Genomic DNA, 57,671 nt, shown 5'->3' on the forward strand with positions numbered 1-57,671 from the left:
CCGCAAACGGGTTTTGTTGTATACTTGTCATGAGTAGGGTTCCTCCTTCGTGGCTTTCGCAATCCCAAGGATACCCTACTTTTTTGTCGTCTGCTAGACTCCCCCGCTTACACATACTATTTTACGCCGTCAGTTAGACCCGTGCGGACTCGAAATAAGGTGATTTCGTAACGCTAGTTCTGCTCAACTCGGCGGTTCGGCGGAAATAGAGTGATTTCGTAGCGTTATTCTTTCGATGAAGGATGGCTCGCGACTCATGACGCTGCTTGCTTCACTCTGCTGCCCTGGAGTCGGGTCAATCCGCCAACCGCTCCCGAATCGAGAGCTTTAATTACGGTCTCCTGATTCGTTTTCAGATCGATCACGCGGATGCTGCGATAATACTGGTTCTCCACCGCGTCGTAATCGTCGTGCAGCTCATATTTGTACCCCCCATTGACAAAGGACAAGCTGTTCAAGTCCAGCCCCGCATTCATCGCTCCCCCGCCGCGCAAATACCGATAATATTCGAAGCTCCCCCAAGAGTCCGCCGTCTTCCCTCCGGGATACTCCAGCTCTACATTTTCGTGTTTGCCATACCGGTAGACGATGTAGCTGGGATTGCTGGAGACGCACACCGAGAGCAGCTTTTGATTTTCCGCGCGGAAGCCGAAGTAAGGCGTTTCTTCTTTGTAACAAAGATGACCGGCGCTTATGAACTTGGAGTTGCGTCCCTCGAACGTCTGTGAGTAAGTTCCTTCCACGATTACGCCAGCACCAAAATAGGGCACTTCATCCCGATTGGTCGTCACCTTCAACTTCCCATTCTCGAACAGCAGCTCCAGCTTGAACTTGTCATCGGTAACTACAGCCTTGTTTCCGGTAAGCGGAGCTTGGCTGGCAGGAATTTCACCGAAATGAGCGTCCCGTTTTCCGGATTCATGACTCTCATAGCTTCCAGTGAAAAAACAACCGCCTGTCCTTCCACTTTGAGAATATAGATCTTGGACGCAATGTGATCGTTATTCAGCTCCGAGCTCCATTCCCCCACCCAATCCTCCGGCGTCCAGGCTGAAGTTTGCGGGACCGGATTAGCCGTTGCAGCAGGAGTTGGAGTTGGAATTGGAGTTGGAGTTGGAGTTGGAATTGGAGTTTGCGTAGCAGCAGTTGGTGTAGCAGCTATGGGAGCACTGGTTACACTTGGAGCGGGCGTTACTGAAGGTGCAACAGCAGCACCGCTAGTGCTCGGACTACCTATAGCAGCCTTCGGCGACTCACTCGGCACGTTTGGTACCGCCGTCTCTTCGCAGCCGCTTACTACCACAATCCCCGCAAGAAACAAAACCAGCCAACCTTTTCTCATCCGACCGACGATCTCCTTTACCCTTTACAAAATCTTGCTCAGCTGCTTCTGGCTGGCCGGCTCGAGCCGCTCGACGCTTGGAATCTCGCAGCGGTTGCCGTCCAAGTCCGAGAGCAGAATCCGATCCGCCCCGATCATCTGCACATGCTCGTGGAGGTTGCGCATCGACAGCTTGATCGGACCGAGCGATGTCTCCAGCTCCCACACCCACATGCCCGGGTACTGCTTGATCTTGACGATGCGAGTCACGGTCGGGATCAAATACCGGAGGCGAAGCTCCGTCCGCACCTCCGCCTGGCTCGCCGGATCCAGATCGGACAGCCGCTCGAGAATGCCGATCTCCTCGCCCTTAGGCTGCCGCACGGACAAATATTGCTCGCTCTTCGACAGCGGGTATGTCCGATACAACAACACCTCTGGATAAGACACTCCCTTGTACTCCATGCCCAGCATGCCGCCGGGCCGGCGGACGAAGCGGACTTCGTCCGGGGTCAACAACTCGATCTCGTAGCTTATTTCCTGCGCCTCGGCAGCCTGCTCGCCAGCACCTTCCCCGACCGCTTGCTCTACCTCAGCCGATCCGCCGGTACTCGTCTGATTCGTCTCCATCTAAGCTTGCACCCCTCTGATCTTCGACATTTCCTTCTGCGCCTCCACCAGCTTGTAGTAGACGCCTTTCTTGTCCAGCAGCTCCTCGTGCGTTCCCGACTCGGCGATGCCGCCCTTGTCGAGCACGACAAGCCGATCCGCCTCGCGCAGGGTAGACAGCCGGTGCGCGATCGCGAACGTAGTGCGGCCCTTCACGAGCCGGGCGATCGCCTGCTGGATCTGCCGCTCGGTCTCGGTATCGACCGACGCGGTCGCTTCGTCGAGGATGAGGATGCGCGGGTCGTGCACGATGGCGCGAGCGATCGCGATGCGCTGCTTCTCCCCGCCCGAGAGGCGGTGGCCGCGCTCCCCGACGCGCGTATCGTAGCCGTCCGGCATCCGGACGATGAAGTCATGCGCATTGGCGATCTTCGCCGCCCGCATAATGTCCAGCGGCGTCGCATCCGGCTTGGAGTAGGCGATGTTCTCGGCGACCGTGCCGTCGAATAGGAACGTCTCCTGCAGCACGACGCCGATCTGCTTGCGCAGGCTCACCTGATCGATCCCGCGAAGGTCGACGCCGTCAACAGTGATCGAGCCTTGATCCGGGTCATAGAACCGGCAGATCATATTGATCATCGTCGACTTGCCCGCCCCGGAATGGCCGACCAATCCGATCATCTCGCCTGGCTCAACTTGCAAACTCACATTCTTCAATACCGGGTGATGCTTTTCATAACCGTAAGTTACCCCGGCAAGCTCCACACGTCCTTCGACGCGCGGGATCGATACGGCGTTCTTGGCCGTCGGCACCTCGGAAGGCGTATCCATAATCTCAAACACCCGGTCGGCGGCGGACAGCGCGCGGCTCATCCAGTTGATCGCCTGGCTGAACCACTGCAGCGGGCCGAAGAACATGCCCAGATAGGCGACGAACGCCATCAAGGTTCCAAGCGTCAATTCGTCCCGAATGACGTTCCAACCGCCGAAATACCAGACAAGCAGCGCACCTGAAGTGGTGATCAAAGCGAACACCGGGAAAACGCCCTGCCAGATGCCTTCCATCTTAATCGTCTGTTCCACCAGCGTGCCGTTCGCGTCCCGGTACCGATCCTTCTCGGTATACTCCTGGCCGAACGCCTTGACGACCCGAATGCCTTGCAGGGCGTCGCCGACCAGCATATTGATTTTGTTCACCGCGCGCCACTGGCGATACCAGCGGTTGCGGATCGAGGGCCAGATCGTCATCGAGGCGATGATGATGAGCGGTGTCGGCAGCAGCGCGAGCAGCGTCAGCTTCCAGCTCAGGCTCGCCATGACGCTGATGATCGCGACGAGCATAAGCACCTGCCCGGTGATCCAGATGACGCCGTCCGTCAGAAACTGGCGCATCGCTTCGGTATCGCTGTTGATGCGTCCGATAAACTGCGACGTCTGCCTTCGGTCAAAAAAACTTAACGACAAGTTCATCAGCGCCTGATACGTATCTTTGCGGATATCGCCCATAATTTTGCTGCCGACCCAGACGCCGATATAGCCTCTAGCCGTCTGCATCGCGGAGAGCATCACCCGTGTCCCCGCCAAGCCGATTACAAGCCAGAAGAGTGCGTGGCCGATCGATTTCACTTGGAGCACATCATCGACGATAATTTTGGTCAAATAAGGCGGAACCAGCTCCATCAGCGTCGCCAGGATCATGAGAATAGCGGCGGAAACCATACTTCTTTTGTAAGGATTGGCATACCCGAGCAGCCGGGTGATCACTTTGCCCTGATCGGTACAAGTAGAGCACAAATTCGTGCCCTCCGTTAGTCGGCTGTTGCATGTCGGGCAAAACCGCGGAATGTCCTTGGCCGAAGGAACCGGCAGCTCCTCTTCTTTCAGCACCGCCTGAATCAGCTTGACCACGAAGCCCATCCGCCCGTTATGAACCGATGTGTATCGCGCCAAGGCAACAGGACCTTCCTCCGTATCCGCCACCAACACGCCGCCGCCAATCGAAGAAACCGTCCGCACTTCCTTCACCTGCGCCATATCCAGCCGACTCGACAATTGGTTCGCAAGCCGAACTTCGATCCGATCCGCAAACACTTGGACTTCCCCATCCACCGGCTGCCCCTCGGATCCGATGTCGTATGGCACGACCAGCAGCGGTTCTCCAACACTTCCAGCTCCAGGTGTACCTGCAGCATGAACATTCGCTTTCCGTTCCGCATCCTTCACAGCTTCTTTTTCCAATACCGGCATTCCGCACCTCATCCCATCTGTTTCTATTCGTTAGAACAGTTGTTCGACACATGTGTTCTATTCTACATGAACTTGGAAAATCGAGGTAGATGGTTTCCTTGGAAAATTTATATAAAATCAAAGCTTCCTGTAAATGAAAAAAAGCCTGTCCAAAAGGACAAGCTCTCGCCGATGTCGATCCGTTACTCCACCTCGGGGGTGAAGGAGCGTTTGGACAGCTCGGCGTCCAGCATATAGAAGGCGTTGCTGTCGTTGTCGATGCGCCGCAGCTTCTGGATGATGCTGTCGAACGTCGACTCTTCCTCCACCTGCTCATTGATGAACCATTGCAGGAAGTTCATCGTGGCATGCTCGCGTTCCGTCCAAGCGACATCCGACAGTTCATAGATGCGCTTCGTCACGCTCTGCTCATGCGAGAAGGCGTGCTCGAACGTCTCGAGCAGCGAGGAATAATCGTTCTGCGGGTTGTCCATCCCGCTTACAACCGCGCGCCGCCCCAATCGGTTGATGAAGTGGAAAATCTTCATCGCGTGGAACTTCTCTTCCTCCGACTGGACGATGAAGAAGTTCGCGAAGCCGTCGTAGCTTTCCGAGGAGCAGTAAGCCGCCATTGCCAAGTACACCTGAGAAGAATAAAATTCGTAATTCATCTGCTCGTTCAGCTTGTCGAGCAATCGTTGGCTAACCATAGTGATGCACCTCCTTTTTACTCATTTTAAAGAAGCCCCCTCAACATGTAAAATGGTTGGGTCGTGAATGACGACAGGAACGCCGTCCTTGTTAACTCCCCTCCCCTGTGGTATAAAGGCCGGGAAGAAGAAGGAAAAACCCTCTACCATGTATGCGCACTTCTCCATGGGAGAAGATGCGAATACGGGTAAGGGTTTTCTCTTTGGGCTCCACCTAACCGATTCGTTATGAATGTATTTCGAAGTATACGCCATGGAGGAATGGCATTATTCAACTGGACGAATCTGACTTTCCGTTTTTCCTGACTTCGTGGAGGAAGATCACATTGTATTCGGGATAAGCGGTCTTGAAATGGGTGCTTGCTTTCTCCAGGTCGCCCGGAACGGGCAATTCAATCTTGTGCTGTTTTCCCTCTTGATCTTCGAGTATAGCCTTGTAGATACGGTCGTTAGACCTGTTCTGCTCCTGCGTATACGTCCGCAATGACATTCTGAACAAGTAATCCACTTGCTTCCCCTTGCGGATCAGCTTGGCCGTACGCTCCAGAAACGCAGCCAATTCATCGCTTGAATACTTTCCTGAAATAGACTTTTCAGAACTGATTTCGCCGAAGGGATCGAGCACGGTGGTTCCGGCTTGAGCGCTCAGCTTCTTATCCTTCACTGCCGGCAACGATTTCTCGACGTATGGCTCAGAACCTTTCCGAGTAACATCTCCGGACATTTTATCTACTAGGGCTACAACTGCTTCTTCCCTCGAGTAGTGAATGACACGGAACACCTCATGGGGCTGCACGTTGAAGGCCTTGGCCAATTCATTGCTGAGGGCAACCTGCCCCGATACGGTTAGTTGTTTGCCAGACTCGGCTTTACGAATCTTTAGAACATCGCCTTCGATTTGAATAGTCACATACTCTCTATCCAATAAATTCATTGCCACACGAACTTCTTTGCGAAGAGTAATTAAGTGTGCCAACTACTCAACTCCTTTCTGTTATAGAGCCCCACACCTTAATAATAGCATTTATTTAAAAGAGCATCACTAAGCCGGACACAAACTCACTCGGTTTATTCCGCTTGGGGATTTGGGGAAAATGGGGTGAAGGAGTGCTGGCTACTCGATCCCGCTTATCGGACGGTCGACCAGCTCCTGCTGATGGATGCATAGCTACTGCTTTACCACCCGATATAGACCGTCCGGTCCTCTGACCGGCTCCGCGCGATCCTCACCGCCTGCCGGCTGCCACAACACCCATCGATTGCCGTCCGCCTCATACTCATAATAGGCTTCATCCCTCTGAGCGATCAGACGCTCCCCGGAAACAAATACTATGCTTTGCTCCGGAGGGGCGTTGATCGGTTGAACCGGCTGCCCAGGCTGCCAATAATGCCAGCTAACCGGCAAAGGAGTCTTATACTCCTTGGACAGCTCATACCTTTGCAAATATGCTCCTTCAGCCGTCGCCAGCCGGACAATACCATCAACCGTTTGCCTATCCCCCTTGTTGTCCACATAATCCGTAACGGGAATCCCCTGCTCCGTCCTTGTCCAGTAGACGCCGTCGGCAGTCGGGTGGATCGCCAGATCCAGCAAAGAATACTTCCGCGCCTCCACCGTTTCCGAGAAATCTTCTTGTTCGGTCAGAACCTCCCCGCTCCAGCCAAAAGTAACCGCACGAGTCAGCCACGACTCTCGGGCATTACGATAAATCACCGCATTCGTTTGCTTGCGATGCGGATCCCACAAGGCAAAGTTCAAACCGTGCAACCCCTTATCTGGATCCTCGTAAAGCGCCTGTCTGCTGCCATTCTCCGTATCATAGACATAAGCCCCATAGTAAGAAGCATAGAAGAGGCGCTTGTCGTCCAGCCATTGAACAGGAGCCTCGTAGGGCTCGATCGTGGAGTAAAACACTTTTTCCACGAGAACCGGAGGCTTCCCGGGCTGCTCCAGCACAAACGCATAGCTCATGCCGTCTCCGTCCCCGCTCATAGAACCTCCTAAAGCGAGGATGCCGATATATCGCTTCTTATCCGGTGCAAACAAGAGCTGGTCATAATAGCGATCTCTAGGCCCCTTGCTGACTTCTTGACCGGACTGCCCGTCTCTCCATGAAATTGCAGGCATTCTGCTGATCGCAAGAAATCCTTCCGGCTCATTGCCGCTTACTGCGCTCAACTGGTTCGTACGAAGTCGTATTTCCACTCCTTTGCCTGTGAGAGCCCCGTGGTTTTGCAGCTCGACTCTAAGATGCTTGTCATCCAGCCATTGAGCCGGCGCTGCAGTTGCCCCCGAGTCTGCATATAACAGAGACGATCTAACCATGGCCTCGCTAAATTCAAGTGTTACAGCTTCCTGCTCAAGCGGGATATACAACTGATTACCATACTCAGCCGCAGGAAACAGCAGCGAGTCGGAAGCACTTGGAACGGAATCATTGACAAGCTTATATGTCACCGGAGACATATGGGCTATGGTCAGAGGAGGCAAATCGCCGATCCGCACCACGAAGGACGTATCCGGCTGGCGGTTCAGGTCAATCCGATAATGGCCTCGAGCGGGCTGATAGGGATCAATGGCCGGCTTCTGACCGTCTATGGTCACTCGATCCAAGAGCTCCTTAATTTCCGCCTGCTCCGCTGGATTCGAAAAAGTCAAATGAATCGAAACATGCTCCAACCGGTGGACGAGCTTCAGCGGCTCCGTCGGCAAATCCCTTCGATTCCAGATGCGGATCGCTCTGCTCAACTGATCGTTCTCTTCGCCTATGCTCAACGTTTCCAGCTTGGTGCGAAAGGAGAGTGGGATCGGAGAAGGTAAAACCGTTTCAACAGGCGGAATTTTGTTTTCTGGAGAGACATCGGTACCTACCGTTGCAGCTGCAGTTACTTCCGGGTTAACCAAGCTCCCCTTGTCGGCCGCTTGCTCACAACCGAGCAGCACCGACAGCAAAGCGACTATAAGAAACCACCCAAACACGCGCATATCCTTACACCCCCGCAGGATTGTCAAAGGAATAGACGACAACAAATGGAAAAAGTTACATGTTTCCCGTCCGTGTTCGTAAATTTTTTTCATTTTCTTCATCAAAGCCTTCTTGACCTTCCACTAACGTCAACGTTTATGCTCCAAGTGAGCACCAAATCAAACCCAAGAAGGGCAGGAACCTCAATGCCGGATCATGCAGCCATCTATCGTCAAGAAGCCGCAAAATATGACGAACTCATCGCCAAGCAGCCCGATTTGTCAGCCGTACTCCGTAAGATCAAGCCGTTCCAGGGTCTGGACATCGTCGACATGGGTGCCGGGACGGGGCGGCTATCCGCCATATTGGCACCGGAGGCCCACTCCATCGTAGCGCTCGACGCATCGGAGGCGATGCTGGAAGTGACGGCATCGCGACTGTGCGCGGCCGGGCTTAGCAATTGGCGCACGCAGCAAGCCGATCACCGCAGCCTGCCGCTGCCGGATCGCAGCGCGGACCTGATCGTTGCCGGCTGGACGATCTGCTACCTGGCGAACACCGGCGAGCGGGAGTGGGAGCATCATCTCGCCGCCATAATGGCGGAGCTGGAGCGCGTCCTCCGACCGGGCGGCACGATCATCATCCTCGAAACGATGGGGACCGGAACCGAGACGCCGAACCCGCCGGCTTTTCTGCTGCCTTACTATGCAGCGCTCACTGAGCGCTACGGCTTCCGGCACAGCTGGATGCGGACCGACTATACGTTCGACAGCCCGGAGCAGGCGGAAGCTTTGACCCGGTTTTTCTTCGGCGACCTGATCGCGGATCGGGTGAAAGTCGAGAGGCTGCGCAGCGTGCCGGAATGCGCCGGCATTTGGGTCAAATCTTCGGGCATTTAAAGGAGGCGCGCATCCTCCAGTCCGATTTTTTCGGACTACGTGACGGATGCGTGGCGGGAGGAGGCTCGTAGTCCGAATTTACCCACTTGCAGAGCGGTTTTCGCCCACCCTCCTCGGAGCTCGCCTCTCCAATTCGGCTAATTCGGACTACGCGGCCTATCCGACAGACGACCACCTCTCAAGTCCGACTTTTTCGGACTACAGACTCCTTTGCCGCGAGGCGGCACCAAGGATGATGAAAATAAGGTGGATTTTCGGGGGAGAACAAGCATGGTTACTTGGAGGGTGGCCGTTTGGGGTGCATCTACAGGTACTCCCGAACTCCATCCCCAGTTATCCGCACAACATTTTCAGCCTCTGTCAAGTAACTCCCGACTTCCATCCCCAGTTTCCCGCACAACACTTTCGGGTCCAGCCAGTAACCAAACTTTGCAGCCATAGCTCTTCCCCCACCCAACTGACGCAGTCCGATTTTTTCGGACTACGTGACGGATGCGTGGCGGGAAGAGGCTCGTAGTCCGAATTTACCCACTTGCAGAGCCATTTTCGTCCACCCCTTCGGAAATCGCCTCTCCAATTCAGCTAATTCGGACTACGTGGCCTATCCGGCAGACGACCGCCTCTCCAGTCCGATTTTTTCGGACTACAGACACCGATGCTGCGAGGCGGTACCATTGATGCTGAAAATGAGGCGAATTTTCAGAGTAGATTCCCACGCCGCTAGCGCGGCACCATTGCTAATGAAAATGAGGCGATTTTCAGAGTAGAGCATAATGACTTGGAGGGCGTCTCGATTTGCCGTATCTGGCACATTCGCCTCACATCTCTTCGAGCTTGTGAGCACCTAAGTAGCGACGATCCCATCACACTATTGCCGCGGAACCCTCATTTCAGAGGCTTTGATGGTTCATGCGCAACGATCTACCACTGTCGAATTGTTGCTGTCCTATTGCGGGAGGGTTATCATAGCGGGGAGCAGCGTTTATAATGACAAAGTAACGGAGCAAAAAGGAGGCGGGGTGACGATGATCAACGATCCGGCGGTATTCCAACGGGTGTACGAGACGATTTTGTCGCGCGAGACGAAGCTGGACGGCCGCTATTACGTCGGGATCAAGACGACTGGCATCTATTGCCGTCCGTCGTGCCGGTCCCGTACCCCGAAGCCGGAAAACGTGACCATCTACGGCAGCATCGAAGCGGCGCAGCAAGCCGGCTACCGCGCCTGCAAAAGATGCCGGCCAGACGTCCCTGGAGCGAACGGGCCGGATGCCGCGCTCGCCGCCCAAGCTCGAGAGCTGCTGCGCAGTCGCTATGCGGAGCCCTGGACGCTGCCCGCGATTGCAGGCGAGCTGCGGTTGAGCCCTTTTCATTTGCAGCGCGTATTCAAACGATCAACGGGAACGACGCCGGCCAAAGAGCTGCTACACATCCGGATGGACCGCGCCAAACAGCTGCTGGCTGCCACCGACGACCCAATCGCCAACATAGCATCCGCAGTTGGAATCAAAGGAGCGTCTCATTTCTCTTCCCTTTTCCAGCAGACGTATGGGCTGACCCCTCATGAGTATCGTCTTCAGCACCATATCAAATAATCGCCACCAGGAGGTGCGCCAATGAAATCGAAGTCCAACCCTACTCCCGCCAAAATCGCATACTGGAGCAAGCTGACGCATCCGCTGTTCCAGAACCGTCCGCTATACGTGGCGGCGACCGAGCAAGGGCTGAGCCGCATCACGTGGCCGAACGAAACGTTCGAGCTGCTGCAAGCTTGGGCGGACAAACACGGCATGCTGCTGGAAGAAAACGACGAGCATGTGTCCGATTACACCCAGCAGCTGCGGCAGTATCTGGACGGTGAACGCAATTCGTTCGACCTGCCGCTGGACCCGCAAGGCACGGACTTCCAGAAGGAAGTCTGGAAAGCCCTCACCGGTATCCCCTACGGGCAGACGAATAGCTACTCGGACATCGCCGCAAGCATCGGACGGCCAGCCGCCGTACGGGCAGTTGGCGCCGCGAACGGAGCGAACCCGATCCCGATCGTCGTTCCGTGCCACCGGGTGATCGGGAAAAACTCCGCGCTGACCGGTTTCGCCGGCGGACTGAAGGTCAAGGAGGATTTGCTGAAGCTGGAGGGCTATCATGACTACAAGACATCCGGACACGCGCGGTTTCAATTTTGACGAACGGACAGGCCAGCTCACAACCACGTTATCGATCCCTACCCCGGAGACGTTCCGGTTCCGCGAAACGCTTCATTACTTGACCCGCTCCCCGGCGGAGCTGCTGCATCAAGTCGAGGGGGACCGCGTGTACAAGCTGTTGGAGCTTGGGAAGGATGGCCTGCCTCAGATCGTCGAGATTGCAGAAAACGCAGGACAGCTGGAGATCCGGTTGGCGGTGACGGGAGACAGGACAGGAACTTTTGACGAGAAAGTGATCTTGAAGAAAGCGGCCGACTACGTACGCGAATGGTTCGACCTGGACCGGGACTTGAGCCCTTTCTACGATCTAGCCACCGACAACCCGCTCCTCGAGCCCTTGACGCGCGACTTCTACGGCCTACGAATCATTGGCGTCCCCGACTTGTTCGAGGCGCTCTGCTGGGCGATCATCGGCCAACAAGTGAATCTCACCTTCGCCTATACGCTCAAGAAACGGCTGGTGGAGACGTACGGGCGGAGCGTCACATGGAACAACCGAACACACTGGCGGTTCCCCAGGCCGGCCGAGCTGCTGCAGCAAGCAACGGTAGAAAAGCTTCGGCAGCTGCAGTTAACCGGTAAAAAAGCCGAGTTCCTCCTGGGCATCGCCCAGTTGATGGAGGAAGACTCGCTCTCGAAGCCGGCGCTGCTCGCAGCCGTGGCCGAGGCGGGCGGCGACTTCCGCGCTGCGGAGGAGCTGCTGACGGCGATCCGCGGCATCGGACCGTGGACGGCGCACTACGTCGGCATGCGCTGCCTGCGCAACCCACAGGCGCTCCCGGTCGGCGACGCCGGCTTGCAGAACGCGCTCAAGCAGCTGCTGCGGCTAGATCGGAAGCCGACGGAGCCGGAGATCCGGCAGTTGTTCGCGCCATGGCGGGGATGGGAAGCTTACGCGGTATTTTACTTTTGGCGCAGCTTGGCGGGGTAAGCGGACCGCGGGCCGGCGCTTTTTTTCATTACAATCAATCTTCCCCTTGCGCCACATTTCGGTCTCCTTCACAATGGATAAGGCTTCAACAAAGCCACAACACAACCAAATAAGGAGGCAAGGTCAGTGATATCCGTAGAACATCTAAGCAAGTCGTTCCAGGTGGCCAAACGATCCGCCGGACTGCTGCAAGCCGCCAAGGCGCTGTTCGTTCGCGAGCACACGACCGTCCGCGCGTTGAACGACGTCTCGTTCACCATCCAGCCGGGCGAGATCGTAGGGTATATCGGACCTAACGGCGCAGGCAAGTCGACGACGATCAAAATCATGAGCGGCATCCTCGTCCCCGACAGCGGCAAATGCAGCATTATGGGCTACACCCCATGGGAGAACCGCGTCCGCTACGTACGCCACATCGGCGTCGTATTCGGCCAACGCACACAGCTGTGGTGGGACGTACCCGTGATCGACTCGTTCGAGCTGCTGAGGGACATTTACAAAGTGCCGCACCAGGAATACAAGTCGAACGTCGAGCTTCTTATCGAAACGTTGGATTTGCAAGCCATCATCGGCACGCCCGTTCGTCAGCTCAGCCTCGGGCAGCGCATGCGGTGCGAGATCGCCGCTTCCCTTCTGCACAACCCCTCCATCCTATTCCTGGACGAGCCGACCATCGGACTCGACGCCGTCTCCAAAATCGCCGTACGCCGCTTCATCCAGACGATCAACAAGGAAAAGGGCGTCACGATTATCCTGACTACTCACGACATGCAAGATATCGAAGCGTTAGCCGACCGCATACTCCTGATCGGCAAAGGCAGCCTGCTCTACGACGGTAGCCTGCAGACGCTCCGCAGCCGGTTCGGCTCGAACAAAACCGTCACGATCGATTGCGAGCCTAACGAAGAACCGCTGCACATCCCAGGCGCCACCTTGCTCTCCCGCTCGCCGGAACGCGCCGTGCTGAGCGTGGACACCTCCGTCGCTCGCGTCTCCGACGTCATCGCCGACATCGCGGCCCGCGTGGAGCTGCTGGACGTCGCCGTAGAATCCCAACCGATCGAAGACATGATCGTGCAGCTGTACAAGGAGTACCGCCTATGATGACGACGGGACTTCTCCGACCTTACCTGGCGGTGCTGAAGCTGCGTTTCCAGCTCGGCATGCAGTACCGGACGGCGGCGCTCGCCGGCATGGCGACGCAGCTGTTTTTCGGCTTCATCTTCATCATGGTGTACGAAGCGTTCTACACGCATGCGGCTCCCGATGTCGTGCCCCCCATGTCCCTGCAGCAAATTTGCGCCTACATTTGGCTGCAGCAAGCGTTTCTCAGTCTGATCACGCTTTGGTTCCGAGACAACGAACTGTTCCAGTTGATCGCAACCGGCAATATCGCGTATGAGCTGTGCAGACCGGCCGGCGTCTACGGCTTCTGGTACTCCAAGCTGCTTGCCCAGCGTATCGCCAGCGCTCTGCTCCGCTGCATCCCGGTTTTGCTGGTGGCCATGCTGTTGCTGCCCGAACCTTACCGTATGGCGCCTCCCACCGGGGTGAACGGCCTGCTTTTCGTAGTGGCCATGCTGCTAGGGCTGCTGCTCGTCGTCTCCATCTCGATGCTCGTCTACACATCCGTTTTCGTCACCCTGTCGCCGATGGGTTCGCTGCTCCTGTTCTCGATGATCGGCGATTTTCTCGCCGGTATGATGATTCCGGTTCCGCTGATGCCCGACTGGCTGCAGACGCTGACGGCGTGGCTGCCCTTCCGCTACACGGTCGATTTCCCATTCCGGGTGTACTCCGGACATATTCCGTCGAATGAAGCGCTGCAAGGCATGGTAATACAGCTTGTGTGGCTGCTGGCGCTTGTCGGCTTCGGCCGTTTCGTCTTGGGCAAAGCGCTGCGGCGAGTCGTCGTTCAAGGAGGTTGACCGGCCATGCGACTATATTTCAACTATTTGCTCATTTTGCTGAAATCTCAGCTCCAATACCGGTTGTCGTTCCTTTTGCTGACAGTCGGCCAATTTTTGTCCCCCTTTACCGTGTTCGCCGGGCTTTACTTTATGTTCGAGCGGTTCGGGCAGATAAAAGGGTGGAGCTTCTACGAGGTGGCGCTTACGTTCGGTGTAGTCACGATGGCGTACGCGATCAGCGAATGCTTCGCAAGGGGCTTCGATTATTTCTCGGCGATGGTGGCGAGCGGGGATTTCGACCGTTTGCTGGTCCGACCGCGCAGTACGGTGCTGCAAGTGTTGGGCTCGCGATTCGAATTCGCCCGAGTGGGGCGCATGACCCAAGGGATCGTCGTATTGTCGTGGGCGATCAGCGGGTTGACCGTGGAGTGGACAGTGCTGAAGGTGGCGACGGTTTTGTTCATGATCGTCAGCGGGGTGTTCGTGTTTACCGGTATTTTCATCCTGGCCGCTACATTATGCTTCTGGACTATCCAAGGGCTGGAGATCACCAACACGCTCACGGACGGCGGGCGGGAAATGTCGCAATACCCCTTGAATATTTATCGAAAAGGAGTCGCCCGGTTTTTCACCTTCGTCATCCCGTTCGGCTGCTTCAACTACTTGCCGCTGCTGTATTTGCTGGATCGCGTGGAAGGCCCGCGCAGCGCGCTGTACATGCTCTCGCCGCTGGCCGGAATCGTCTTTATCGTACCTTGCCTGCTTGTCTGGAGGCTCGGGGTGAGGCATTATAGATCTACAGGATCTTAATTACGTATCGCGAAGGAGCTGCCCTAACCTCTATGTCTAAAAACGATCCGGCTCCGGCGCTGCAGCCGTCCTCCCGTCCGCTTACGCCCGGGCTGATCCTGCTTATGGCGGTCGCCTGCGGCGTGACGGTCGCGAACCTGTACTACAATCAGCCGCTGCTCGCGGAGATCGGCCGCACGTTCCACGCCGACTCCGGGCGGACGGGGCTGATCTCGATGCTGACGCAGATCGGCTATGCGATCGGCCTGTTCCTGTTCATCCCGCTCGGCGATATTCGGGAACGGCGGCGACTGATCGTAGCGCTTCTGCTCGCGGTAGGCGTGGCGCTCATCGGCGTGGCAACCGCGCAGAGCCTGGCTTGGATGTACGCCGCGAGCCTGCTCGTCGGCATGACGACGGTGGCGCCGCAGATGATCGTGCCGCTCGCCGCCCAGCTCGCTCCGCCGGAGGAGCGGGGCAAGGTGATCGGCAGCGTCATGAGCGGCCTGCTCACCGGCATTCTGCTCGCCCGGACCGTCTCCGGCTGGGTCGGCGAATGGGTCGGCTGGCGCGCGATGTACGTGCTCGCGGCGCTGCTCATGGTCGGGCTCGCGTACGTGCTGAGCCGCCGCCTGCCGGTCAGCCGGCCGGATGTCCGGCTGACGTACCCGCAGCTGGTCCGCTCGATCGGCGGCCTGATCGCAGAGCAGCGGACGCTGCGCGAGGCCGCACTGATCGCGGCCTGCGTGTTCGCCGCCTTCAGCGTGTTCTGGACGGCGATGGCGTTTTACCTGGAGAGCCCGGTCCACGGGTACGGCAGCGGCGTTGCAGGGCTGTTCGGCCTCGTCGGCCTCTCCGGCGCGGCCGCCGCCCCGCTCATCGGTCGGCTGTCCGACCGAGTGAGCGCGACCGGCATGGTCGGCGTCATGATCGCCATCGCCGTCGCCTCCTATCTCGTCTTCGGCTTAGCCGGCGGCTGGCTGTGGGGACTCGCGCTTGGCGTCATCCTGCTCGACCTCGGCGTGCAAGGCAGCCAAGTGTCGAATCAGACGCGCATCTACGCGCTGCTGCCGGAAGCCCGCAGCCGGCTGAACACGGTGTTCATGGTCGGCACCTTCGTCGGTGGAGCGATCGGATCGTCGCTCGGCGGCTTCGCCTGGGGGCGGTGGGGCTGGAGCGGCGTCTGCCTGATCGGCGGCGGGCTGGCGACAGCGGCTTTCGCCGTCTGGACGTGGCACCGCCTCGCGGCGCGCCGCAGCCGGGAGCCCGCCCCGCCGACCTCCTCCGCCGCATGATTGCGCCACCCAGCGCATACGCATAAGGCGACAGCCCGCTCCGGCGAGCGGGCTGAACCTTGCTAGCTGCAGGAGGATGAAGCGATGATCCATCCATACGGCATGAGAGCGCCAGCGCAAGGCGCTTCCACTATCGATGTGCTCGGGACGGCCTCCGTCTCCGCCGCACCCGACCGGGCGATCGTAGTGCTCGGCGCGATGACGGAAGGTCCCGATCTGCAAGCGATCCAAGCGGAGAACGCCAAGCGGATCGCAAGTGTAATCGACTCGTTGATCCAGCTTGGCGTCCCGAAGGAGCAGATCGGCACCGAAGACTATCGGATCGAACCGCAGTATGACTACAAGGACGGCAGCTCGATCTTTCGCGGCTACAAAGTAACGCAGCTGCTCCAGATTAAGACCGATCAGATCGGCTCGACCGGGCGGATTGTCGACACCGCCGTTGCGAACGGGGCGAATACCGTCTCGAGCGTCCGCTTCACGTCCGAGCATGCCGAGCGATACGAGCAGCAGGCGCTGTCGCTCGCCGTGAGGAACGCGCAGATGAAAGCGTCAGTCGTAGCCCAGACGATCGGCATTCCGCTGCCGCCAACGCCAAGTCTCGTGGAAGAGCTCTCTCGCACGTCGGAGCAGCCGCTATACAAACCGGCAATGATGGCCGAAGCCGGGGCCGCCGCTACGCCGATTCCGCCGGGACAGCTGACTTTCAGCTCGACCGTGCGGGTGAAGTACAACGCACCCTAATTTGATTGGAAAGCGCAGGTGTCGAAGGAGCATGCACCAGGAGGAGCACGATCAGGAGCAATGGATGCAGCAGGCCAAGGAGGCGGTGGCGGCCAGCCGTCGTATCGTTTTTTTCGGAGGAGCCGGCACTTCTACGGAGAGCGGGATTCCGGATTTCCGGTCGCATAACGGATTGTTCCGCACGCAACAAGGCACGGAGCATCCGCCGGAGGAAATGCTGAGCCGCGACTTCTTCATGGCGTATCCGGAGGAGTTTTATCGATTCTATGTCAGCCATATGATTCATAAGGATGCCAGGCCGAACGCGGCGCATTTGGCACTCGCGGAGCTGGAGCGGCAAGGCCGGCTGGCGGCGGTCGTCACGCAAAATATCGACGGCTTGCACCAGCTGGCCGGCAGCCGCAGGGTGCTGGAGCTTCACGGCTCCGTGCACCGGAACAGCTGCATGGTGTGCGGCGCCAGGTATTCGCTAGGCACGGTGATTCAGGCAGGCGAAGCCGGCATCGTTCCCCGCTGCGAGACATGCAAAGGCATCGTCAAACCCGATGTCGTCCTCTATCAGGAAAGCCTCGATCACGAGCTGCTGGACGAGGCGGTCCGCCAGATCGCGGAAGCCGATATGCTGCTCGTCGCCGGCACCTCCCTGTCCGTGTACCCGGCCGCCGGCCTGATCACCCATTATCGAGGTGACCGGCTGCTGCTGATCAACAAATCGCCGACCCGCTACGACAGCTACGCCAACTGGATCATCCCCGATTCGATCGGGAAAGTGATGACGTTCTTGGTCGAGTAAGCTCCGTTAGGCTTGGTGCAGGACAAAGGTGCAAAACCGCCTATAGGGGGGCTCCCCCAGCATGGGTAAGTCGCACAACGTCGAGCAGCGGGATGCGGTGACTCTTCTGCTCGTGATAAAGCCATTGCTCCTGCACATGGTCGACGAACAGCACACCGTTCAGGTGGTCGATCTCATGCTGCAAGCAGCGAGCCAGAAACCCTTCCCCTTCCACCGTGAAGGGCTGCCCGCTACGGTCTACGCTGACGACCTTGACCCACTGCGCGCGGCGCACATTGCCGCAGTAACCGGGAAACGACAGGCACGCCTCAAGGCCCGTCTGCACGCCGCGAGCTTCCACGATCTCAGGGTTGATCAGCTCGATCAAGCCGTCCCCGCAATCGAGGACTACGATGCGTCGGAGAAAGCCTACCTGCGGCGCAGCCAGTCCGGCGCGTCCATCGGTCGCGTACAGCGTCTCGCCCATATCGTCGAGCAGTCGTATCAGCTTCGGCGTCATTTCCTCCACGGGCTTCGCCGGCTTGCGGAGGATCGGTTCGCCGAAGGGCAATATCGTCTTCACCGCCATAGCTACGCCCCCCTCGTCGCCGCTTGAGGCGGCGTGTGCACCCACAGGTCGCTCGGCGTGCAAGCCAGAGCCGTGCACAGCGCATCGAGCGTGTCGGCCTTCATCTGCTTCGGCTCGCCGTTCAGGAGCGCGCTGATCGACGGCGCGGACAGACGATAGCCCGCCTTCGCCTGCAGCAGCTTCGCCAAGGCGACTCCGGACCGGACGCCGCGCTCGGCCATCACTTGGTTCAACATCCATTCCAACATTATTTGGGATCCCTTCTTTCATGAACAGGAGTCATAAATTTAGGCAACACCTAAATAATAGCACTTCCCTTCACTCCCGGGTACAATAGAATCGTAGAGCCTGTACGTCCGTTTAGAGAAGGAGAATTCACCACTATGGCCCCTAACCGCCGACTGCTGACCGATACCGACTTCCAAGAAGCAATCGATAAGCACACCCATGTCCGTATATTCCGCGACGACCATATGATCGATTCGAACACCGTCATCACGCGATTTGACGGCCGCATGGTCGTAACGCAATCAGGCGTAAGCGACGTCAGCTACTATTTCCGAGACGAATGCGAGTTTTTCGAGATGAAGCGGCGTTGAATGGAGGTTTGTTGAAATATGGTATAATGCGGATATGACTCTTCTCTAGGAGGTGTTCATTTATGAGCAAGCCACATAGACGATTAACGTCCTTGCAACAATATTTCATTCTACGCGAACAATCTGATGACATTCTCGAATATATCGATGGCGTCGTACTGATGACTCCTTCCCCTTCGACACAGCACCAGCGCATTTCGGGCAGATTGAGCGCCAAGCTTTTCCATTACCTGGAGGGCAAAGATTGCGAAGTATTCAGCGCCCCATACGACATCCATTTGAAAAAAGAGGACATGGACGTTAGCAAAGTGCTGATTCCTGACATATCTGTTATTTGCGATAAACGAGGGATCGAGGAAAATCGGTTCGTCGGCGTGCCGAAGCTCATCATTGAAATTCTTAGTCCTTCCAACCAAGCGCATGATTTGGTCACCAAACTAAACATCTACATGGAATATGGCGTTCAGGAATATTGGATTGTCAACCCGATGCTGAAGGCGATCCAAGTTTATGTATTAAATGCCGATGGACTGTATGAACAGACTGATGCTTTGAGTACAAGCGGTGATGTCGCTTCCAAAACATTGCCGAACTTCCGAGTGAAGCTGGAAGAGATCTTCGCTATGTAGGCCTCCCGACCAGTAAGACTGGTTACTTGGCGAACGGTGCTCTGTTGTGCCTCTCACTCGCAACTCCCGGCTACAATCCCCGCTTTGCGCAACCCCTACCACTCCCGACCCGTAATCGCGCCCCTAACTAAAAGAACCCCCAGGCATTTACGCCCGGAGGTCCCTCCACTAACAATATCACTCTTTCGGCTTGCGCCCGCTGTCGTACTTCTCCCGCTTCTCCTTCAGCAGCCGGAACATCTCCAGGCTGTCCCTCACATGGCGGGCTTCATCCTCCGTCAAATGCATCATTTCCCCGTCCAGGTACACCATCGGCTTCCCGTTCGGCTTGTCCGGCGAAGGCTGAGCGTCGCCCAGGACGAGCCAGTCGATCGACACGTCGTAGAGCTGAGACAGCTTCTGCAGCGTATCGTTGTCAGGCTGAGATTTATCGTTCTCGTATTTCGAGATTGTCGTAAAGTTCAAGCCAAGATATTTCGCTACTTCATGCTGAGTCATTCGCTTGCTGTTCCGGGCCTTCTTCAACCGCGCTCCGAAGCTCATCTCGCCTCACCTCTGACCCCCAGTATAGAACATTTGAATTTTCTTCAAAATAAAGTTGAAGATTATTCTATTGTTGGTTTATAATTTGAAATATATGCTAGATTACATGGGAATTATTGATAGTTTCCATCAAAAAAGGAGAGTTCCAATGTTCTTTATGACTGTCGACGACCCTATGTTCAAATGGGTGATTCTGGGAGGCATTTTATCATTCGGCTTAAGTGTCGTACTGGAGATTCGTTATCGGCGCAACTTGAAGAAACTTGGCTTGCGACCGGGCGAGCACCCGAAGCAGCAGGATCGAACAAACAGACATTGACAGCGAGGAACGAAGGAGATGGCGGGAGGCCGGCGCATGCATGAGCAACACAGCAGCCAAGCCTGGGAATACGAGCGAATTTTTCATCGAGAAGACCCGGTCTGGCAGCAGGAGAAGAAGCGAATGGAAGAAGGGATGATGGAAGCATTATGTTGTAAGGATGTACTGGAAATCAATTGCGGGACAGGCTATTGGACCGAGCGGGCATCGTTCGCCGCCAAACGAATCATTGGCACGGACCGTTCCGTGCGCTCGCTGGAGATAGCGAGGGCGAAGCAGCTTTCACCGGATAAGGTCCGATTCGAGCTGGCCGACGCGTACAATTTGGCGAGCTTGCCGGGCTGGTACAACGCAGGATTGGCCAACTTCTGGCTCACACGCGTGCCGCCGGACAAAATCCGCCTGTTCCTCGATCAGTTCCATCTGCGGTTAGGTCCGGGAGCAACCGTATTTATGGCTGACCATATTGCGTCCAGCAAGTGTCCGCCGCTAGAGGAGCTGCAGCAGACTTTCGGCGCAGACTCTCTACATGGCTGCAAGAGCAAGTATGAGCTGGAAGACCGGCTGCTCGACTATTTCGAGCCCTATGCCAGGGAGATCAAGATTCATGCGGGGGACAGCTGTTGGTGGCTTTCGTACAAGGCGGTTTAGAGGGGGCAACTAGTGTGAGACAGGAAGAACACTTCGACATCTACGACGAGCAAGGCAACCATCTGGGAGAAGCTCCGAGAAGCGTCGTTCATGCGCAAGGCTACTGGCACCAAACTTTCCATTGCTGGATCGTGAAGCAAGAACGCGAGGCAGACACCGTGACCGACTGGCTACTTTTCCAGAAGCGCCATCCGGACAAAGATACGTTCCCGTGCTTGTTCGACATTACGGCAGCCGGTCATCTCGCGGCTGGCGAGACCGTCGAGGACGGCATCCGGGAGCCGCAGGAGGAGCTCGGAATCGACGTCAGTTGGGAGCAGCTCCATCCGCTCGGCATGATCCCGTACAGCATCCAGTCAGGTGCGATTATCGACCGGGAAATGTGCCACGTGTTTCTGCTGCTGAACGAGCTGCCGCTAGACGCCTACCGCCCGCAGAAGGAAGAAGTGACGGGTCTGGTGCAAATCCGGCTGGAGGAGGCGGTTGCCTTGTTCCATGGCCAAGTGGACGAGGTAAGCGGTACGGGTCTCGAAAGGCAGGATGAGGAGGCTCCGCTACTCGCCAAATCCTTTACGCTGCGTAAGGAAGATTTCGTCCCCCACGGGAACGATTATTATAGCAAGGTGCTGGAAGGCATTCGACGAGCTCTGAGCACACGGTAGGCACATATCGCCCCACCGCCACAACAACCGCCCTGATCAGGGCGGTTGTTGTGGTGGTGGCATGCATCACCCGGCCCCTCACTCTGACTTCATTTCGACCAAACGCTGCCGGTACTCGGTTGGGGTCAGCTCGAATTTTTTGCGGAAAATTTGCGTGAAGTGGCGAACGTCTTGATAGCCGATCCGCTCTGCGATATCCGCCAGCTTCAGCTGGGCATTTTGCAGCAGCTGCTTGGCCTGCTCCATCCGGAGGTGAATCACGTACTCTTTGAAGCCCTGCCCCGTTTTCTGCTTGAACAATTGGCTGAAATAAACCGGATTCAGGAAGACGACCGAAGCGGTCTTCTCCAGAGAGAGCTCCTCGTGATAGTGCATCTTCATGTATTGCAGCGCTACCTCAATCGCCGTGTCGCCCCCTGAATCATAGTGCTCGTACTCCTTCGACACCGAAGCTTGGCGCATCCGCTGCAGCTCGTTCGGGATGGCGCGCAGATCATGGAGCAGCTCGGAGGAGAGCACTTTGAACGGGACCCGTTTCAAGTAGCTTTTCAAGTGGGTTCTTAGCTCCCCTACCAGCTCCTCCAGCTCAACCCCCGCTCGCAGCTTGACCAAGCTTAGCAGGCTCAAATTGTCGATGCTCACCACGAACCCGTCTCCGTGCATCTCAATCAACTCCGACAGCACGTTCTCGATCATAAAATGCTCCAACGTCAGCTTCTTGTCGCTGTCCATCCGCACCATCACGAGGTGAAAGCTCGGATAGCGCTCTATGAAGGACGTAATATCGAAACGCCCGAGATCGAGCCCGCTCGCCAACCGTTGGAACACCGCTTCGCGCAAATAGTTCAAGTTCGACTTCATCAGCTGCGTCTCCAGCGTCCGTTTGTTCTCCCTGTCGATCTCCTCGCCGATGTTCGCGATCAGCTCAATCAGGCGGTCCTTGCCGATCGGCTTAAGCAAATAATCTTTGGCACCAAGCCGTACCGCCTCTTGAGCGTAGGCAAATTCGGAATGAGCGGAGATGACGACGGCTTTAATATGCGGGTAGTGGCGGCGCAGGATGGCCATAAACTCGAGCCCCGTCATACCCGGCATCAGAATATCGGTCAGCACGATATCCATGTGGTGATGGCGCAGCGCATCAACCGCTTCCTCCGGAGAGCCCGCGAGATGGATCCGGTGCTTGGGAAACTGTTTCTGGATCGTCCGTCTGATCCCGTTCCGGATTACTTCTTCATCATCTACGATCAGAATGCTCTTCATCGTTGTGGGCGTCCTCCTCCTTCTTGCAGCGCCTGCGGCGGGATGGGGAGCGGGATAACTACGGTAGTCCCTTTATCCAGCTCGCTCCGGATGCTCACCTCAAATGGCTCCCCGAACATCAGAGCAAGCCGGCGCTGCAGGTTCTGCAGCCCGATCCCTCTGCGGCTGCCCTCCGTATGGAGCGACTGCTCCAGCTCCTGTACTTGGTCCTCGCTCATCCCGTTCCCATTGTCGGCTATGATGACATGCAAGCGTCCTTCCGATTGTTCGGCCCGAACGCTCAACAACCCCGGCCGATCGAGCCGTTCCAGCCCGTATTTGACCGCATTCTCGATAATCGGCTGCAGCGTCATTTTCGGAATGCGTATGGAGAGCCAGCGCTCCTCGATTTGAATGTCCACCTGAAGTCGGCCTCCCAAGCGCAGCTGAATAATCGTGAGGTAGTGTTCAATCTGCTCCAGCTCCTCGCGAAGGGTAACCTCCGCCCCCTCTTCCCAGTGGCTGCTGTAGCGGAACATATGAGACAACGCCAGCACCACTTTGCCTAGCCGATCGTTCTCCTTCTCATCAAGCATCCAATAAATCATATCGAGCGTGTTGTATAAAAAGTGGGGGTTCACCTGTGATTGAAGAGCTTGCAGCTGGGCGTTTTTCTCACTGGTCGAGGAAATCTTGATCCGGTCGATCAGCTCGTCCATCCGACTCACCATCTGATTGAAGGAACCCACGAGAATGTTGATTTCCTGGTAAGAACGAACGTTCGGCAATTCCTTGAAATCCCCTCGCTCCACCCGCTTCATCCCGTGAATAAGCCGCTTTAACGGAGCCGCAATCGACCTCGACACCAGTGTAGCCAGCAACGTCGAAACGACTACTAGGATGGAGACCACTATGATCAGGAACCGCTTCGTCTCCTTAAGCTCCACATTCAAGTCTTGATTCGGGGTCAAGCTGACGATCGTCCAATCGGCCATGGAGGGTTTGGCGGCGACAACGAGCTGATTCGGCTTGGATTCGTCAAGAATAACCTCCCGGTCGTTGGCGGGGTGCGGAATGCTCCTCAAAGAAGCCGGCACATCCTCGTACCGATTCAGCCCGGAAGGCTGATCGGCCTCAGATCCCGCGATAACCCGATTGTCCTGCATCGTAGTCACGTAGGCCTCGCTGTGAGGACCCAGCTTCAAATTCGACAATACTCTCATAATCGCACTCGAATCGACTTCAATCAAGACGACGCCTATCGGACGCTGATCGTACAAATCATTAATTTGGCGTCCGAAGGCGAATACCGGCTGCCGCAAGAGCGGGTCAATGACCGACTCCGGCTTGACCCCTAGCCATACCATTTCTCCCGAGGACTGAATCAGCCGCTTAAACCAATCCGTATTGACGTAGTCCAGATTGATGGTGCTCATTATGTTCTGGTAGCTGTAGATCGAGCCCGAAGTAGTAAAGACATGGATCTCCTTCACATCCTCCCGCGAATAATAGATCGTGCCGAGCATATTCGTGATTGTCCGCTCATTGATAACTTGTACCGCGGCATCCTTCTTGTTCGGCTCCAATAATAGCCGCTGCAGATCAGGGTTCCCGGAGATCGCCTTCGACAAGCTGTCATAGCCGCTCAAGAGCAAGTCAAAAAGCTCCACGGTCTGCGAGACATTGTTCTTCGCAATGGAGCCGATTTTCGCATGAAAATCATCCGTCGTGCGCTTATAATACAACACACTAAGAATGATTAACAGGCTGAGCATAAAGGTTAGGAACAGCAGAAACAAGCGGTTGTGGATCGTGTGAAAGCCCCGCGCCATCGGTTCAACCTCCTCTCCTTCCGCACAGTGGGGAGGTTACCCTTTGACAGCGCCTGCCACCATGCCTTTTGTAATTTTTTCAGATAGGAGGAAATAAATCAAGATGACCGGCAGCGCGCCCAGCACCAGGAACGCCCCGATGTTGCCATAATTCACGTTGTATTGACTGACGAAGGTATACACCCCGAACGGCAGCGTCTTGAGCTTCGGCGAAGAGATGAACGTAGCCGCGAGAATGTACTCGTTCCAGATGTTGATGAACGTCAGAATACAGACTGTCATGATCGGAGGAACCGAGACCGGCAGTATAATCGAAGTAAACGTCCGGTACGTGCCCGCCCCATCGATCACCGCAGACTCTTCCAGCTCCGTCGGCAATGTTCGCATAAACCCGCTCAGAATGAAGACCGCAATCGGCGTCTGGAACGCAATGTAGGGCAAGATCATCGCCCATCGCGTATTGAGAATATGGGTGATCTTGAAGATGATCATCAGCGGCAGCAGCGTAGCCTGCATCGGAATCATGAGCCCGATTAGGAATAGGAGCAGCACAACCGGACCGTATTTCCACTTGAACCGGCTGATCGCGTAAGCCACCATGGAGCTGAGAATAATAACCATGACCATCACGGTCAACGTCACGAACAAGCTGTTGAACAAGTACTGCATGTAGTTGCCGCTCGTATAAGCCGCCTTATAGTTGCCCCATTGAAGCGCATGCGGAAGAGCGAAGAAGCTGCCGGACAATATCTCTTCGTTCGTCTTCAACGAATACAGGATCAGCCAAACCAACGGGTATAGCTGTGTGACGAACAGAAGGGAGAAGAACAGCCACACAATCGGCTTCATGAGGGAGAATCGATGTGTCCGCGCTGAACGGCGAGTACTGTGCATGTTGTCAGCTCCTTGGAAACCGGTTAGGTGAATTTCTTCTCCACCCGATTGAAAATAATATTGATAACGAGCGTTGCGATCAAGCAAAGGGCAACCAAGAATGTAGCAATGGCGCTTCCGTATCCGTATTTCATGGACAAGAAGGACATGTTGTACATATGCGTGGAGATGACATCCGTCGCATGCGCAGGTCCGCCGCCGGTCATGACCATGATCATGTCGAACGACTGCAGAGACCCGATAAAGGCAAGCACAATGGATATTTTAAAAATCGGCACGACCATGGGCAGCGTGATATGCCAATCGGCCTTCAAGCCTTCCGCCCCATCGATGCGTGCAGCTTCATAAATGTCTGAAGGAATGTTCTGAATTCCGGTAAACTGAATGAGAACGTGATACCCCAAATACTGCCAGAGCGCTACGAAATAGAGCGCGTACATAGCAATCTTCGGTTCCGTGAGCCAAGAGTGCTTCCATTCCTCTAAGTGGAACGCGGTAAGCAGCTGATTGAGCATGCCGCCCATGCTAGCCGGGTTGTAGATCGTTTTCCACAGCTGTCCGATAATAACTACCGATAATATAACCGGCATGAAGTAGCTGGATACGAGAAAATTCGGCCGTTTCACAAAACGGTTCAAGAGCATCGCAATGAATAAGGCGAACGGAATTTCGATCATCGAAAACACCGCAAACATCAGCGTTCGACGAACGGACGGCCAAAATACCGGGTCATTCGTGAACATCGTAAGGTAATTGTCCAATCCAACGAATTTCGACGTGCCGATGCCGTTCCAGTCCAGCAGTCCGCTATAAAGGGAAACTCCGATCGGGACGAACACCAAGCAGACGTAGAGCAGCAAACAAGGCACCACAAAGACGGCTATCGTTCGTGCTGATACTTTCAAGACATTCATAGCTACCGTCTCCCTTGAACGTTGAAAATGGGATGTGCAGGAGAACCCCGTTGCTTCGGGCCCTCGCTGCACATCGGCGCTGCCAGTTTATTGGAGGTTACTTATTGTTCGTTTCAAACGCCGTTTGGTGCTCTTTGCCTACATCCTTCGGATCCTTCTTCGCTACGAACAAGTTCTGAATGCTGTTCAAGTGAGCTTGGGAAGTGCCCGGGTTCATCGTGTTGTCGAACGCCAAGTCGCCGCCTTTAACGGTTTTGAACAAATCCAGTACGTCGATCGCCAGCTGCGAGTAGCCGGCTGCTTTGAAGTCGCCCGTTACTTTCTGACCCAGACCTACAGCGTTTTTCATGTCAAACGATACTTTCGGGAAATTCGTCATGAAATAGTTCAGGAAGTCCTTCGTTTCCTTCAAGTGCTTGCTGTTCGCGGATACGGCGAATGCGCTTCCCGGCGCCAGCATGTATTGGTCTACATCGCCTTTGCCTCCTACTGTCGGAAGCTTGAATACGCCGACTTTGCCTTTGACGGAAGAATCGTCGATTGCGCCAGTTGCCCACGTACCCATGTAGTACATGGCGGCTTTGCCGGACTTGAATAAGTTCTCGCCCGCGTTGTAGTCGAAGGAAGTGGCGCCTTCTTGGAACGCTCCTGCTTGCACGAGGTCTTGGAACTTGGTGACCGCCTGCTCGAAGGCCGGATCGTTGAACGTCTTCTTCTTGTCGACTACATCTTTCAGGAAGCCGGGACCGCCGTTAGTGCGAAGCAGGACGTTCATGAACAGGAACGAGCCGGTCCAGGAATCCTTCTCGCCGATGACCATCGGTTGGATGCCTTTCGCCTTCAGCTTCTTAACGACTTCGATTAAATCTTCGTAAGTTTTGGGGATTTCCACGCCTGCTTGCGCGAACAGCTCTTTGTTGTAGTACATCACGCCGATATTGTTGCCGTCCGGAAGCGCATACGTGTTGCCGTTAAAGCTATAGTAGTCCAGGAGACCGGTCTGGAATGTATCCTTCAAACCGTTCTGGCCTAGCATATCGTTCAAAGGAGCCAGCAAGCCTGCGTCTACGAAAGGCTTCATCTGCGCCGACGGGTTCACGATTGTGATGTCCGGTACTTCCTTCGCTTGAGCTTGCGTCTTCAGCTTCATCTTCTGCTGGTCGGTATTGAGGGAATCGAGCTGAATCTTGATGTTCGGATTAGCGGTCTGATAGTCGTTTACGAGCTTGGTCATGATTTTGTTCGTCGGTGTCGCCGGGTCCGGGTAAATGTTCTGGAATGTGATCGTGATCTTGTCCTTGCTCCCGCTCGTGCCCGTGGAACCGCTCGTATTGTTATCTGTGGATGGTTTACCTCCGCACGCCGCTAAGCTAACGGCTAATGTACCTGCTAATGCGATGGAAATCATTTTTTTCGCGATTGCCATTATAATGCCCCCCATTCATTCGGATGTGTCCTTATTATCTTGTATAGCGGGGGTTTCAACAATGCTAGAACTTAGGGAGTCAGGTTTGTTTTTTTAAGGTGGGGGGAAGGATAGGGAAAACAAAAAAGGCAACCCTTGAGAACCCTTAAGAGTCGCCTTTGTCTATTAACGTCGATATTCACGCCATAAGCCTTGTACAAACCGATAAAGACCGTAAAGTCCCAAGTAAGAGCCCGCCGCGAGAAACATAGGATTGCTCAGCACCCGGTGCACATCGGTCGTAAAGATCGTATCGTGCGAGATCGAGCGATAAGAGGCTAGCGCGATTGTGATCGAAACGAAAAAAGCACAAGCCAACGCCAACGCATCCAGTACCGGCTTCGACTTCCTCCACATCCGCTGGATCGCGCACAGCGCAAATGGAACGACAAGCGTTCCGATTACGATCCACCATTCCATCCGTCCTCACCTCTAGCACCAGCTTGGACAGAAACAAACGCCCTCATACATGGATGCCGTCGCCGCCGGCTAGAATGCCCATTTCTCCACCCGGTACGCCATCTCCCAGAACGCATATTCATACCGGCTGCTAATCAGAAAATGACGTTTCATCCGCTCCCGCTCCGCCTCGGTCACCCGTTCTGCAATCGCGTCCAGCCGGTCGATCTGCTCCTGCACGACTTCCCGGAACCGCTCCGAGCCGTACGTCCCGATCCATTCGCGATAAATCGGCTCGTCCGGTACTGCGCCATGCAGCCGATCGCCGATCTCCAGATACAGCCAGTAGCACGGCAGCATCGCCGCTACGATATCGCCGAGATGCCCCGTATACCCGGCTCGCAGCAAATGCGAAGTATACGCGTAGGCGGTTGGTGACGGCTCGAACGCCGCTTTTTCCTCCGGCCCGATGTCGAGCAGACGCGCGAATTTCTCATGCATCGCCAGCTCCGTGTTGTACGTTCCCTGAATATGGGCCGCCATCCGTCCCGAAGTGAACAGGTCGTGCGCCTTCGCCGCGCCAAGTCCTTGCACCTGAGCGAACACCGACAAATAATACGAATCGTTCAATACATAATACCGAAAGGAAGCGAGCGGCAGCGTGCCGTCCGCAATGCCGGTGACGAACGGATGGCGAAAGCTCGCCTCCCAGCTCGAATCCGCCGCCTGTCGCAATTGTTGTGAAAATCGCATAAGTCCAGTACTCTCCTTCTTGAATCGGTGGCGCCGCATATTAGCCGGTATAGCGCACATCCGTATTGTCCACGATCGGGAAATGCCACCCTAACCGAATGACCAGCCACCCGAGCGCCAGCCAATAAAGTAAGAACAGGATATCCATGGCGGAAAATCCGATCCGGTAGTAATAAGTGCGCTCCTTCGTGAGGAGAAACCGCTTCGCCTCCATCGCTACGGCGATCCGCTGAGCCCGGCGGATGCTCTGCGCCAGCATCGGCACGGCATACGCCTTCAGCGTCGCGAACGGCGCTCGCCAGCTGCTGCGCGGAGGTACGCCCCGCACGATCAGAGCATGGCGCAGCGTCTGGAATTCGCTCAGCATCATCGGCAACAGCCGGAGCGCCGCCATGAAGCTGTAAGCGTATTTGCCCGGCAGCTTCAACTGCTGCATGAGCGAGTAGAACAGGACGACCGGCTTCGTCGTCAGCCCGAACAGCATCCCGATCAGCGCAAAATGAAGCGACTTCATGCCGATATGAACGCCTCGATAAAAGCTCTCTTCCGAGATGTGAATAAGGCCCCATTCGAACCAGGTCGTGTCGCCGAGACCGTAGAACATCATGGACGACATCGAGGAGAGCACGAGGACGACGGTCGGGATGCTGAACAGCGACAGTCGACGCCATGATTGGCCGGTCGAGGTCAAATACAGCGCCAGCGGCACGATCGCGCCGTACAGCAGCACATTCAAGTTATGCTGCACGAGCACGACGAGGAAGACGGCGAAGACGACGGCCAGCTTGAGCGTCGGATTGACCCGGTGCAGCCAAGTTTCCCGATTGGTCCATACGTTGTCCACGGCTAATCTCCTCCTCCCTTCGATCCGTCTCTATAGCTGGGGAATACTCGCTCCATCCGGTCAAATCGCTCGATCGGCTCATCGGAGGCCAGCCGTCCTTCTCGAATTTCCCACACCCGCGTGGAAAAATGGGCAACGATATGCGGATCATGCGTTACGATCAAAATCGTCGTTCCGGATCGGCGATGCCGCTCGAGCTTCTCGAGAATCGCGAACGTGTTGCGCGCATCCTGGCCGAACGTCGGCTCGTCGAGCAGCAGCGCGCGGTGATGCTTGACGGCTGCCGCAGCGACACTGAGCCTGCGTTTCTGCCCAAGCGACAGCTGGTACGGGTGATGCTCCCGCCTATGGGCTAGGTCGAACTCCAACATCGCCGCTTCGGTTTGCCGATCTATCTCTTCTTTGGAGGCGCCTGCCAGCCGCAGCGTATACGCGATCTCCGCCTGAACGCTGTTCGTGACGAATTGGAACTCCGGGTTCTGGAACACAAGCGCCAGCTCCCTGGCCGTTGCCTCCCGATGGCGGCGATCGATCGGCTGCCCGAGCAGCATGTACATGCCGCTCGCGCGAAGCAGCTGCAGAAGCGAGAGCAGCAGCGTGCTTTTGCCGGCTCCGTTCTCTCCTACGATCGAAATCCATTCACCCTCGCGCACCTCCGCCTTCTCCACGACCAGCTTCGGTTGTTTGCCGCGGTAGACGGTCCAATCTTGCAAGCCAATGAGTGGAGGCTTCCTATCAATCCGGGACGATTCATTGGCGCCCGCCAGCTCTTCCATTTCCCCCGCCGACAGCTTCTCCGCCACCCGCTCCCGCATAAGATCACGGTACCTATCGCTTGCCAAATAATCGTCCCATATTCCCGGCACCCAGATGCCGTCTGCCTTCAGCGACTCCCGCCAGGCAGAGAACACAACTGAGCGCGCCTCGTCCGCGACGATCTCGGCATCCGCATTGAACACCACGACCCGATCCACATAGTCGGCAATTTCCTCGAGCTTGTGCTCGACGATAATAAGCGTCTTGTCTGCCGCCGCCGATTTGAGCGTATCCCACACTTGCTTCGTGCCCGTATCGTCCAACAGCGCCGTCGGCTCGTCGACGAACCACACATCCGGCTGCAGCGCTAGCACGCAAGCGATCGCGAGCCGCTGCTTCATGCCCTGGGACAGCGCCTGGATCGACGTATGAATGTCGTCAAGCTGCAGCCCGACTTGCCGCAGCAGCTCCTCGATCCGCCCCCGCATTTGCTCGCGCGGCACCTGCAAGTTCTCTAGCACGAACGCCAGCTCTTCGTCCACATAAGGCATGCAGAATTGCGTATCCGGATCCTGGAACACGTAACCCCAGGAGGCCGGTACGACCTGGCTGCCGCAGCGCATCGGCATCTCGATCGACTTGGGGATGAGGCCGGTCAGCACCTGCAGCAGCGTCGACTTGCCGCAGCCGCTCGGGCCGAGGAGCAGCACCTTTTCCCTGGCACTAACGGAGAGAGACAAGTCCCGGAACAACAGCGAATCGGCGCCGGGAAAAGCAAGCCGGAGCTGATCGACCGCCACTGCCGCCGGTCCCCCCCGTCCTTGGCTTGCAGCAGCCGCGGCGGACAGTGCGACGGATTCGTGCCAGCTCATGACCGGTTCAGCAAGTCATAGTCGGCTTGACTCGGCGGACGCACCAGCTTCGTAACGCCGGTCGCCTCCAACGCCTTCACAAGGTAATAAGCGAAGAAGCCGCAAATGACGACGGCGCCGATCATTCGGCATACGAGCAACAGCGTCACGTTCCACGCCGACAAATCGTCGATGTAGTTGTAATACAAGTCCATCAGCAGCGACCCGACGGCCGCTCCAGCGCCAGCCAGCGAGGCGGCGGTGACGGAATAGCTGCGGTAGCGGAAAGCGGCGAACACAAGCTCGGCGAACAAGCCTTGCAGCACGCCGGCCATGAAGACGGACACGCCCCACTCCGAGCCGGTGATGAACTCGCCGGAGGCGGCGGCCAGCTCGGCGAGCAACGCCACGCCGGGTTTGCGGATGATGAGGAACGCCACGGTCGCGGCCATGAACCACATCGGGTAAATAAGCTGGTCGATCTGGAAGCCCCACGGCTTAACGGCATAATACAGCGGAGACCACAGCTTGTAGACGACGGCGAACACAACGGCGATCACGATGGTGACCAGGATGTCGGTCAGCTTGAGCGGTTTGAACACGATACTTTCACTCCTTGGATAATAGAATAGGAACCGGAAACACAAAAAATCCACCCTCGCAGAGGGTGGATGCCGATTCGTCGATTGGCCGAATGTGATCTCCACTTCCCTACGCTGGTACAAACCAGATCAGGTTCAAAGGGTCTAGGACGCGAGCGTCCAGTCTCAGCCTTAGTAGGCTCCCCCAGTGACACATTTATCTTAACATGACTTTCCATTTTGTCAACTCATGGCGACACTCATAGATAACGAAGCAAGCTTTATAGATGCTGGGCCAAAAACTTCAGGATCGCTTCTTCGTGGAACGGCAGTCCTTCATGACCGTAGTCGTGGTAGATCTTCGCTTCCCGCACCTCGGCAGCCAAATGGTTATAGGCAGCGAAGCAAGTCGACGGCGGACAGATGATATCCTGCAGCGTGATGCCCATCAGCGTCTTCGCCCGGATCCGGGTCGCCAAGTTCATGCCGTCAAAATAGCTAAGCGTGCGGAACACTTGCTCCTCCTGCTCGCGCTCCGGATCGTACCGGCGGAACCAGTCGAGGATTTCCTTGTACGGACCGCCGGAATGATGCTGCACGGACCGACGGAAATGACACAAGTATGGATAGACCGGCAAAGCCACTTTCGGACGTTCGTCGATCCCGGCAACCGCCAGCGCGAGCCCTCCGCCTTGGCTGTACCCGCACACCGCGATGCGCGAGGCATCCACCTCTTCCCGGCTGCACACGAAGTCGAGCGCCCGTACGCAATCCAAGTATGCTTGGCGATAGTAATACCGCTCCGGATCGAGTATACCGCGCGTCATGAAGCCGATAATGCCGCCCATCGGGTATACCGCGTTGTCCGGCGTCAAGCTGGACTGGCCTCGCGTGTCGATGGCGAAGGAGGCGTAGCCGCTGATCGCATATTGCAATTGCTCCAGGATGCGCCCTCTGCCGCCGCCATAGCCGTGGTAGCGCACTACAACCGGCATAGGTCCTTGGCTCAGCTTGTCGTTCGGCACGACATACCAGCCGTGGACCGACGTTCCGTCCGCCCCGTCATAGACGACGTCGTACACGGTGATCGCTTCGACCGGGTACTCCACCTTGTTCAGCCTGGCATTCAGCGGCACCGCAGCGGACTCGGCTTTCGCCCGGCTCCAGAACGCATCGAAATCCGCTTGCAGCGTCAGCTCGGGCTTGTACTCTCTTAACTGCTCTAATGGCAAATCTACTAAAGGCATCCCGGCAGCTCCTTTTTGTGAATCAGTGACAAATTCTCAAACCATATGGTACTATAATCGTGGTATTTCGTAAATAAAAGAAACGGCGTTTCGAGGGAGCCCCTCCATGAATGAGATGAACCGGATGAAATCGATCATGCTGTCAGTTACGAGGGAACTGATTGCCGGTTGCCGATTCTGCGTGGAGATCAGTGCCGACCCGGACGAAAAGACTCCCATTCAATGCACCAAGTTTTCCGGCGGATCGTCACCGATCTTCTTGAATGCGGCGACATGTCTGTCCTGCCAAGAGTTCCGCAAGACGAACCCTGCCTTCTCCTCCAGGAGCGGCGATATAGACGAGAATGTCGAATAAGTCACCACGCTAGGGCGGTCGCAAGGCCGCCTTTTGCCATCATCCCGGCGGTCTATTGATTCGGCTCGCTTTCTGTGTCAATATTAGGCTTGTACCGCCCTGTCATTATACACTTAGAGAGAGAAACAGGTGACCTTACATTCATGAATCGACCCTTTTTCCGCTTGCTGACCGAGCTGTCCTCCAGAAAGTGGATTTCCCGCATAACCGGCGCTTTCGCCCAATCCGGCGTGAGCCGGCTTTTCATCCGCCGCTTCGCCAAGCTCTACGGCATTCCGCTGAAGGACGCCGAGAAGCATGTGAGCGAGTACCGGTCGCTGAACGAATTTTTCACCCGCCGGCTGAAGCCCGGACTGCGCCCGATTCATGAGCATCCCGATTCGCTCGTGAGTCCGGTGGACGCTTTGATAACGGGTATGGGACGGATCGAGTCCGGCCAGCTGCTGCGTGTCAAAGGGCAAGATTATTCAGTGGACGAGCTGCTGAACATGTCGCCGCGGACCGTGAACTACAAGCACGGGTATTTTTTCGTCCTCTACTTGAGCCCTACCGACTACCATCGGATCCATGCCCCCGCTTCCGGCGCCGTTCTGGAAAAGGAGCATGTGCCGGGCAAGGTGTACCCGGTCAACGACTTTGGCTTGACGCAGATGCGTCGGGTGCTGAGCCGCAACGAGCGGCTGATCACTTACATCGGACACGCCTTCGGGGAAATTGCGGTCGTGAAGGTAGGCGCGATGAATGTCAGCAGTATTCGCTACGCTTCGGCGAATTTGCCCGATCGGCTGGAGCGAGGCGGCGATCTGGCGTATTTCGAATTCGGCTCCACGGTCGTGCTGTTGACGGAGTCCGGCATTTTCACCCCACGCGAGGACTTGAAGCTCGGCTCGAAGGTTAAGATGGGCGAAGAGCTCGGCAGATTGCACGAGAAATAATGGACCTGGTTCGATCTCGCCCCTTGCAAAGCCGTTTTCGATCAACTCTCCTAAAAGCAGCGCCCCTCCAATTCGGCGAAATCGGACTACGAAGCCTACCGGTCGACGACCGCTTCTCCAGTCCGATTTTCTTTGGACTGCGTGCACAAGGCAGGTTACTTGGTGGTCGGCCGTCTGAGGTGCATCATAAGCTGCTCTTCCCTCTACTCCATGCTTTCCAGCACGACACGACCTTTATCCGTTATTCCTCCGGTGCCTGAAGGCCGCCGAAGCCCAAGGCTGAAGCGACCCGTTCCATCCGCTCGACGCCTTCCTCCAGTTCGGCTTCATTCAGATGGGCGAAAAAGAAGCAGGCGGCCGGCTCCGCTACGCCGATATAATTTTCCTGCGCGTCGACCCAGACTACCCCTGCTCCAGCGCAATGCGCCCGGAACCGCAAGTATCCCGCTTCGTCGCTCCTCCAGCGAGCGAAAATGTGCAACCCCGCGTCCGAGGGCACGATCTCGAACAACCGCCCGAGTACGCGCTCGAACAGCCGACCGAACCGATCGAACCGGCGGCTGTAGAGGCGCCCCATCCGGCGCATATGCCGCTCATAGCCGCCGCCCGCCATAAACTGCGCCAGCGCCCGTTGCTCTAGCGCCGCAGCGGGCGAGGGCTCGTACAGCTGCAACGCGCGCACGAACGGCTCGACGAGCCGTTCCGGCAGCACGGCGTAGCCGATGCGCAGCTGCGCCTGCATCGTCCGCGTGAAGGTGCCGACAAAGACGACACGGCCATCGCGGTCGAGGCCCTTCAGCGGTTCGATCGGCCGCCCGCGGTGGCGGAATTCGCTGTCGAAGTCGTCTTCGATGACGACGGCGCCGTTCTCGGCGGCCCATTGCAGCAGCGCCTGCCGCCTCGGCAGGCTCATAACCGCGCCCGTCGGGAATTGCCGACTGGGCGTCACAAATACGAGCCGGGCATCCCACGGCTCGACCACCAGCCCCTGGCCGTCCACTCGGCCGGGGACCGGCACGCCGCCGGCGGCGAATACGGCCGAGCGAATCCCGGTGTAGCCGGGATTCTCGAGCACCGCCTTGTCGCCGGCGTTCAGCAGCAGCTGCGCGAGCAGGGCAAGCGCTTGCATCGAGCCGCTCACGACGACGACCGTGTCCGCCGTCACGTCGAGGCCCCGCGCCCGGCGGAGATGCCGGGCGATCGCTTCCCGCAGGGGGCGGTACCCCTGCGCAGGAGCGGCGGCGGCCGGCGCCTCAGTATTGGCGCGGACCTCCGCGTACAGCAGGCGCCGCCACTCCGGCGCCGGGAACGGCTGCGCGGCGGCGTGGCCGAAGTCGAAGCGGATCTCCCGCTCAGCCGACGGCTGGTCGACCGCAGGCAGGCGTGTCGGCGATAGGCGTGCCGATGCTGCGCTTGTTGCCTGCGTATTGACTAGCTGACGCTCGGGTAGCGGCGTGCCGTTGGATTGAACGCCAACCCCTGAAGGCTCCGGGACTGGGCCACTCGGATGCACGTCGGCAAAGCGGCGCGAGTTCGGGGTCGCTCTCGGCCGAAGCTCGCGCTCGCTGGCCAGCGCCTCCAGCCGGCGGCCCCAGTCCGACAAAGGCAGATCGGCCGTATGCAGGCGATTCCCGGGCTCTAAGGACTGCCTGTACCGGACGTAGGTGCCGCTGCCTAACACCGCCTCCAAAAACCCCTCCGCCATAAGCCGCTCATACACTTGATAGACGACTCCGCGGGACAAGCCGTACCGCCGCCCCAGCTCACGGCTGGACGGCAGCTGCGTCCCGTACGGGAAACGGCCTCCCTGGATGGCATCCCGAAAAGCGGCATATAACGCGGTCTGCTTGTAGCGATACGTCTCCAAGTACGGCTCCAGCGCCAAATGAAACTCCATGCCGATGTCCCCCTTTTCCGTACCATTCTACCAAAAGAGAAGGGGGAATTGAACCGCACAGTGGCCAGTCTCCAGTTGACCATCCAACCACTCCATCCGATAACCGTAAGGCTGAGACGCGCTAACTCGGATTTGCCGCATATCCGCATCATACTCCAATACAGCCAGGGCGTTTACGTTGTCCAGCATGATCCTGAATAATCGCGTATAGAGATACCCGCCTACCGCCAATATCCCTCTTGGCGGCAGCTGCAACCGGGACCGATGCTCCCGCCGGTTTCGCTCGGACGCTTCCGCCATACGGCGGAGCTGATCAGCCGTCGCGTTCGCGAGATGTCCGCGCGCCCCGACCCCCGTCAGCTCGTCATACCGTACAAGATGAGCTTTCCCGAGCCGAACCAGCTCCTCCACATAATCCCGGGAATGGGTAACCGGAACGCGAATATCGCCGCTGCCGTGCGCGATATAGAGCGGCGTGATTAAATTGACGGCCAAATGTATCCCGCTGCGGGCTTGATAACGCTCCATATCCTGTTCCGGACGGCAACCGATCCAAATGTCCATATCGTCCCGAAATTCACCGGTCTGATCCTGGTTGTACCACCTGGCATAATCGGAGATGCCGTACAGGGCCGTGGCGGCAGCGAACAAGTCCGGGAACTTGGCGATCGCCGCGAGCACGTTGCCCCCGCCTCCGCTGCCGCCTTCCAAGTATACGGATGCCTCAGGCAGCAAGTATTCGCTGTATTCCAGGCGTGCCGATTGGACGGCATCATAAATATCCACGAGCTCGAGACCGTTGCAATCCGCCTCCCCTTCCGAGAACGCCCTCCCCCTCATGTCGACCTGGACGATAAGATAAGGACAATCGCTTGGCCCCTCCCGCCGCTCCGGCTTAGGCATGCTCATGTGCCAGCCATGGAGCTGGACGAGCAAATGACCCGGCTGCTTCGGCTTAATCACATTCATTCCCAACCTAATTCCGGGCGTAACCGAAGAGGCATAGAGAAGATAATCCTGGTAGGCGGAGCGAAAGGGAACGACCGCGCTTTTCGACAATCGTTCGCTGTCCTCGTATTGCTCAAACATGGCAGTCTGCTCCTCCTACTCGCATAAGAATCGACACAGAAACTCGACGCCATGGTCGGACGGATCGAATTCGTGCCTGCCTTGGAATTCACGATAGTGAAACCGGTCGGCTATGCCGAGCCGCTCGTAATGCGTCTTCACCTTCGCTGCTTCCGGTCTCGCCGAGGCCGTAAGGAACAGTTCATCTTCCAAACCGACTTCTATATAGAACGGGCGGGGACAGATCAAGCCGGCCACCTCCGCGTCCAGAAACGTATTCCCTGAGTTCCGCCAAGTCCAATCCACACGATCGTAGACGAACCGGTCATTGAGAAAGCAGGATGACAAGGCAGCTTGAATCCGCGTGTCTGCGGCAGCCATGAACAACGTATAAAAGCCGCCGTAAGACAACCCTGCCATCCCGATCCGATCGGCACGGATTTCCGGTCTTGTTTCCAAGTAATCCAAAGCCCTTCTTAGCTTGAAAATCTCAACCGCTGTAATGGAGCTGCCCAGTTGCTTGAGCTGGTTATCCATCCGGTTTCGGTTGTTCTCGGGACCTTGCTCTTGGGTCCAGAGATGAAGCTGAGGGGCAAATACCGCGCATCCACGGCGCAATATCCTTTGGATGATGCCATTGTAATTGCTCGGTCCGTTGAACCCCGCGCACAGCTCCGGCGTTCCCGATCCCCCGTGTTGGACGAGAACAAGCGGACAAGGGCCCTCGACGGTATGCGGGACAAAAAACAAACCATACAAGCTCAACGCCTCATCGAGGTGCACCTCTAACCTATAAATACGGGATAATGGATCGGAAGCTACATATTCGATGTCAGCCGTTGGAATACCGAGCGTGCGGTCATAGCCCTTTAACGGCCAGCCCAACATATCGGCGAACGATTCGCGGTATGGTTGCAGCGATAACGCATATGTACTAGGGGAGGAGAAATCGGGACGGAAAAACATCTTACGTTTGCCCTCGGCCCGTCCTCTGGCTTGCCCGATGTAACGCTCCAGCTGTTCATATTGCTTCTGCCTGCGGGCATTGGCCAACCCGGCAGCTTCCAGGTGTTCATGGTATTCCATTGGGGTCCCCCTATTTCCATCAAGGATTCATGAAGACATAATACGAGGACACGCCGGGAAGAACCACCCGGAATGTCCCCGTTCCTTCCATTCTGTTCGAGCTTAAGCCTTACTCCTCCTCAGGCGATAGAAGCGTGATGCTGCCCGAGCGGGCATACAGGCCGAAGTAACCGTCGTCTTCGATTCGGTCCGTCTCGGTGTCCAAGAAGTAAAAAATGTTCTCGCCGTCGATGTTCAGGATCAGCCTGACGCCGCCCGATTCGTTAACCGCCCCGACCTGTACTCGGTGCCGTTCTCCGAACGGGAGGAAATTATTAGGGATTGCCGGTCCACCTATGCTCGTATAGCCGTTGATATTGCCGTAAATGATCGTTCGAGCTCCACCGTTAAAGCGCTGCAGCTCGATGACGTCGGGCTTGAAGGAAATCAAATACAAGTCATTCGTCAGCGAGGTAAATGCCTGATTCGGTTGTTGGCTGCGCAGCACGAGCGATGGCCAACCTCCGGTTCCCTCGATCAAGATGTCCATCGTCAGCAACTCATCCCCGAACGTGGAGCCCTGGTAAGTCGCGAATCCGCTTGGCGTCGTGATCGTAATCAGGTCTGTATCCGACACCAGGTTGTCGGGATTTACGGGATACACGTACCAATGGGCTGGATCGTTGATAACGGCATCGATCGGATAAGCGTCATATTCAAGCCCGGCCGCATTCCCGTAATGCTGGGCGGTTACGTGAACGGTTTTCGTATGGGGAACTCCCTCTACCACGACGGAGAACTCGATATCAGCCTCGCCCGGCACCAATGCCGTCAGTAACCCAGGCGCCTCGATCCGAATGACAGTCGGAGACGAACTGGAGTAGGTGATATCGGTAACCGTCATTTTTTGCCCATACAACGACTTGGCCTCTATGCTGAGCTGCCTGTTGCCGCCTCGGACCATACTATACTCGTCGCCTAGCACATGTTTGATTTTGCTCTCTGTATAGTAGACTTCGATATGGTCGAATGCGTCGTCCACATAAACCGGAACGGCATAATGCTTCAGAAGCTCTCCATGACGCACGTGCACCCAAATCTTGGTTGTCCCTGGTCCAATCGCCTCAACATTCCCGGATGCATCCACTTGGGCGATGCTCTCATCGTCGCTGGTGTAATAGACTGTGGCGCCCGACAAGCTAACCGGCACATCCTTGCCAGTCGTGGCCGATACGTTCAATGGATAACTAGCTTCCGTGGCCAAATCGAGTTTCTTGGGTAACACGATCCTTTCCGGGGTAGTTCCTCGCAAATCCTGATAGGCGGGTTCGAGCCCCGAGTTGGCGATAATCGCCAGCGCTTCCGTCGGCCAATCCGCATTCGGGTAAACGCGGGTGTCGTATTCATAAACGTTCACGCCGACCTTTTTGATCTGGCCGGTAGTCGTATAGTTCGACTGGAACGTAATGTCGTGGCTAGTTAACGGTCCGTTCACGAACGCCCACGTAACCGGGAAAATTTCGTCCCAGATCGGCGTCTCGGTGGCGTCTATCACGTTGCCCTCGACATGCCAGAATGTGGAGCCTTCGTCATTGTAAATGACTCCATAACGGTTCTTCTGGTTGCGAAGATAGTTTTCCGTAATTTGATTTTTGTTGTCCGCCGTGCCTCCGGTTCCGCCAAGCGTATAGATGGCGCCGCCGTCATAAATTTGTTCACCCATAATATCGTGGATGAAATTGGCGTGAAGCTTCGCATTGCGCAGCGACGACGTCTTCACGTGCGCCAACCCGTAACCGATCGAAATTCCATCATAAGGCACGTCGAAAATTTCGTTATGGCTGACCTCCATATCGATCGGGAAAGCGATGCCAATCGCGGCAGACGAACGGTAATCCACTCCGATATTATGGATATAGTTGTTGACGATGTCGACGTTGCGGATCAGCTTGCGCGGGTCGGATGGATTATAGATTTCTCGGTCATGCTTGGTCGGATCGCCCACGTCGATCGCGCTTCCCGAGATATCGAAGAAATGATTGCCCCGAATGAGGCTTTCTTGAACACCGTTGACCATCTTCAGCGCAATGATCCCCAGCTTGGAGAACTCGTTACGCTCGAAGCGGATCTGACTCGCCTTCTCCACCGTAACGGCCGAGATCGGCAGCGTATCGATGCCGTATCGAAGCAAGTTATTCTGGGCGTCGGCATGTCCCCAGTCGCTGCTCGGCCGCAGCCAGGTTGTGTAGGAGAAGGTCAGGCCTTCAAAGTGTATCCCTTGCACCGGCGTCGCAAGCGAGGTTCCGGAAATCTTCACCAGCTCTTCCACCACCGGAGCGATTACTTCGGCCGTGCTCATGTTCTCGCCCGGACGCGGCTTGTAATAAAACGTATCCGTCGTCCGGTCCAGGTACCATTCCCCGTCTTCGTCCAACAACTCGTAGGCATTCTCGATATACCAAGGATCGACGACGGTCGGCCGGATCGTAACATACATCCAGCCGGGCTGCTTCATGGTGAATACGGCTTTCTCATCCTCTACTGTCACCGATTGCACGCCGCCGCGCGGATTGGTCCATTCCGCCTTGTAGACGAATTCCAGATCGCTGATATTGCCCCAGCCGGCCATCGACGTATCGTCGGATGTATAGCCCGTCGAGGATCTCACCGGATTCGTCAGCCCGCCTTCGCTGCGCGCCCGAACGGCGCGGATTCCGTTGACATACAGCTGCCTGGTCTCGATATCGCCGCCGGCGCTGGCCGCGTAAATGTTGTTCTCGGCGTCGTATAACGTCCAGCCTGTAATCGGTCTGCCACCTTCGATGACTGGTTTCTCGTCCTCATAGGCTTTGTAGATGACCCAATACCCGTTGCCTCCCGAATCCCGCTCATCAAAAACAAGCGTCTCCTGCCGGTTGTACTTGCCTCCGCGCAAATACACCTCGATGTCTCCGGTCATGGAGTCATGGAAGGTCCGGATCACGTCCCTGGCCTTCTGGATCGTCTTGAACGGGAATGCCAACGTGCCCGGATTGCTGTCATCGCCCGTTGGGGATACGTAATAAACTGTCTGTACGTTTCTCGCAATCACCGTCACTGTACTCGAAGCGGTCTTACCGCCATCCACCGTGGAGACGGTAATCTGCGCCGTGCCTAAGCCGGTGCCGTGCACCAACCCTTCCTCGTTGACGGTAGCTACCGCGGGGTTACTGCTGCTCCACGTTACCCGCTTGTCGGAAGAATCGCTTGGCATCACCGTGGGAAGCAGTCGATAATCCGATTCCACCGGAAGCGTAAAAGCCGACGTATGCAGCGAGACCGAGTCCGGATGCTGCACATAGGCGGTCATGGTGACGCTATCCGTGAAGCTGCCTTCGACTGTAGTCGCCGTGACGACAGACGTACCTTCCGCTAAAGCAGAAGCTTGGCCATGCTGGTCGACGGCCAGCACTGCCGGATTGCTGCTGGTCCATTGCACCTTCGGAAAGGTTGCGCCTGCCGGCTCGACTACCGCGCTCAGCTTGGAGGTGCTGCCGATGGCGATTACGGTCGACGCAACGTCCAGCTCCACACCGGTTACAGCCTTGTAGCTGTCAAAGTTGAGATCGTCGAAGGAAGCCGTTCCCGAAGAGGGGCCGTAGATCCCGAATTGAACATTGCGGATCTCGTCCGCCGCCGCCAGCATCGGAAGGGCGTTGCCCTTCAGCACCCCGTCGATATAAAGGTCGTATTGACCGGTGACGGCATTAAGCGAGAGATCGAAATCATACCAACGGTTCGCTTCATAGGGCTGAACCGACTTCCATGATCCATTATCGAACACGGCAATATTCCCGTTCGCGTAAAACGCAACATCGACTACGGGCGTGTTCGCGCTGTTGCGGATCCTGGCGACGTTGATCACCGCATTCGTCTGGGATGCCATCGCTCGGATGGAAACCTTCATCTTCACGTTGCCGGCCGGCACCGTTTTGCCGACCAGATAGGTGCTGGCCGTAGGTCCGGGCTTCTCGATCCGCAGGCTCTTATCCGGGGCTGCATGCTCATATACGGCAGCGGTCACGCCCGTAGCGGTTGGGATGCTGAGCGTACCCGGTTTGGTCCCGACGGCATATCCGTTGAAGCTCTCGCTGAATACATCGCCCGCTGTCTTCACGACAATATGGCTGCTGGCTGTGTAGGCTCCGTCCTCGCTCATAACCGTAACGATGCTCTCGCCGGCCAGCAGTCCCGTCACGGTCGCGGTCCCATAGACGCTATACACGACGGAAACGACGGAGGGCGAACTGGATACCCATGTCAGGCTGCGATTCGTAGCATAGAACGGCTCCAAAGCGGCGGTTAACAGCCCGCTCTCCCCGCTATAAAGCGTCATGGAAACGGGGGATACCGTTACGCCCGTTACCGGAATCTGCGGCCCCTCCGGTACGGTAATGACGCATTGGCTGACTGCTCCGCCGATTGTAGCTGCCGTTACGATGGCTGTACCCGCTCCCATAGCGATCAATTGCCCATTCGCGTCAACGCGGACGACCTCGCTGTTGCTTGAGGTCCAGGTCACCGTCTGAAGCCCTGCCATCGCTGGCAGCACGGAGGCCGTCAATGTCTCTCCGTTGCCTTGCGCTAACGTAGCGGTGGACTTGTTCAAGCTGACACTGTGCGTATAAAGATTGAAATCATTGTAGTAAGCTGTCCCTACCGTCGTCCGAAATACTTGAAGATCGATCTTCTTGAGGTCCGCCGCGGTCGGATCCTTGAAGGCAATCGGTCCCGCTCTCAGGACGCCATCCACCCATACGCTGTATTGCCGGGCTGCCGTATCGATAACCGTGCTGATGTCGTACCAGACACCCGCCGTATACGATTGTAAGACCAAGGTGCCGCTGGACAGCTGCGCCTTGATCTTCCCATCCTGTGCGAACTGCAGGACAGCCAGCTCTTTATTGTCGGTCGAGCGCAGCTGTCCCGCCATCACGATCGCATCGGTTTGTTCCGCTCTGACCTTCGTTCGAAAAACGGCTTGCCCGGTTACTGCCGTATCGAGCGTCTTCCTGGCGTATAAATTGCCCGCCGTATCTGATTCCGTTCGGCTGATCTTCAAGCTTTTGTCCGTAGCGTCAGGCAGCTCGGCGACGCCGATGGTTCCTTTAACCTCCGCATAGCTCCAGCCTGATCCGACAGGCTTGGAGCCTGTGGCTACGCCATCGAATGTCTCGCTTGCGATATCTCCATTACCGACCTCCTCCGCGTGGACGATTGTTCCTGTCTCTCTAATAGCCACTCCTAGCAGCATGCTGAAAACCAGAATAATCGGAATCCATTTCTGTCGATTGCTTCGTTTCCTCATGTCCCTCCACCTCTCATTCAGCAGAATGTACAGGATGACTTTCCCTCCATCTCCGGTATCTGCCCTCACCTCCCCTCTTTACGGCCCATGAGCCCCTACAGGAGCAAATAAATTTGACCGTCCTCGACCTCGAGCGTGTATCCGCGAAGCTTCACCGAATCATCCGCCAGGTGCTTGCCGGTAACGAGATCGAATTCCCAGCCATGCCAAGGGCAGCGGAGGATTTCTTGGTCCCGACCGTATACGTATTCGTATACGGCCGAGGGCAGCTTCGTCCCGCACACCGTCCCGGCGCATACGGGTGCGGCCGCGTGCGGACACATATTGCGCCAGGCGTAATAGCGGTCCGCCACCTTGAACAGACCGATCTCGATGCCTCCCACCTCGATCAAGGTTCGACCGGTCTGATCTACAGTGTGGGCAGCGGCAGCCCAATGCTTGATCTTGCTCGTCTCTGCCATCTCCTACGCCCCCTCCCCTACCGCGGTCCGCTCAGGAAGGCCATATAGCTTCATCGCATTCGCATACTGAATTTTCTCCCGAAGCTCCTTGCGAATCGGCTGCAGCACCATCCGCGGATTGTCGAAGTCCCAATGAGGGAAATCCGAAGAGAACATGACCATGTCGTCACGTCCGATCATATCCAGGATCTGATTGAGCTCGCCGGGCCGGTGAGACTCTTCGATCGGCTGCGTGGTGAGCCGGATATGATCCTTGATATACTCCGAAGGAAGCCGTTTTAACCAAGGCGCCAGGTCGCGCAGCCCTTTATAATTTTTGTCCATCCGCCACATCAGGTGGGGCAACCAGGCGATCCCGCCTTCGATAGCCACGAATTTCAAGGCCGGATATTTCTCGAACACCCCTTCGCATACCAGGCTGTTGATATGAGCCATATAATTGGTCGGCAGGATATTGTGCCACTCCAGATAACTGCTCGGATGCCCGGACGGAGTAGGAGCACCGGATACGCCGCTGCCCTCCGTTCCCGGATGGACGGCGACGGGAAGTCCGTTGCGCTCCGCCGCCTCATAGATCGGATGAAATTCGCGCTTCCCGTACAATAGCCGGGAGCCGCTGCACATAATGACCTGCACCATGTCCGGATGGCTTCCGATCCGGTCGATCTCCCGGGCAGCCGCAGCCGGATCGGAATTGCAGACCAGAATGGAGCCCTTGAATCTCGGGCTGCTCTTCAGCCAGGTTTCGACTAACCAGTCATTGTACGCGCTAGCTATCGCCGTTCCGTAGTCGGGATTCGGATTCAGGGAGATCCCGAGCACTCCGGAACCGGTTAAAATGCCATATTCGATCCCATATCGGTCGAGGTGGTTCTTCAGCAGATCCGCAGGATCGCTGCCGGCTGGACCGCCGTTCTCGGTAACGGCATCCTTCCGCGTTACGCCTATCGGCGAATAATACCCTCCGCCGGATGCCCCCACTCCCGCATGGAGCCATTGATCATGCCACACTTTAGCCAGATAGGGCAGCAGATCCTGCTTGGAAGCCATTCCGTTGTGCACATCCGTGTCCACGATTCTCGCCTTCTCACTCATAGCCGTACCTCGGCCTCGATGGCCGCCGATTTATAAATCGCACTTAGAATCTTGATCATATCTACGCCGCTTGCCGGGTCGTTGATCGGTTCCGCCTGCCCTAACACGCAATCGATAAAATGATGGATGTTATGCATATGCGGGCTTTTCTCATCCTTGCCGAACCTCGGCACGATATCGCACAGCACCTGCTCGATCTCCGTCATCAGCTTCAGCTCGCCGTTCTTCAGGCTGCAGCCGGCCTTTGTCCCCCGCAGCTCCACGAACTTCAGCCCTTCCTCGACGTTGGAGGCCCAGCTGAATTCGATCTGCAGCGTAGCCCCGTTCTCGAAGCGGATGAATCCGGTCGCCAAGTCCTCGACGTCGAACACCCCGCCCTCTCTCGCGGTGCCGAACTTGCTGTCCGCCGTATCGGACAAGGTCGAATGGGCGAACTTCGTATAGGTCGCTCCGCTGACCGCGACCGGCCGCGGATTGCCCATCAGCCAGATCGCCAAGTCGATCATATGCACGCCGAGATCGATGAGCGGACCGCCGCCGGATAACGCCTTGTTCGTGAACCAACCCCCGCGGCCCGGAATGCCGCGCCGGCGGACCCAGCCGGTACGGCCGGTATAGATCTCGCCCATGGCGCCGCTCTCGATATAAGCCTTCAAGAATTTCGAGGCCGGCACGAACCGGTTGTTGCGCATGACCATCAGAAGCTTGCCCGATTGTTCGGCGGCATCGGCCATCCTCTGCGCCTCCAGGGGATCGATCGCATCCGGCTTTTCGCAGAACACGTGGAAGCCCCCCTCCAGCGCGGCAATCGACACCTCCGAATGGAAGAGGTTCGCCGTGCAAATATCGACGATGTCCAGCTCCTCGTTTGCTAACATTTCCCGATAATCCGTATACACGCGGGAAATGCCGTATTGGGCGGCCAGTTCCTCGGCCAGGCTTTTATTGAGGTCGCATAACGCCGTTATCTCCACAGCCGGATGCGAATTCCATGCCGGGGCATGCGAGCCGCGAAAAATGCCTCCCGTTCCTACTACGCCGACCTTCAATTTACTCATGTGCCACACGTTCCTTTCGTTCGTTTGAATTCGCGACATCCTCCAGTGGGGGCATCTGCTTCCCATATCGCGGCAAGTCCCGGCTTACGGGAGCCGCCCAGCGGATTCCGTTGGAGATCACACGCAGCACGTTAGGGTCGCGATAGGTAGGGTAAAGCTCGTGCCCCGGGCGGAAATAAAAAATTTTCCCCTGCCCCCGGTAGAAGCAGCAGCCGCTGCGGAACACGTTGCCACCCGCGAACCAGCTGGTCAAAACGACCTCATCCGGAGCCGGGATATCAAAAAATTCGCCGTACATTTCTTCCCGCTCCAGCTCGAAATAAGGGCCGACTCCTTCTACGATGGGATGGCCCGGCGCTACGACCCATAACCGCTCCTTTTCCCCGATGTCCCGGTAGAGCAATGCGCAGCTCGTGCCCATGAGCTTCTTGAACACCTTGGCGTAGTGGCTCGAATGCAGCGCGATCAAGCCCATGCCTCGCAGCACCCGCGCCGCCACCCTCTCTACGATCTCGTCCCTCACTTCCTTATGGGCCGTATGTCCCCACCAGACCAGCACGTCCGTCTGCTCCAGCACCTCTTCGGTCAAGCCGTGCTCCGGCTCATCCAGCGTCGCCGTGCGGATCTCGAAGCTCCCGGTTAACCCGTCCGCTATAGCCCGGTGCATCCCTTGCGGATAAATCTCTTGTACAACCGGCTTATTCCGCTCATGCCGATATTCGTTCCAGATGGTGACCCGAATCGTCCCGTCCATCCTCTTTTCCCCCTGTCCTTTACTTAGCCTTTAACAGCCCCTATTGTCATGCCTTTCACGAAATACTTTTGCAGGAAGGCGAATAAGAACATCACAGGCAGCGATGTCAACACCATCATGGCGTACATGATCGCGTCGGTCGGCACCTCGGAAGGATTCAACGGGTTGCCGCTTGGATCCACAACGGAGCTTCGCATCAATTCGATATAAGCGGTTATATTTTTCAAGATCAATTGGATCGGGTACTTGGAGCTGCTGTCGATATACAATATCGCGTGAAACGTTTCATTCCAGTAATTCAACGTCATCATCAAAGCGAGCGTAGCCAGAGCGGGTTTAGACAGCGGCAAGATGATGCTCCAATAGGTCCGCATGTCCGAAGCCCCGTCAATCTTGGCCGACTCCACTAGAGCAGACGGGATCTCCTGGAAAAATACGCGCAGCAGGAAGATGTGGAAGGGAGCCGCAATCACAGGCACGATCAAAGCGATCAAGCTGTCCTTCAAATGCAGGTATTGAACGACAAGGATGTACAAGGGGACCATCCCGCCACTGAAGATCATCGTCACGAAAATATAAAACGAGATGATCCCGCGGAACCGGAAATCGCGCCGCGCCAAAGGATAGGCGATCATGGATGTGACCAACAAATTCAATATTGTTCCGAACCCGACAATGATGAACGAATTTTTATAGCCGGTGAACAGCGTGAAAGGATCTTGGAAAATGTACTTGTATGCATCCAAAGAGAAGTCCTTGGGAATGATCCGGTAGCCGAAGGTTTGAATGGTCGACCCCTCTGTCACGGAAACCGAGATTGTCAAAATCATAGGCAGCAAACACATCGCGCAGAACAAAAGGAGACAAATGTGCGCCACCGTCTGCAAGGTATTGTTCGTTCGTTTCATCGCATCTGGCACCCCTTGTCCTAGAACAGTCCGTATTCTTTGTTAAAACGTTTGGCAAGCTGGTTCGTGCCGATGATCAGCAGGAACCCGACCACCGATTGGAAAACCCCCACCGCCGCGCTCATCCCGAAATCCCCGTGTACGGTCAATGCTCGGAATACATAAGTATCGAGAACGTCGGTGACCGGATAAAGCATACTGACATTCCGCGGCACGAAATAGAACAAGCCGAAATCCGCGTTCAGAATATGACCGATGGACAAAATGCTCAGCATGACGATCATGGGCATCAGGAAAGGAAGCGAGATGTGGCGGATCGATTGCAGCTTCGAGGCTCCGTCGATCTCGGCCGCTTCGAATTGCTCCCTCTCGATGCTCATCAAGGCGGAGTAGTAGATCAAGCTCCCGAAGCCCGTGCCCTTCCAGATGCCGACCAGCGGGAGGATGATCAGCCAATACCAGGGCTCAGAGTAAAAGGCGACCTCATGGCCCGTCACTTGCTTGATCAAGACGCTCAGCATTCCCGTCGATGGGTTCAACAGGGTCGTCAGCATCAGCCCCACCAGGACCCAAGAGAAAAAATAAGGGAAAAACATGACCGATTGGTACACCTTGAGCGCTTTTTTGCTGGTGATCTCATACAGCATCAGCGCGAAAAACACGCTCGCCAGCAGCTCCGTGACGATCAGGATGGCATTCAGTCCGATCGTGTTCCTCAGGATTTTCCAGGCATTGATGGATTTGAAGAAAAACTCGAAATTGGTGAAGCCGTTCCATTCGCTCCCGAGAATTCCCTTGATCGGCACGTAATCCTTGAAGGCGATGACGATACCGAACATGGGCAGATAGGAAAATATAAAAATTTTGATGATGGCCGGCAGCGACATAAAAATCAAATGCCGGTCTTCTTTGATGTGCTTCAGCTTGGTTCGGATTGCTTTTGCTTTCATAACCCTACGCTCCTGTTCCCCTCTACTGGTCTCGTTGTCGCGAATTCGCATCGCGTTCACTTCAACGGCTTAAGTATAGGCGGCAACAGCAGCCGAAAAATAGTTCAAATACGTCTAAACGGGCTTCAAAAACAGCGTTCCTGAGGTGCGCAGGCGTACATGTTCAGTTCGACGCGTGGGGAGGGTAGTCAGAGGGGTTCCGGCCGCTGTTGAAATCTTGTGATTCTGATTGGAAATGAGTTAAGGTTAGCACAAGATATCAAAGGCGGACACTTCGCTCCTCCACTCCCTCTGCCAGCCCTCTTCGGTTCTGCTTTGGTGCTTGACGCTACTTCTCCAAGATTTCCCACGTTCTGATTTCCCGCATATTCACCCATTCTTTTAACAAACTCATCCCCCGCTAATACCCGTAACAGGTTTGCTATTAACGAATATCCGTTTGTTATGCGGCCGTCCGCCGATTTCACCCGAAATATAGCAAACTTAAGTTTGTTATTAGCCAACTTTTGTTCTCTGGCCCTGTTTGCACCAACCTGCCATACTTGAAACGGATTACTTGAGCAACCTGCCATCTCATCCAACCTCATTCAACCTCATTCAACCTCATTCAACTCCCTCACACGGCCTCTCTCACGCCACAGCAGCATAGTCAACTAGAATTAGCGAATCAGAGTTAGTTAATAACAAACTTTTATTTGCCGATTTCTGCCCTGTACGCTGAACTCTCAGACATAACAAACCAATATCCGCAATTAACAAACTCGCAGCAGTTATTTACGGAACCTAAGTTTGTTATTGACACACAACTCCCCGTCCAAGTGTCGATTTTAGCAGAGTTAGTCCGTTTCGAGTACATGGCCTGCGGCGGGCGAGTGAGGGTAAAGTAGTTGTCACCCGTGGAACAACAAAAAAACCGCCAGAGTGCTGACGGTTCGTTCGAGCCGGTGCTTCGGAGCGGTCTGTGAGTTTCACTTCCCCTCCGTAAGGTGGAGGCTCCTGTATTCGTTCGGCGTGATGCCATTGTACTTCTTGAACAAGGTGTAGAAATAGTTGATGTTGACAAAGCCGCTTCGCTGCGCGATTTCCTGCACGGAGTACTCGGACCGCTCAAGCCACTCCTTGGCCCTCTCCATCCGATATCGGTTGATGTTGTCCCCCAGCGATTCTCCGGACGCTTTCTTGTACAATGTCCTCAAGTATTTGGCCGAGATGCCGAAGTGCTCCGCCATCAGCTCCGGGCTGAGGTTGGGGTTGGCGTATTCCTTCTCCAACAGCTCCGTGACATGATCCATGATTCCGCTGTAACGCTCTTGCCGTTTCACCGTCTCAAGCGATCGGGTCAGTAGCTCATAGATACCCTCGAACAGCTCCTGCACCTTGCCGGTAATCTCCTCTAGCGTCTCGTATTGCGTAATGCGATTGGCGATCTCGATAAAGGGGACATAATCGATTTCGTCGGCGAATACGCTGTTTTTCTTCAAGTATTCTTTCGTGGATAGGGCCAATTGAAGGATCGTCGTCTGCAGGGCTCTAATCGAGTATCCGCGCAAGCCGTCCATCAGGCGGGTGCAGCCGGCAAGCATGGCTTCCTTGTCGCCTGCCTTAAGCTGCTCCAGCAGCTCGGCCAGCAACGTTTCGGGAAACACGAATTCCTTTTTCTTCATCTCCTTGATACTGGAAACGTACAGCACCGACCTCGGTCCGTAAAACAAACGATAGTCCAGCGTCTCTTTGCCAAGGGCGACGCTCCCTGGAATTTCGGCGAACTCGTCCAGCCAATCGCCCAGCGCAACCGAAAGCGATACACCCAAAAATTGCTGGGCCTTCTCCTGGATTTCCTTGACCAGTCCCTCCATCTTGACTGTAAAGGCTTCGTCGTCGCCGGAGCTCAGGTTGAATAAAATGCCGAAGTATCCGTCTCCGAGCTCCACGGCTTCGTGCACGAGCTTCGGCCCCGTCAACTCGCCTATGATATTAATAAGGCCGTAGGAAAGTAAGGCCCGGTCCTCCAGTGAATACTTGAGGCAAAAGTCGGCATAGCGGTCGATTCGGAGGACAAGGGTCATGAAGCTCTGGTCCAGGTCGAAGACAATGCCATAGCGGGCAAAGCCTCGCTTCAACAGCCCCTCCTCCATTTCCCGTGTAGCCAACGTGCGCAGGTAACGCTGTTTTTTCTCGTAACCGGCGTCCTTCTCGGCTATATATTTTTTCTCCAGCTCCTTCATTCTCCGGTTGAAGAAGCCGTACACCGCCCTCGATAGGAACATAACGGCCAGTACGGACACGATGGTCACGAGCACGAAAATAACCAGCGTCACGAGCAGCAGCCGCTTCAGCTTGCCGGACACGGACTCATAAGGCGTGAAACGGATATATTTCCAGTCCAGAACCCCGGATTTTACATACGAAATCAGTACCTTTTTGTTCTCCATCGATTTCACGATAAAACCCGTTTGGCTGCTCCCCGTCAGGATCGAGGAGAAATCCATGTACCGATTGAGGTTGTCCAAATACTCGAACCGTTCGTTGCTCAGGGTGATCAACCCGCTGGAATCCACGATGACCGTCTCAACGCTCGTTTCCGGGTTCATGGACTCGATCGTATTCTTCATCCATTCCTGGGAGACATTCAGAATAATTGCGCTGTTGATCGTTTCTCTGTTGCCTTCCACGAACACGAACGAATAGACGTTGTCCATAAGCTGGAAACCGCCGACCGTGTTCGTGTAATTCACGGGGCTCGGGATTCTTCTCGCGAGCGGACGCAAGTTTTGCACTTGCCCTGCATTCAATCGGCTTATGATATCTTGGTCCGGAAAGGAAGAGAGCGGGAAAGCTTTGCCGTCGTAGTACACTTTCTCCGCCTTCTTGTTGTAGATGTAAATGGAATTTACAAGAGGCATATTAATGTTGACGATCCCTACCTGCCGCAGCAGGGAGGCCGCCTCCAGCTCTTCCAAATCCGTATAGTTCATGAGCGTCAATACTGCAGGGTTCAGATAAAGCTGCTGCAGCGTTTGCTTGGCTGCCTCGAACATGAAATTCGTGCTGTAGCTGATCTGGGACAATTCTTCCACCGTATGCTTCTGCACAAGGTTAACGGCATGGCGCTCGTAATTCACGTACATGGAGGAGGACATGGCGACATTCGTCGCCAGGACGACAATAACGAAGGATAGCAATATTTTCACATAGCTGGTCATGGCCAATCTCTTCTTGTGTCCTGCGAATGTAAACATTGCTGCCCCCTTCTTCCTGCGCACTTGCATTGCTGCCTAGTCATAATACGACAAGAAAGCTCCACAATGGAATGTGGAGACTGCCTTGCCCTATTGCTTTAGTATTCCCGTTTTATTTCTTCTGGGCGACAAAGGCATCGATTTGCTTTTGCTTCTCCGCCATCACTTTATCGATCCCGGCCGTCTTCAGCTTCGCCAAGAACTCGGTATATACCTTTTCTGTATCCGCTCTGTACATCCCCGTGTTGAAGTTCGCCTTGTATTCGTTAATGATCGCCGCGGTATTGGCAATTTCGGTCTTGACCGGATCCGGGCTGAAATTGAAGCCGTAGATCGTGGAGACGGTAGCCGAATCGTTCAGCGCCTTCGTCTGCACCCATACATCGTCCGTCTGCTCTCCCTTTACGAAGGAGTTGAACTGGTTGCCGTACATCCAGCCAGGTGCCGGACCATACTTGGAGGTAGGCAGGGATTCGATTCGGTTGTCACCGATCTTTTTGTAATCGATGCCTTCGAGGCCCCAGACAAACAGGTTGTACAGCTCCTTATCCGTGTTCAGCAGCTCGATGAACATCACGGCGCGTTCCGGATTCTTGGAGGTTGTGGAGACGGCCGTCATCGTAGCGATGGCATTAGGCGTCGTCAGCATCGCTTGGCCAAACGGAATCACGTATTGTTCGGCTTTGTACGTCGTCTTTAAGGATTCTTCTATGCCGGGCATCAACGTGGCGATCGCCGAAGCGGCGTATTTGGAGGAATCGAAGGTCGGTCGGGTCAAAGCGTCCTTGGCAATCAAACCTTTGGCTTGAAAATCTCTCATCGTCAGGATGAAGTCCTTGAATTCCGGCGTATCGTATTCATTAAATACCTTCGGGTTTTTCTCCGTCGATTTCACGATACCCGGCACGTCTGTTCCACCGATCGTTTCCCATTGATATTGGGGATAGAAGTAGCTGAACACGTGATTTTTCATTTGGGCGTTGTACAGCTGATCGGTTTTGTCCGCGGGCTCGCCCGCTTTGATTTTCTCCAGCAATGGAGTGAGGTCAGAGAGCTTCTTGACGGTTTTCGGATCGAAGCCATACTTGTCGGCCAACGGCTTGGAGAAGCTGACCCCGGTTTGGCGGGCGAAAATTTGCTGGTTGATGCTGGCGTAAATTTTGCCGTTCACCTTGGCCGCTTCCCAGAGCTGCGGCTTGAATTGGGCGTAGGTCTTCGGCGCATACTTCGGCAGCAGCGTCGTGAGATCCACGAAGGAGCCTTTGGCAGCGTTGTCATAATAGTTCAAGTAAGAAGGAGAAGTGAAAGCCAGATCAAATTCTTCCTGGGCATTAATCATGATCGTCATCTTCTGCGTGTAATCGCCGTTGTTCGGGATTTTCATAAAATCCACGGTTGCGTTCAGCTTCTCTTTGATGATCTTGTTCATCGCGTCATAGACGTCTTGATCCCCAGGTTTTGCCGCGCCGTAAAAATAGTACTTTAGCTTAACGGGCTTTAATTCCTCTTTCACGGCCGACGACGACTGCGGCGCCGATAGCGTTTCGGACTCTCCTTTCCCGCAACCGCTCAGGATTACGGAAGTCGCAAACGAGACTAGCAGGATGGAACGGAACGATTTGGTCAACATGGTGCTGCATACCCCTCTTCTCATAGTGTTGACTGCCTGACTTTACGGTTTCACTATAGAACGTCGAGATCGCCCGGGGAAACTGCAATATCGTCTGAAATCGCTATAATTTCGGCGTGACAACCGGAATGTTCCGAATTTGAAGCCGGCATGGATCGAAACTAAACAACCTCGCTCATACGAATTTGCTTGGAGGAACCTTGTAATGCTTCTTAAACGCCTTAGAAAAGGAGTAGGGATCCGGATACCCCAACAGAGCGCTGATTTGCTGGATGGAATAACGCCCGCTGTAGATCATTTCGCGCGCGCGGTTCATCCTGAGCTGATAAATGAATTGGCCCGGGGTAACGCCTAATGCTTGCTTGAAGTAGCGAATAAAATATTTCTCCGACATCCCGGCGACGTCGGCCAGCTCTTCGATCCGGATGGGCCGGTGCAGGTTGTTCCGTACATAATCAATGGTCGCCCGCAGCAGGAGCAGACGACCGGCATGGACCTGCCGCGCGCCATCGACCGCGAGCTCTCCCTTATATTCCCCGGCTCCATAAGCCTCCATGATACGGGCCATCAGCAACAGGAGGTAGCCCTTCAACCGCATCCCCGACATGCCGCTCGCATGTTGATGGGTTCGAAACAGATGCCGCAGCCGTTCCGTCTCCTCCTGGACAAGCCGTGCAGGCACTACGCCGCAAAGGGGAAACGAATCCAGAATCCGCTTCTGTTCCCCCAGCCCGAAGTCGAAGTGCATATAAATAAAACGGCACGGCGTCTCGCCGTTCGCTGCCGTGTACGCGAGATGCGGATAAAACAGCACCAAATCGCCGGGCAAAGCCGTGTGCATGTATTCCCCAACGCTCAATTGGACCGCTCCCTCCTCGATCAGCCACAGATCGTAGTTGAGATGCGACTTGCTCTCCATCCAACCGGCGGGATGAAGAACGGTATTACAGGAAGTAATGCGAAGCGTGACATGCTCCGACAGGTCATTGAAGAGATCCGTTCCATTCATCGCCATATCTCCATACTTTTATCCATTTCTTCTCCCAGACCGTAATAGATGCGGGAAGTGGAATATTCCATAATCGTACTATTTGACATCAAGTAGGAACTTTCCTGCATTTTCACTCCTCGGGGTTCTTTTATAATGAAGGCATACCCTTGATTGGAGGAGATTGTCTTGCGTGAACCGCTTATCCAGAAACCGAAGGTTGTCGTAATAGGAGCCGGAAGCTTGTTTTTCGGCCGCCAGTCCATCTGGCAGATGGTGCATTCCGAGTACTTGAACAAAGGTACGCTCGCTCTGGTCGACACGGATGAAGCCCGATTAAACAAAATGGTCACCTTAGCGCGAATGGTTGCCGCCGCGAACAACGTCGAATTGACCATAGAAGGCTCAACCGACCGCAGAGATGTCCTGAAAGGCGCAGACTTCGTCGTGCTCAGCTTCGCCGAAGATACCGTGAAATACCGGGGGATCGATTGCGCCGTTTCCGAAAAATACGGCATCCGCATGTGCTCGGGCGACACGATCGGACCTGGCGGCATATTCAGGGCCATGCGCGAGCTTCCGGTCATCATGGAGTGCGCCCGGGATATCGAAGCCTTGTGCCCTGACGCTTGGGTGATCAACTACATCAACCCTTCCGCCGTTCATGGCATGGCCCTGGGCCGCTACGCGCCCAAGCTGAAGAGCTTCGCCCTCTGCGACGGCCACCATATGCCGGGCAAAAAAATCAATTACGCCTGGCGGGCGGGGATCATCGCCGATCCTAGCGAATACAACGTGGAGGTGGACCGCAAGTTCGATCTTCAGATCGCCGGCGTCAATCACTTCACTTGGATGTTGAAGGCGGAATACGACGGGGCTGACGTCATGCCCCGTATCGCGGCATCCATGCAACAATCGGCCGAGACCGAAACCGCCGGCGGCGATACCGGCGCCAAGGCGAAATATAACGATGCCTTGAGCTACCAGCTGTACGACATTTATGGCTTCGTGCCTACCTGCACCCCCCATACAAAGGAATATTTGCGCTTCTGGCAAGGACTCGGCCGCACGCCGGACACCATTCCGCCTCTGTCAATCTGGGAAACGCAGCTGCGCTATATCCGACACGACGACATGTGGAAGCAGGTTGACGATTATATCGAAGGTCGGCTTCCGATCGATTCGTATATGAGCGCTTTCGGTCCGGATCATGCCACGGATATTATCGAGAATATGGTTGGGGGGCTGGGCAAGCCCTACTACATCAACACGTACAACCAAGGGGCCGTACCCAATATGAATGACGACGCGTTCCTCGAGCTGCTGTGCGAGGTGTCGATGGACGGCATTCGGCCTCTGCCGGTCAGCGATATGCCCCGAGGGCTCCGCGGTCTGCAGGAGCTCGTGCTCGATACGCACGAGCTGACGGCGGAGGCTGTGGTCGAAGGCAGCCGCGCGAAGCTGAGGCGCGCCATGCTGACCGACCCGCTGGTCAATTCGATTGCGGACGCGGATCGGATTATCGAGGAGCTGCTGGAGCTGGAGAGAGACGCGATCCCCGTGCACTGGTATAACGAGGCGATCGTTCGTTAACGGATACGGGCATAAAAAAATACCTCCGGAGCTAAAGAGCAGCTTCAGAGGTATTTTTTTATGCGTGCTGACGAATCGCTTCAACCGCCTGTTGAAAAAGCTTAGCTTGGTCCTTGTCTTGGAAAATCGGCGCTCCTCCGAATAGCTGAATCCCCCAAGAGGGGTTCCCCTCTGCAGCCGTCGCCTTCGCCGTTTCCTTCAAGCTGTCCGGGAAATCGAGCGCATCCAGGATCAACTGCACCTTGCGCTCTCTCGGCACGAATTCCGTCGATCGGCTCAGCCATTCGCTGCCCCAGCTTGGCGTCCTTCCGCTTTTGCGACAATAGATCAGCGGGGTAAACACGTCAATGGCTTCAGACAGTAGCGCGTAATCTTGGGCAAAAATGCGGCCCAGCGCTCCGTCGAACTCCTCCGGCGTCCAAGGGCACATATAAGCGCCCACGATGCAATCCGGCTGTTTGCTCCTGATCAGCCCGGCATAACGCAACGCCAAACCCGCCACCTTGCCGCATTTATGCGCTTGCCATTCCGACGCGTATCGGATCAGTATCTCGGTCGGAGAGGACGCATCGATGCCGGTGCTCCCGCAAAACTCCTCGATACACGATTCGCAGAAGCAGCTCTCCTGCAGATCGGGCTCCGGCGTCTCGAACCAACCGGCATATGTCAAATAATCGAGCCAAATGCCCTTTGGCCGGAATCGTTCCAAACCTTCGGTCAACTGCCGCTCGATATAAGCCAAGTGCTCCGTTTGCGAGAGACAAATGCCTTGGACGGACCGTCCGTACCGAATCGGCTGTCCGTCGGCGCCGACGGGGATCAGCTCCGGGTGCCGAGCGAAATCCGCTCGGAATGTTTTAAACTCAACGCACGCTTCCAGTCCCCGCTCTTCGCATGCCGCGAAGGCAAGCTCGTTAAAGCCGTGAAACCAGACCGCATTAACACCATAATCCCGGACATGCCACGGAAGCTCCGCGCTTCCGTAAGGACCGAACAACAAAGGCACCGTCATAGTCAACCTCCTCTAGCGCTAGAGACATTTCCCTACAAATATACCATATTGGCCGGCAAATGATTGCTTACTATTCAAACCCTTTCTCCGGTTGCTGATGCGCGTTCGTGCTCCTGCAGGAAATCACCTTATTTTCCCCGCCTGTTTTTCCGCTAAATGGAGATATA

54 protein-coding genes and 1 riboswitch (1 of these 55 cut by a window edge) are annotated in these 57,671 nt (G+C 56.0%); of the genes, 18 read left to right on the forward strand and 36 right to left on the reverse strand.

Annotation, left to right across the window (positions count from 1 at the left end; genetic code table 11):
• From PKO02S_RS00810 to PKO02S_RS00845, 8 genes are all read right to left on the reverse strand, one after another.
• Positions 1 to 31 carry the start of an IS256 family transposase gene (locus tag PKO02S_RS00810; protein ID WP_127579014.1) on the reverse strand. 1,148 nt of this gene lie to the left of the window's left edge, so only the first 31 of its 1,179 coding nucleotides appear in the window; its start codon is at positions 29 to 31; its stop codon lies beyond the left edge, outside the window.
• Between the two features lie 223 nt (positions 32 to 254).
• Positions 255 to 791: a hypothetical protein gene (locus tag PKO02S_RS00815; RefSeq protein WP_127579016.1), complete on the reverse strand. Its 537-nt coding sequence runs from the start codon at positions 789 to 791 to the stop codon at positions 255 to 257.
• Between the two features lie 53 nt (positions 792 to 844).
• Complete coding sequence (locus PKO02S_RS00820; protein WP_127579018.1) at positions 845 to 1,342, reverse strand: hypothetical protein; 498 nt, start codon at positions 1,340 to 1,342, stop codon at positions 845 to 847.
• Positions 1,343 to 1,366: 24 nt separating this feature from the next.
• Positions 1,367 to 1,951: a DUF1854 domain-containing protein gene (locus tag PKO02S_RS00825; RefSeq protein ID WP_127579020.1), complete on the reverse strand. Its 585-nt coding sequence runs from the start codon at positions 1,949 to 1,951 to the stop codon at positions 1,367 to 1,369.
• Positions 1,952 to 4,177 carry an ABC transporter ATP-binding protein gene (locus PKO02S_RS00830; RefSeq protein WP_127579023.1) on the reverse strand — a complete coding sequence of 742 codons (2,226 nt, stop codon included), beginning with the start codon at positions 4,175 to 4,177 and terminating at the stop codon, positions 1,952 to 1,954.
• 182 nt (positions 4,178 to 4,359) lie between these two features.
• Positions 4,360 to 4,866, reverse strand: a complete 507-nt coding sequence (locus PKO02S_RS00835) for a ferritin (RefSeq protein WP_127579025.1) — start codon at positions 4,864 to 4,866, stop codon at positions 4,360 to 4,362.
• A 271-nt stretch (positions 4,867 to 5,137) separates the two neighbouring features.
• On the reverse strand, positions 5,138 to 5,842 hold the full coding sequence (locus PKO02S_RS00840; protein WP_127579027.1) for a hypothetical protein: 705 nt from the start codon (positions 5,840 to 5,842) through the stop codon (positions 5,138 to 5,140).
• 192 nt (positions 5,843 to 6,034) lie between these two features.
• Positions 6,035 to 7,852, reverse strand: coding sequence for a hypothetical protein (locus PKO02S_RS00845; RefSeq protein ID WP_127579029.1), 1,818 nt, complete (start codon positions 7,850 to 7,852; stop codon positions 6,035 to 6,037).
• Positions 7,853 to 8,038: 186 nt separating this feature from the next.
• Here PKO02S_RS00845 and PKO02S_RS00850 point away from each other — a divergent pair, with 186 nt between their 5' ends.
• From PKO02S_RS00850 to PKO02S_RS00895, 10 genes are all read left to right on the forward strand, one after another.
• A complete protein-coding gene (locus PKO02S_RS00850) occupies positions 8,039 to 8,731 on the forward strand; it encodes a class I SAM-dependent methyltransferase (protein ID WP_127579031.1) in 693 nt (230 codons plus the stop codon).
• A 1,025-nt stretch (positions 8,732 to 9,756) separates the two neighbouring features.
• Positions 9,757 to 10,326 (forward strand): bifunctional transcriptional activator/DNA repair enzyme AdaA, encoded by a 570-nt coding sequence (locus tag PKO02S_RS00855; protein WP_174819862.1) that lies wholly within the window; start codon positions 9,757 to 9,759, stop codon positions 10,324 to 10,326.
• A 21-nt stretch (positions 10,327 to 10,347) separates the two neighbouring features.
• Entirely contained in the window at positions 10,348 to 10,917 is a 570-nt protein-coding gene (locus PKO02S_RS00860) for a methylated-DNA--[protein]-cysteine S-methyltransferase (RefSeq protein WP_127579033.1), read from the forward strand.
• Complete coding sequence (locus PKO02S_RS00865) at positions 10,877 to 11,869, forward strand: DNA-3-methyladenine glycosylase family protein (protein WP_127579035.1); 993 nt, start codon at positions 10,877 to 10,879, stop codon at positions 11,867 to 11,869. Before PKO02S_RS00860 ends, PKO02S_RS00865 begins: the two co-directional genes overlap by 41 nt.
• A 126-nt stretch (positions 11,870 to 11,995) precedes the next feature.
• Positions 11,996 to 12,973 carry an ABC transporter ATP-binding protein gene (locus tag PKO02S_RS00870; RefSeq protein ID WP_127579037.1) on the forward strand — a complete coding sequence of 326 codons (978 nt, stop codon included), beginning with the start codon at positions 11,996 to 11,998 and terminating at the stop codon, positions 12,971 to 12,973.
• The gene (locus tag PKO02S_RS00875; RefSeq protein ID WP_307720003.1) at positions 12,970 to 13,797 is read left to right on the forward strand and encodes an ABC transporter permease; all 828 of its coding nucleotides are present in this window, start codon (positions 12,970 to 12,972) and stop codon (positions 13,795 to 13,797) included. The genes PKO02S_RS00870 and PKO02S_RS00875 overlap by 4 nt, the downstream gene beginning before the upstream one ends.
• Positions 13,798 to 13,803: 6 nt before the next feature.
• Positions 13,804 to 14,589 carry an ABC transporter permease gene (locus PKO02S_RS00880; RefSeq protein WP_127579039.1) on the forward strand — a complete coding sequence of 262 codons (786 nt, stop codon included), beginning with the start codon at positions 13,804 to 13,806 and terminating at the stop codon, positions 14,587 to 14,589.
• Between the two features lie 32 nt (positions 14,590 to 14,621).
• Positions 14,622 to 15,863: an MFS transporter gene (locus PKO02S_RS00885; RefSeq protein ID WP_127579041.1), complete on the forward strand. Its 1,242-nt coding sequence runs from the start codon at positions 14,622 to 14,624 to the stop codon at positions 15,861 to 15,863.
• A gap of 84 nt (positions 15,864 to 15,947) precedes the next feature.
• Positions 15,948 to 16,607: an SIMPL domain-containing protein gene (locus PKO02S_RS00890; protein WP_127579043.1), complete on the forward strand. Its 660-nt coding sequence runs from the start codon at positions 15,948 to 15,950 to the stop codon at positions 16,605 to 16,607.
• Positions 16,608 to 16,671: 64 nt separating this feature from the next.
• Positions 16,672 to 17,400, forward strand: a complete 729-nt coding sequence (locus PKO02S_RS00895; RefSeq protein ID WP_127579143.1) for an NAD-dependent protein deacylase — start codon at positions 16,672 to 16,674, stop codon at positions 17,398 to 17,400.
• Between the two features lie 40 nt (positions 17,401 to 17,440).
• Here PKO02S_RS00895 and def read toward each other — a convergent pair whose 3' ends face one another.
• Together def and PKO02S_RS00905 are read right to left on the reverse strand one after the other, a co-directional pair.
• Positions 17,441 to 17,968: a peptide deformylase gene (def, locus tag PKO02S_RS00900; protein WP_127579045.1), complete on the reverse strand. Its 528-nt coding sequence runs from the start codon at positions 17,966 to 17,968 to the stop codon at positions 17,441 to 17,443.
• 2 nt (positions 17,969 to 17,970) lie between these two features.
• Complete coding sequence (locus PKO02S_RS00905; protein WP_127579047.1) at positions 17,971 to 18,216, reverse strand: helix-turn-helix domain-containing protein; 246 nt, start codon at positions 18,214 to 18,216, stop codon at positions 17,971 to 17,973.
• A 135-nt stretch (positions 18,217 to 18,351) separates the two neighbouring features.
• On the opposite strand from PKO02S_RS00905, the gene PKO02S_RS00910 reads away from it, so the two are divergent.
• A complete protein-coding gene (locus PKO02S_RS00910) occupies positions 18,352 to 18,567 on the forward strand; it encodes a hypothetical protein (RefSeq protein ID WP_127579049.1) in 216 nt (71 codons plus the stop codon).
• Between the two features lie 62 nt (positions 18,568 to 18,629).
• Positions 18,630 to 19,196, forward strand: a complete 567-nt coding sequence (locus PKO02S_RS00915; RefSeq protein ID WP_127579051.1) for a Uma2 family endonuclease — start codon at positions 18,630 to 18,632, stop codon at positions 19,194 to 19,196.
• A 177-nt stretch (positions 19,197 to 19,373) separates the two neighbouring features.
• On the opposite strand, the gene PKO02S_RS00920 is transcribed toward PKO02S_RS00915, so the two are convergent.
• Positions 19,374 to 19,739 (reverse strand): helix-turn-helix domain-containing protein, encoded by a 366-nt coding sequence (locus PKO02S_RS00920; protein WP_127579053.1) that lies wholly within the window; start codon positions 19,737 to 19,739, stop codon positions 19,374 to 19,376.
• A 148-nt stretch (positions 19,740 to 19,887) separates the two neighbouring features.
• On the opposite strand from PKO02S_RS00920, the gene PKO02S_RS32175 reads away from it, so the two are divergent.
• The 3 genes from PKO02S_RS32175 to PKO02S_RS00930 are packed head-to-tail and all read left to right on the forward strand — an operon-like array spanning position 19,888 to position 21,371.
• The gene (locus PKO02S_RS32175; RefSeq protein ID WP_164821224.1) at positions 19,888 to 20,058 is read left to right on the forward strand and encodes a hypothetical protein; all 171 of its coding nucleotides are present in this window, start codon (positions 19,888 to 19,890) and stop codon (positions 20,056 to 20,058) included.
• A gap of 36 nt (positions 20,059 to 20,094) precedes the next feature.
• Entirely contained in the window at positions 20,095 to 20,709 is a 615-nt protein-coding gene (locus PKO02S_RS00925) for a class I SAM-dependent methyltransferase (RefSeq protein WP_164821225.1), read from the forward strand.
• Between the two features lie 14 nt (positions 20,710 to 20,723).
• The gene (locus PKO02S_RS00930) at positions 20,724 to 21,371 is read left to right on the forward strand and encodes an NUDIX hydrolase (RefSeq protein ID WP_127579057.1); all 648 of its coding nucleotides are present in this window, start codon (positions 20,724 to 20,726) and stop codon (positions 21,369 to 21,371) included.
• Positions 21,372 to 21,449: 78 nt separating this feature from the next.
• On the opposite strand, the gene PKO02S_RS00935 is transcribed toward PKO02S_RS00930, so the two are convergent.
• From PKO02S_RS00935 to PKO02S_RS00985, 11 genes are all read right to left on the reverse strand, one after another.
• Positions 21,450 to 22,634 carry a response regulator gene (locus tag PKO02S_RS00935; protein WP_127579059.1) on the reverse strand — a complete coding sequence of 395 codons (1,185 nt, stop codon included), beginning with the start codon at positions 22,632 to 22,634 and terminating at the stop codon, positions 21,450 to 21,452.
• Complete coding sequence (locus PKO02S_RS00940; RefSeq protein ID WP_127579061.1) at positions 22,631 to 24,445, reverse strand: cache domain-containing sensor histidine kinase; 1,815 nt, start codon at positions 24,443 to 24,445, stop codon at positions 22,631 to 22,633. Before PKO02S_RS00940 ends, PKO02S_RS00935 begins: the two co-directional genes overlap by 4 nt.
• A 36-nt stretch (positions 24,446 to 24,481) precedes the next feature.
• Entirely contained in the window at positions 24,482 to 25,294 is an 813-nt protein-coding gene (locus tag PKO02S_RS00945; protein WP_246066779.1) for a carbohydrate ABC transporter permease, read from the reverse strand.
• Between the two features lie 68 nt (positions 25,295 to 25,362).
• The gene (locus tag PKO02S_RS00950; RefSeq protein ID WP_127579065.1) at positions 25,363 to 26,253 is read right to left on the reverse strand and encodes a carbohydrate ABC transporter permease; all 891 of its coding nucleotides are present in this window, start codon (positions 26,251 to 26,253) and stop codon (positions 25,363 to 25,365) included.
• A 97-nt stretch (positions 26,254 to 26,350) separates the two neighbouring features.
• Positions 26,351 to 27,679 (reverse strand): sugar ABC transporter substrate-binding protein, encoded by a 1,329-nt coding sequence (locus PKO02S_RS00955; RefSeq protein ID WP_127579067.1) that lies wholly within the window; start codon positions 27,677 to 27,679, stop codon positions 26,351 to 26,353.
• A gap of 165 nt (positions 27,680 to 27,844) precedes the next feature.
• The gene (locus PKO02S_RS00960) at positions 27,845 to 28,138 is read right to left on the reverse strand and encodes a hypothetical protein (RefSeq protein ID WP_127579069.1); all 294 of its coding nucleotides are present in this window, start codon (positions 28,136 to 28,138) and stop codon (positions 27,845 to 27,847) included.
• A 69-nt stretch (positions 28,139 to 28,207) separates the two neighbouring features.
• On the reverse strand, positions 28,208 to 28,870 hold the full coding sequence (gene tenA / locus PKO02S_RS00965; RefSeq protein ID WP_127579071.1) for a thiaminase II: 663 nt from the start codon (positions 28,868 to 28,870) through the stop codon (positions 28,208 to 28,210).
• A 40-nt stretch (positions 28,871 to 28,910) separates the two neighbouring features.
• Positions 28,911 to 29,714, reverse strand: coding sequence for an energy-coupling factor transporter transmembrane component T family protein (locus PKO02S_RS00970; protein ID WP_127579073.1), 804 nt, complete (start codon positions 29,712 to 29,714; stop codon positions 28,911 to 28,913).
• 2 nt (positions 29,715 to 29,716) lie between these two features.
• Positions 29,717 to 31,342 (reverse strand): ABC transporter ATP-binding protein, encoded by a 1,626-nt coding sequence (locus PKO02S_RS00975; protein ID WP_174819863.1) that lies wholly within the window; start codon positions 31,340 to 31,342, stop codon positions 29,717 to 29,719.
• Complete coding sequence (locus tag PKO02S_RS00980) at positions 31,339 to 31,926, reverse strand: ECF transporter S component (RefSeq protein ID WP_127579147.1); 588 nt, start codon at positions 31,924 to 31,926, stop codon at positions 31,339 to 31,341. Before PKO02S_RS00980 ends, PKO02S_RS00975 begins: the two co-directional genes overlap by 4 nt.
• 86 nt (positions 31,927 to 32,012) lie before the next feature.
• Positions 32,013 to 32,119: riboswitch (TPP riboswitch) on the reverse strand.
• A gap of 64 nt (positions 32,120 to 32,183) precedes the next feature.
• A complete protein-coding gene (locus PKO02S_RS00985; protein ID WP_127579075.1) occupies positions 32,184 to 33,149 on the reverse strand; it encodes an acetylxylan esterase in 966 nt (321 codons plus the stop codon).
• Positions 33,150 to 33,255: 106 nt separating this feature from the next.
• On the opposite strand from PKO02S_RS00985, the gene PKO02S_RS00990 reads away from it, so the two are divergent.
• On the forward strand, positions 33,256 to 33,504 hold the full coding sequence (locus PKO02S_RS00990) for a hypothetical protein (RefSeq protein ID WP_127579077.1): 249 nt from the start codon (positions 33,256 to 33,258) through the stop codon (positions 33,502 to 33,504).
• 143 nt (positions 33,505 to 33,647) lie between these two features.
• Positions 33,648 to 34,439, forward strand: coding sequence for an archaetidylserine decarboxylase (asd, locus tag PKO02S_RS00995; protein ID WP_127579079.1), 792 nt, complete (start codon positions 33,648 to 33,650; stop codon positions 34,437 to 34,439).
• Between the two features lie 241 nt (positions 34,440 to 34,680).
• Here the strand turns inward: asd and PKO02S_RS01000 are convergent, their stop codons facing one another.
• The 13 genes from PKO02S_RS01000 to PKO02S_RS01060 form a co-directional block, all read right to left on the reverse strand.
• The gene (locus PKO02S_RS01000; RefSeq protein ID WP_127579081.1) at positions 34,681 to 36,336 is read right to left on the reverse strand and encodes an aminotransferase-like domain-containing protein; all 1,656 of its coding nucleotides are present in this window, start codon (positions 36,334 to 36,336) and stop codon (positions 34,681 to 34,683) included.
• Positions 36,337 to 36,363: 27 nt separating this feature from the next.
• Positions 36,364 to 37,425, reverse strand: a complete 1,062-nt coding sequence (locus PKO02S_RS01005; protein ID WP_127579083.1) for an alpha/beta hydrolase family protein — start codon at positions 37,423 to 37,425, stop codon at positions 36,364 to 36,366.
• Positions 37,426 to 37,440: 15 nt separating this feature from the next.
• The gene (locus PKO02S_RS01010; RefSeq protein ID WP_127579085.1) at positions 37,441 to 38,490 is read right to left on the reverse strand and encodes an alpha/beta hydrolase family protein; all 1,050 of its coding nucleotides are present in this window, start codon (positions 38,488 to 38,490) and stop codon (positions 37,441 to 37,443) included.
• Positions 38,491 to 38,599: 109 nt separating this feature from the next.
• A complete protein-coding gene (locus tag PKO02S_RS01015) occupies positions 38,600 to 43,816 on the reverse strand; it encodes an Ig-like domain-containing protein (protein WP_127579087.1) in 5,217 nt (1,738 codons plus the stop codon).
• Between the two features lie 95 nt (positions 43,817 to 43,911).
• Positions 43,912 to 44,277, reverse strand: a complete 366-nt coding sequence (locus PKO02S_RS01020; RefSeq protein WP_127579089.1) for a Rieske (2Fe-2S) protein — start codon at positions 44,275 to 44,277, stop codon at positions 43,912 to 43,914.
• A gap of 3 nt (positions 44,278 to 44,280) precedes the next feature.
• Positions 44,281 to 45,372, reverse strand: coding sequence for an amidohydrolase family protein (locus PKO02S_RS01025; protein WP_127579091.1), 1,092 nt, complete (start codon positions 45,370 to 45,372; stop codon positions 44,281 to 44,283).
• Positions 45,369 to 46,430: a Gfo/Idh/MocA family protein gene (locus PKO02S_RS01030; protein WP_127579093.1), complete on the reverse strand. Its 1,062-nt coding sequence runs from the start codon at positions 46,428 to 46,430 to the stop codon at positions 45,369 to 45,371. Before PKO02S_RS01030 ends, PKO02S_RS01025 begins: the two co-directional genes overlap by 4 nt.
• Positions 46,423 to 47,184, reverse strand: a complete 762-nt coding sequence (locus PKO02S_RS01035; RefSeq protein WP_127579095.1) for a ThuA domain-containing protein — start codon at positions 47,182 to 47,184, stop codon at positions 46,423 to 46,425. Before PKO02S_RS01035 ends, PKO02S_RS01030 begins: the two co-directional genes overlap by 8 nt.
• A gap of 23 nt (positions 47,185 to 47,207) precedes the next feature.
• On the reverse strand, positions 47,208 to 48,092 hold the full coding sequence (locus tag PKO02S_RS01040) for a carbohydrate ABC transporter permease (protein ID WP_127579097.1): 885 nt from the start codon (positions 48,090 to 48,092) through the stop codon (positions 47,208 to 47,210).
• A 20-nt stretch (positions 48,093 to 48,112) separates the two neighbouring features.
• Positions 48,113 to 49,042, reverse strand: a complete 930-nt coding sequence (locus tag PKO02S_RS01045; protein WP_127579099.1) for an ABC transporter permease — start codon at positions 49,040 to 49,042, stop codon at positions 48,113 to 48,115.
• 968 nt (positions 49,043 to 50,010) lie between these two features.
• Positions 50,011 to 52,281 (reverse strand): AraC family transcriptional regulator, encoded by a 2,271-nt coding sequence (locus PKO02S_RS01050; protein ID WP_164821226.1) that lies wholly within the window; start codon positions 52,279 to 52,281, stop codon positions 50,011 to 50,013.
• A gap of 112 nt (positions 52,282 to 52,393) precedes the next feature.
• A complete protein-coding gene (locus PKO02S_RS01055) occupies positions 52,394 to 53,911 on the reverse strand; it encodes an ABC transporter substrate-binding protein (RefSeq protein ID WP_164821227.1) in 1,518 nt (505 codons plus the stop codon).
• A 175-nt stretch (positions 53,912 to 54,086) separates the two neighbouring features.
• The gene (locus PKO02S_RS01060) at positions 54,087 to 54,920 is read right to left on the reverse strand and encodes an AraC family transcriptional regulator (RefSeq protein WP_127579105.1); all 834 of its coding nucleotides are present in this window, start codon (positions 54,918 to 54,920) and stop codon (positions 54,087 to 54,089) included.
• A gap of 168 nt (positions 54,921 to 55,088) precedes the next feature.
• On the opposite strand from PKO02S_RS01060, the gene PKO02S_RS01065 reads away from it, so the two are divergent.
• Positions 55,089 to 56,492 (forward strand): family 4 glycosyl hydrolase, encoded by a 1,404-nt coding sequence (locus tag PKO02S_RS01065; RefSeq protein ID WP_246066776.1) that lies wholly within the window; start codon positions 55,089 to 55,091, stop codon positions 56,490 to 56,492.
• 58 nt (positions 56,493 to 56,550) lie between these two features.
• Here PKO02S_RS01065 and PKO02S_RS01070 read toward each other — a convergent pair whose 3' ends face one another.
• The gene (locus PKO02S_RS01070) at positions 56,551 to 57,504 is read right to left on the reverse strand and encodes a hypothetical protein (RefSeq protein WP_127579107.1); all 954 of its coding nucleotides are present in this window, start codon (positions 57,502 to 57,504) and stop codon (positions 56,551 to 56,553) included.
• Positions 57,505 to 57,671 lie beyond the last annotated feature (167 nt).

The organism is Paenibacillus koleovorans NBRC 103111 (assembly GCF_004000845.1).
Lineage (GTDB): Bacteria > Bacillota > Bacilli > Paenibacillales > NBRC-103111 > Paenibacillus_AA > Paenibacillus_AA koleovorans.

Excerpts from the sequence above, each read along its gene's own strand:
- PKO02S_RS00820 (WP_127579018.1), bottom strand. The coding sequence starts at position 1,342 with ATGAGAAAAGGTTGGCTGGTTTTGTTTCTTGCGGGGATTGTGGTAGTA.
- PKO02S_RS00825 (WP_127579020.1), bottom strand. The coding sequence starts at position 1,951 with ATGGAGACGAATCAGACGAGTACCGGCGGATCGGCTGAGGTAGAGCAA.
- PKO02S_RS00830 (WP_127579023.1), bottom strand. The coding sequence starts at position 4,177 with ATGCCGGTATTGGAAAAAGAAGCTGTGAAGGATGCGGAACGGAAAGCG.
- PKO02S_RS00835 (WP_127579025.1), bottom strand. The coding sequence starts at position 4,866 with ATGGTTAGCCAACGATTGCTCGACAAGCTGAACGAGCAGATGAATTAC.
- PKO02S_RS00845 (WP_127579029.1), bottom strand. The coding sequence starts at position 7,852 with ATGCGCGTGTTTGGGTGGTTTCTTATAGTCGCTTTGCTGTCGGTGCTG.
- PKO02S_RS00850 (WP_127579031.1), top strand. The coding sequence starts at position 8,039 with ATGCCGGATCATGCAGCCATCTATCGTCAAGAAGCCGCAAAATATGAC.
- PKO02S_RS00855 (WP_174819862.1), top strand. The coding sequence starts at position 9,757 with ATGATCAACGATCCGGCGGTATTCCAACGGGTGTACGAGACGATTTTG.
- PKO02S_RS00860 (WP_127579033.1), top strand. The coding sequence starts at position 10,348 with ATGAAATCGAAGTCCAACCCTACTCCCGCCAAAATCGCATACTGGAGC.
- PKO02S_RS00865 (WP_127579035.1), top strand. The coding sequence starts at position 10,877 with ATGACTACAAGACATCCGGACACGCGCGGTTTCAATTTTGACGAACGG.
- PKO02S_RS00875 (WP_307720003.1), top strand. The coding sequence starts at position 12,970 with ATGATGACGACGGGACTTCTCCGACCTTACCTGGCGGTGCTGAAGCTG.
- PKO02S_RS00880 (WP_127579039.1), top strand. The coding sequence starts at position 13,804 with ATGCGACTATATTTCAACTATTTGCTCATTTTGCTGAAATCTCAGCTC.
- PKO02S_RS00885 (WP_127579041.1), top strand. The coding sequence starts at position 14,622 with ATGTCTAAAAACGATCCGGCTCCGGCGCTGCAGCCGTCCTCCCGTCCG.
- PKO02S_RS00890 (WP_127579043.1), top strand. The coding sequence starts at position 15,948 with ATGATCCATCCATACGGCATGAGAGCGCCAGCGCAAGGCGCTTCCACT.
- PKO02S_RS00895 (WP_127579143.1), top strand. The coding sequence starts at position 16,672 with ATGCAGCAGGCCAAGGAGGCGGTGGCGGCCAGCCGTCGTATCGTTTTT.
- def (WP_127579045.1), bottom strand. The coding sequence starts at position 17,968 with ATGGCGGTGAAGACGATATTGCCCTTCGGCGAACCGATCCTCCGCAAG.
- PKO02S_RS00905 (WP_127579047.1), bottom strand. The coding sequence starts at position 18,216 with ATGTTGGAATGGATGTTGAACCAAGTGATGGCCGAGCGCGGCGTCCGG.
- PKO02S_RS00910 (WP_127579049.1), top strand. The coding sequence starts at position 18,352 with ATGGCCCCTAACCGCCGACTGCTGACCGATACCGACTTCCAAGAAGCA.
- PKO02S_RS00915 (WP_127579051.1), top strand. The coding sequence starts at position 18,630 with ATGAGCAAGCCACATAGACGATTAACGTCCTTGCAACAATATTTCATT.
- PKO02S_RS00920 (WP_127579053.1), bottom strand. The coding sequence starts at position 19,739 with ATGAGCTTCGGAGCGCGGTTGAAGAAGGCCCGGAACAGCAAGCGAATG.
- PKO02S_RS32175 (WP_164821224.1), top strand. The coding sequence starts at position 19,888 with ATGTTCTTTATGACTGTCGACGACCCTATGTTCAAATGGGTGATTCTG.
- PKO02S_RS00925 (WP_164821225.1), top strand. The coding sequence starts at position 20,095 with ATGCATGAGCAACACAGCAGCCAAGCCTGGGAATACGAGCGAATTTTT.
- PKO02S_RS00935 (WP_127579059.1), bottom strand. The coding sequence starts at position 22,634 with ATGAAGAGCATTCTGATCGTAGATGATGAAGAAGTAATCCGGAACGGG.
- PKO02S_RS00940 (WP_127579061.1), bottom strand. The coding sequence starts at position 24,445 with ATGGCGCGGGGCTTTCACACGATCCACAACCGCTTGTTTCTGCTGTTC.
- PKO02S_RS00945 (WP_246066779.1), bottom strand. The coding sequence starts at position 25,294 with ATGAAGCCGATTGTGTGGCTGTTCTTCTCCCTTCTGTTCGTCACACAG.
- PKO02S_RS00950 (WP_127579065.1), bottom strand. The coding sequence starts at position 26,253 with ATGAATGTCTTGAAAGTATCAGCACGAACGATAGCCGTCTTTGTGGTG.
- PKO02S_RS00955 (WP_127579067.1), bottom strand. The coding sequence starts at position 27,679 with ATGGCAATCGCGAAAAAAATGATTTCCATCGCATTAGCAGGTACATTA.
- PKO02S_RS00960 (WP_127579069.1), bottom strand. The coding sequence starts at position 28,138 with ATGGAATGGTGGATCGTAATCGGAACGCTTGTCGTTCCATTTGCGCTG.
- tenA (WP_127579071.1), bottom strand. The coding sequence starts at position 28,870 with ATGCGATTTTCACAACAATTGCGACAGGCGGCGGATTCGAGCTGGGAG.
- PKO02S_RS00975 (WP_174819863.1), bottom strand. The coding sequence starts at position 31,342 with ATGAGCTGGCACGAATCCGTCGCACTGTCCGCCGCGGCTGCTGCAAGC.
- PKO02S_RS00985 (WP_127579075.1), bottom strand. The coding sequence starts at position 33,149 with ATGCCTTTAGTAGATTTGCCATTAGAGCAGTTAAGAGAGTACAAGCCC.
- PKO02S_RS00990 (WP_127579077.1), top strand. The coding sequence starts at position 33,256 with ATGAATGAGATGAACCGGATGAAATCGATCATGCTGTCAGTTACGAGG.
- asd (WP_127579079.1), top strand. The coding sequence starts at position 33,648 with ATGAATCGACCCTTTTTCCGCTTGCTGACCGAGCTGTCCTCCAGAAAG.
- PKO02S_RS01000 (WP_127579081.1), bottom strand. The coding sequence starts at position 36,336 with ATGGAGTTTCATTTGGCGCTGGAGCCGTACTTGGAGACGTATCGCTAC.
- PKO02S_RS01005 (WP_127579083.1), bottom strand. The coding sequence starts at position 37,425 with ATGTTTGAGCAATACGAGGACAGCGAACGATTGTCGAAAAGCGCGGTC.
- PKO02S_RS01010 (WP_127579085.1), bottom strand. The coding sequence starts at position 38,490 with ATGGAATACCATGAACACCTGGAAGCTGCCGGGTTGGCCAATGCCCGC.
- PKO02S_RS01015 (WP_127579087.1), bottom strand. The coding sequence starts at position 43,816 with ATGAGGAAACGAAGCAATCGACAGAAATGGATTCCGATTATTCTGGTT.
- PKO02S_RS01020 (WP_127579089.1), bottom strand. The coding sequence starts at position 44,277 with ATGGCAGAGACGAGCAAGATCAAGCATTGGGCTGCCGCTGCCCACACT.
- PKO02S_RS01025 (WP_127579091.1), bottom strand. The coding sequence starts at position 45,372 with ATGAGTGAGAAGGCGAGAATCGTGGACACGGATGTGCACAACGGAATG.
- PKO02S_RS01030 (WP_127579093.1), bottom strand. The coding sequence starts at position 46,430 with ATGAGTAAATTGAAGGTCGGCGTAGTAGGAACGGGAGGCATTTTTCGC.
- PKO02S_RS01035 (WP_127579095.1), bottom strand. The coding sequence starts at position 47,184 with ATGGACGGGACGATTCGGGTCACCATCTGGAACGAATATCGGCATGAG.
- PKO02S_RS01040 (WP_127579097.1), bottom strand. The coding sequence starts at position 48,092 with ATGAAACGAACGAACAATACCTTGCAGACGGTGGCGCACATTTGTCTC.
- PKO02S_RS01045 (WP_127579099.1), bottom strand. The coding sequence starts at position 49,042 with ATGAAAGCAAAAGCAATCCGAACCAAGCTGAAGCACATCAAAGAAGAC.
- PKO02S_RS01050 (WP_164821226.1), bottom strand. The coding sequence starts at position 52,281 with ATGTTTACATTCGCAGGACACAAGAAGAGATTGGCCATGACCAGCTAT.
- PKO02S_RS01055 (WP_164821227.1), bottom strand. The coding sequence starts at position 53,911 with ATGTTGACCAAATCGTTCCGTTCCATCCTGCTAGTCTCGTTTGCGACT.
- PKO02S_RS01060 (WP_127579105.1), bottom strand. The coding sequence starts at position 54,920 with ATGAATGGAACGGATCTCTTCAATGACCTGTCGGAGCATGTCACGCTT.
- PKO02S_RS01070 (WP_127579107.1), bottom strand. The coding sequence starts at position 57,504 with ATGACGGTGCCTTTGTTGTTCGGTCCTTACGGAAGCGCGGAGCTTCCG.